The organism is Haloactinopolyspora alba, from assembly GCF_003014555.1.
Taxonomy (GTDB): domain Bacteria; phylum Actinomycetota; class Actinomycetes; order Jiangellales; family Jiangellaceae; genus Haloactinopolyspora; species Haloactinopolyspora alba.
Genome location: NZ_PYGE01000004.1, coordinates 170,464 through 225,320 on the forward strand (window position 1 = coordinate 170,464; position 54,857 = coordinate 225,320).

Annotated in this window: 58 protein-coding genes, 3 tRNA genes and 1 other RNA gene (1 of these 62 running past the window's edge); 28 read left to right on the forward strand and 34 right to left on the reverse strand. The window is 71.2% G+C overall.

Annotated features, from left to right (window positions below; translation table 11 throughout):
• Positions 1 to 25 precede the first annotated feature (25 nt).
• A complete protein-coding gene (locus CLV30_RS07330; RefSeq protein ID WP_106536545.1) occupies positions 26 to 628 on the forward strand; it encodes a TetR/AcrR family transcriptional regulator in 603 nt (200 codons plus the stop codon).
• A 22-nt stretch (positions 629 to 650) separates the two neighbouring features.
• Here CLV30_RS07330 and CLV30_RS07335 read toward each other — a convergent pair whose 3' ends face one another.
• Positions 651 to 1,466 carry an alpha/beta fold hydrolase gene (locus tag CLV30_RS07335; protein ID WP_106536546.1) on the reverse strand — a complete coding sequence of 272 codons (816 nt, stop codon included), beginning with the start codon at positions 1,464 to 1,466 and terminating at the stop codon, positions 651 to 653.
• Positions 1,467 to 1,680: 214 nt separating this feature from the next.
• Between CLV30_RS07335 and CLV30_RS07340 the strand changes: the two genes are divergently transcribed.
• Positions 1,681 to 2,796, forward strand: coding sequence for a DUF2786 domain-containing protein (locus tag CLV30_RS07340; RefSeq protein ID WP_165358463.1), 1,116 nt, complete (start codon positions 1,681 to 1,683; stop codon positions 2,794 to 2,796).
• 21 nt (positions 2,797 to 2,817) lie between these two features.
• On the opposite strand, the gene CLV30_RS07345 is transcribed toward CLV30_RS07340, so the two are convergent.
• The 10 genes from CLV30_RS07345 to CLV30_RS07390 all read right to left on the reverse strand — a co-directional run bounded on the left by CLV30_RS07345 (position 2,818) and on the right by CLV30_RS07390 (position 10,552).
• Positions 2,818 to 3,414: a hypothetical protein gene (locus CLV30_RS07345; RefSeq protein ID WP_106536548.1), complete on the reverse strand. Its 597-nt coding sequence runs from the start codon at positions 3,412 to 3,414 to the stop codon at positions 2,818 to 2,820.
• Positions 3,415 to 3,531: 117 nt separating this feature from the next.
• Positions 3,532 to 3,963: a pilus assembly protein TadG-related protein gene (locus tag CLV30_RS07350; protein WP_165358462.1), complete on the reverse strand. Its 432-nt coding sequence runs from the start codon at positions 3,961 to 3,963 to the stop codon at positions 3,532 to 3,534.
• Between the two features lie 2 nt (positions 3,964 to 3,965).
• Positions 3,966 to 4,400, reverse strand: coding sequence for a TadE/TadG family type IV pilus assembly protein (locus tag CLV30_RS07355; protein ID WP_106536550.1), 435 nt, complete (start codon positions 4,398 to 4,400; stop codon positions 3,966 to 3,968).
• Positions 4,397 to 4,795 carry a TadE/TadG family type IV pilus assembly protein gene (locus CLV30_RS07360; protein ID WP_106536551.1) on the reverse strand — a complete coding sequence of 133 codons (399 nt, stop codon included), beginning with the start codon at positions 4,793 to 4,795 and terminating at the stop codon, positions 4,397 to 4,399. Before CLV30_RS07360 ends, CLV30_RS07355 begins: the two co-directional genes overlap by 4 nt.
• A 4-nt stretch (positions 4,796 to 4,799) precedes the next feature.
• Positions 4,800 to 5,699 carry a type II secretion system F family protein gene (locus CLV30_RS07365; protein ID WP_106536552.1) on the reverse strand — a complete coding sequence of 300 codons (900 nt, stop codon included), beginning with the start codon at positions 5,697 to 5,699 and terminating at the stop codon, positions 4,800 to 4,802.
• Positions 5,696 to 6,571: a type II secretion system F family protein gene (locus CLV30_RS07370; RefSeq protein WP_106536553.1), complete on the reverse strand. Its 876-nt coding sequence runs from the start codon at positions 6,569 to 6,571 to the stop codon at positions 5,696 to 5,698. The genes CLV30_RS07365 and CLV30_RS07370 overlap by 4 nt, the downstream gene beginning before the upstream one ends.
• A gap of 5 nt (positions 6,572 to 6,576) precedes the next feature.
• On the reverse strand, positions 6,577 to 8,097 hold the full coding sequence (locus tag CLV30_RS07375) for a TadA family conjugal transfer-associated ATPase (RefSeq protein WP_165358461.1): 1,521 nt from the start codon (positions 8,095 to 8,097) through the stop codon (positions 6,577 to 6,579).
• A complete protein-coding gene (locus tag CLV30_RS07380) occupies positions 8,094 to 8,903 on the reverse strand; it encodes a hypothetical protein (RefSeq protein ID WP_129710867.1) in 810 nt (269 codons plus the stop codon). Before CLV30_RS07380 ends, CLV30_RS07375 begins: the two co-directional genes overlap by 4 nt.
• A gap of 5 nt (positions 8,904 to 8,908) precedes the next feature.
• The gene (locus CLV30_RS07385; RefSeq protein WP_106536556.1) at positions 8,909 to 9,652 is read right to left on the reverse strand and encodes an SAF domain-containing protein; all 744 of its coding nucleotides are present in this window, start codon (positions 9,650 to 9,652) and stop codon (positions 8,909 to 8,911) included.
• Between the two features lie 78 nt (positions 9,653 to 9,730).
• Positions 9,731 to 10,552: a hypothetical protein gene (locus CLV30_RS07390; RefSeq protein ID WP_106536557.1), complete on the reverse strand. Its 822-nt coding sequence runs from the start codon at positions 10,550 to 10,552 to the stop codon at positions 9,731 to 9,733.
• A gap of 311 nt (positions 10,553 to 10,863) precedes the next feature.
• On the opposite strand from CLV30_RS07390, the gene CLV30_RS07395 reads away from it, so the two are divergent.
• Together CLV30_RS07395 and CLV30_RS07400 are read left to right on the forward strand one after the other, a co-directional pair.
• The gene (locus CLV30_RS07395) at positions 10,864 to 13,806 is read left to right on the forward strand and encodes a BTAD domain-containing putative transcriptional regulator (protein ID WP_129710866.1); all 2,943 of its coding nucleotides are present in this window, start codon (positions 10,864 to 10,866) and stop codon (positions 13,804 to 13,806) included.
• Between the two features lie 9 nt (positions 13,807 to 13,815).
• Entirely contained in the window at positions 13,816 to 14,274 is a 459-nt protein-coding gene (locus CLV30_RS07400; protein ID WP_106536732.1) for an aminoacyl-tRNA deacylase, read from the forward strand.
• On the opposite strand, the gene CLV30_RS07405 is transcribed toward CLV30_RS07400, so the two are convergent.
• Together CLV30_RS07405 and CLV30_RS07410 are read right to left on the reverse strand one after the other, a co-directional pair.
• A complete protein-coding gene (locus CLV30_RS07405) occupies positions 14,264 to 15,115 on the reverse strand; it encodes an NAD-dependent protein deacetylase (RefSeq protein WP_106536733.1) in 852 nt (283 codons plus the stop codon). The two genes, CLV30_RS07400 and CLV30_RS07405, sit on opposite strands and share 11 nt — an antisense overlap.
• A gap of 162 nt (positions 15,116 to 15,277) precedes the next feature.
• Positions 15,278 to 15,664 carry a MarR family winged helix-turn-helix transcriptional regulator gene (locus CLV30_RS07410; protein ID WP_205740516.1) on the reverse strand — a complete coding sequence of 129 codons (387 nt, stop codon included), beginning with the start codon at positions 15,662 to 15,664 and terminating at the stop codon, positions 15,278 to 15,280.
• Positions 15,665 to 15,750: 86 nt separating this feature from the next.
• Here CLV30_RS07410 and CLV30_RS07415 point away from each other — a divergent pair, with 86 nt between their 5' ends.
• Positions 15,751 to 17,241, forward strand: a complete 1,491-nt coding sequence (locus CLV30_RS07415; protein ID WP_205740515.1) for an MFS transporter — start codon at positions 15,751 to 15,753, stop codon at positions 17,239 to 17,241.
• Positions 17,242 to 17,254: 13 nt separating this feature from the next.
• Here CLV30_RS07415 and CLV30_RS07420 read toward each other — a convergent pair whose 3' ends face one another.
• Positions 17,255 to 18,124, reverse strand: coding sequence for a phosphatase PAP2 family protein (locus CLV30_RS07420; RefSeq protein ID WP_106536560.1), 870 nt, complete (start codon positions 18,122 to 18,124; stop codon positions 17,255 to 17,257).
• Positions 18,125 to 18,316: 192 nt separating this feature from the next.
• Here CLV30_RS07420 and CLV30_RS07425 point away from each other — a divergent pair, with 192 nt between their 5' ends.
• Positions 18,317 to 18,895 carry a TetR/AcrR family transcriptional regulator gene (locus CLV30_RS07425; protein ID WP_106536561.1) on the forward strand — a complete coding sequence of 193 codons (579 nt, stop codon included), beginning with the start codon at positions 18,317 to 18,319 and terminating at the stop codon, positions 18,893 to 18,895.
• A 183-nt stretch (positions 18,896 to 19,078) separates the two neighbouring features.
• Here CLV30_RS07425 and CLV30_RS07430 read toward each other — a convergent pair whose 3' ends face one another.
• Entirely contained in the window at positions 19,079 to 19,867 is a 789-nt protein-coding gene (locus tag CLV30_RS07430; RefSeq protein ID WP_106536562.1) for a hypothetical protein, read from the reverse strand.
• A 118-nt stretch (positions 19,868 to 19,985) separates the two neighbouring features.
• Here CLV30_RS07430 and CLV30_RS07435 point away from each other — a divergent pair, with 118 nt between their 5' ends.
• The 4 genes from CLV30_RS07435 to CLV30_RS07450 are packed head-to-tail and all read left to right on the forward strand — an operon-like array spanning position 19,986 to position 24,599.
• Positions 19,986 to 21,689, forward strand: a complete 1,704-nt coding sequence (locus CLV30_RS07435) for a carbon starvation CstA family protein (RefSeq protein WP_106536563.1) — start codon at positions 19,986 to 19,988, stop codon at positions 21,687 to 21,689.
• 9 nt (positions 21,690 to 21,698) lie between these two features.
• Positions 21,699 to 22,142 carry a hypothetical protein gene (locus tag CLV30_RS07440; protein WP_129710865.1) on the forward strand — a complete coding sequence of 148 codons (444 nt, stop codon included), beginning with the start codon at positions 21,699 to 21,701 and terminating at the stop codon, positions 22,140 to 22,142.
• A gap of 58 nt (positions 22,143 to 22,200) precedes the next feature.
• Complete coding sequence (nhaA, locus tag CLV30_RS07445) at positions 22,201 to 23,598, forward strand: Na+/H+ antiporter NhaA (RefSeq protein WP_205740514.1); 1,398 nt, start codon at positions 22,201 to 22,203, stop codon at positions 23,596 to 23,598.
• On the forward strand, positions 23,595 to 24,599 hold the full coding sequence (locus CLV30_RS07450; protein WP_106536565.1) for a hypothetical protein: 1,005 nt from the start codon (positions 23,595 to 23,597) through the stop codon (positions 24,597 to 24,599). Before nhaA ends, CLV30_RS07450 begins: the two co-directional genes overlap by 4 nt.
• 10 nt (positions 24,600 to 24,609) lie before the next feature.
• On the opposite strand, the gene CLV30_RS07455 is transcribed toward CLV30_RS07450, so the two are convergent.
• The 8 genes from CLV30_RS07455 to CLV30_RS07490 form a co-directional block, all read right to left on the reverse strand.
• A complete protein-coding gene (locus tag CLV30_RS07455; protein ID WP_106536566.1) occupies positions 24,610 to 25,368 on the reverse strand; it encodes a GntR family transcriptional regulator in 759 nt (252 codons plus the stop codon).
• 36 nt (positions 25,369 to 25,404) lie between these two features.
• Positions 25,405 to 26,112 (reverse strand): deoxyribose-phosphate aldolase, encoded by a 708-nt coding sequence (gene deoC / locus CLV30_RS07460; protein WP_106536567.1) that lies wholly within the window; start codon positions 26,110 to 26,112, stop codon positions 25,405 to 25,407.
• A 44-nt stretch (positions 26,113 to 26,156) separates the two neighbouring features.
• Positions 26,157 to 26,612, reverse strand: coding sequence for a D-ribose pyranase (gene rbsD / locus CLV30_RS07465; protein WP_106536568.1), 456 nt, complete (start codon positions 26,610 to 26,612; stop codon positions 26,157 to 26,159).
• Positions 26,612 to 28,159, reverse strand: a complete 1,548-nt coding sequence (locus tag CLV30_RS07470) for a sugar ABC transporter ATP-binding protein (RefSeq protein WP_106536569.1) — start codon at positions 28,157 to 28,159, stop codon at positions 26,612 to 26,614. Before CLV30_RS07470 ends, rbsD begins: the two co-directional genes overlap by 1 nt.
• 4 nt (positions 28,160 to 28,163) lie before the next feature.
• Positions 28,164 to 29,192 carry a substrate-binding domain-containing protein gene (locus CLV30_RS07475; RefSeq protein ID WP_106536570.1) on the reverse strand — a complete coding sequence of 343 codons (1,029 nt, stop codon included), beginning with the start codon at positions 29,190 to 29,192 and terminating at the stop codon, positions 28,164 to 28,166.
• Between the two features lie 38 nt (positions 29,193 to 29,230).
• Positions 29,231 to 30,253 (reverse strand): ABC transporter permease, encoded by a 1,023-nt coding sequence (locus CLV30_RS07480; RefSeq protein WP_106536571.1) that lies wholly within the window; start codon positions 30,251 to 30,253, stop codon positions 29,231 to 29,233.
• On the reverse strand, positions 30,250 to 31,170 hold the full coding sequence (locus CLV30_RS07485) for a ribokinase (protein WP_106536572.1): 921 nt from the start codon (positions 31,168 to 31,170) through the stop codon (positions 30,250 to 30,252). The genes CLV30_RS07480 and CLV30_RS07485 overlap by 4 nt, the downstream gene beginning before the upstream one ends.
• Positions 31,171 to 31,586: 416 nt before the next feature.
• Entirely contained in the window at positions 31,587 to 31,775 is a 189-nt protein-coding gene (locus tag CLV30_RS07490; RefSeq protein WP_106536573.1) for a hypothetical protein, read from the reverse strand.
• A 161-nt stretch (positions 31,776 to 31,936) separates the two neighbouring features.
• Between CLV30_RS07490 and CLV30_RS07495 the strand changes: the two genes are divergently transcribed.
• From CLV30_RS07495 to CLV30_RS07505, 3 genes are read left to right on the forward strand one after another with little or no spacing between them, the layout of a single operon-like run.
• Positions 31,937 to 33,061, forward strand: coding sequence for an NAD(P) transhydrogenase subunit alpha (locus tag CLV30_RS07495; protein ID WP_106536574.1), 1,125 nt, complete (start codon positions 31,937 to 31,939; stop codon positions 33,059 to 33,061).
• The gene (locus CLV30_RS07500) at positions 33,061 to 33,381 is read left to right on the forward strand and encodes an NAD(P) transhydrogenase subunit alpha part 2 (protein WP_106536575.1); all 321 of its coding nucleotides are present in this window, start codon (positions 33,061 to 33,063) and stop codon (positions 33,379 to 33,381) included. Before CLV30_RS07495 ends, CLV30_RS07500 begins: the two co-directional genes overlap by 1 nt.
• Entirely contained in the window at positions 33,378 to 34,748 is a 1,371-nt protein-coding gene (locus tag CLV30_RS07505) for an NAD(P)(+) transhydrogenase (Re/Si-specific) subunit beta (protein WP_106536576.1), read from the forward strand. The genes CLV30_RS07500 and CLV30_RS07505 overlap by 4 nt, the downstream gene beginning before the upstream one ends.
• A 10-nt stretch (positions 34,749 to 34,758) precedes the next feature.
• Here the strand turns inward: CLV30_RS07505 and upp are convergent, their stop codons facing one another.
• Positions 34,759 to 35,400: a uracil phosphoribosyltransferase gene (gene upp, locus CLV30_RS07510; RefSeq protein WP_106536577.1), complete on the reverse strand. Its 642-nt coding sequence runs from the start codon at positions 35,398 to 35,400 to the stop codon at positions 34,759 to 34,761.
• Positions 35,401 to 35,500: 100 nt separating this feature from the next.
• Here upp and CLV30_RS07515 point away from each other — a divergent pair, with 100 nt between their 5' ends.
• Both CLV30_RS07515 and CLV30_RS07520 read left to right on the forward strand, forming a co-directional pair.
• Positions 35,501 to 35,722 (forward strand): hypothetical protein, encoded by a 222-nt coding sequence (locus tag CLV30_RS07515; RefSeq protein WP_106536578.1) that lies wholly within the window; start codon positions 35,501 to 35,503, stop codon positions 35,720 to 35,722.
• A gap of 29 nt (positions 35,723 to 35,751) precedes the next feature.
• Positions 35,752 to 36,219, forward strand: coding sequence for a tRNA adenosine deaminase-associated protein (locus tag CLV30_RS07520; RefSeq protein WP_106536736.1), 468 nt, complete (start codon positions 35,752 to 35,754; stop codon positions 36,217 to 36,219).
• A gap of 8 nt (positions 36,220 to 36,227) precedes the next feature.
• Here the strand turns inward: CLV30_RS07520 and CLV30_RS07525 are convergent, their stop codons facing one another.
• Complete coding sequence (locus CLV30_RS07525) at positions 36,228 to 37,499, reverse strand: Glu/Leu/Phe/Val family dehydrogenase (protein WP_106536579.1); 1,272 nt, start codon at positions 37,497 to 37,499, stop codon at positions 36,228 to 36,230.
• 183 nt (positions 37,500 to 37,682) lie between these two features.
• Here CLV30_RS07525 and tadA point away from each other — a divergent pair, with 183 nt between their 5' ends.
• From tadA to CLV30_RS07540, 3 genes are all read left to right on the forward strand, one after another.
• Positions 37,683 to 38,123: a tRNA adenosine(34) deaminase TadA gene (gene tadA, locus CLV30_RS07530; RefSeq protein WP_106536737.1), complete on the forward strand. Its 441-nt coding sequence runs from the start codon at positions 37,683 to 37,685 to the stop codon at positions 38,121 to 38,123.
• A gap of 42 nt (positions 38,124 to 38,165) precedes the next feature.
• Positions 38,166 to 38,255: transfer RNA gene (locus tag CLV30_RS07535), tRNA-Ser, on the forward strand.
• A gap of 142 nt (positions 38,256 to 38,397) precedes the next feature.
• Positions 38,398 to 39,903 (forward strand): potassium/proton antiporter, encoded by a 1,506-nt coding sequence (locus tag CLV30_RS07540; protein WP_106536580.1) that lies wholly within the window; start codon positions 38,398 to 38,400, stop codon positions 39,901 to 39,903.
• 3 nt (positions 39,904 to 39,906) lie between these two features.
• Here the strand turns inward: CLV30_RS07540 and CLV30_RS07545 are convergent, their stop codons facing one another.
• The 3 genes from CLV30_RS07545 to CLV30_RS07555 form a co-directional block, all read right to left on the reverse strand.
• Complete coding sequence (locus CLV30_RS07545) at positions 39,907 to 40,464, reverse strand: LytR C-terminal domain-containing protein (protein WP_106536581.1); 558 nt, start codon at positions 40,462 to 40,464, stop codon at positions 39,907 to 39,909.
• Between the two features lie 69 nt (positions 40,465 to 40,533).
• Positions 40,534 to 40,839, reverse strand: a complete 306-nt coding sequence (locus tag CLV30_RS07550) for a type II toxin-antitoxin system VapB family antitoxin (protein WP_106536582.1) — start codon at positions 40,837 to 40,839, stop codon at positions 40,534 to 40,536.
• Between the two features lie 112 nt (positions 40,840 to 40,951).
• Positions 40,952 to 41,039 (reverse strand) — tRNA-Ser (locus tag CLV30_RS07555).
• 84 nt (positions 41,040 to 41,123) lie between these two features.
• On the opposite strand from CLV30_RS07555, the gene ffs reads away from it, so the two are divergent.
• The 7 genes from ffs to CLV30_RS07590 all read left to right on the forward strand — a co-directional run bounded on the left by ffs (position 41,124) and on the right by CLV30_RS07590 (position 47,554).
• Positions 41,124 to 41,220: signal recognition particle sRNA small type (gene ffs, locus CLV30_RS07560), an RNA gene on the forward strand.
• 76 nt (positions 41,221 to 41,296) lie between these two features.
• Complete coding sequence (locus CLV30_RS07565; RefSeq protein WP_205740513.1) at positions 41,297 to 43,315, forward strand: DNA polymerase III subunit gamma and tau; 2,019 nt, start codon at positions 41,297 to 41,299, stop codon at positions 43,313 to 43,315.
• Between the two features lie 104 nt (positions 43,316 to 43,419).
• Positions 43,420 to 43,911, forward strand: a complete 492-nt coding sequence (locus CLV30_RS07570) for a YbaB/EbfC family nucleoid-associated protein (protein ID WP_205740512.1) — start codon at positions 43,420 to 43,422, stop codon at positions 43,909 to 43,911.
• A gap of 14 nt (positions 43,912 to 43,925) precedes the next feature.
• Complete coding sequence (gene recR / locus CLV30_RS07575; protein WP_106536585.1) at positions 43,926 to 44,525, forward strand: recombination mediator RecR; 600 nt, start codon at positions 43,926 to 43,928, stop codon at positions 44,523 to 44,525.
• Positions 44,518 to 45,123, forward strand: coding sequence for a DUF5063 domain-containing protein (locus tag CLV30_RS07580; protein ID WP_106536586.1), 606 nt, complete (start codon positions 44,518 to 44,520; stop codon positions 45,121 to 45,123). Before recR ends, CLV30_RS07580 begins: the two co-directional genes overlap by 8 nt.
• A 92-nt stretch (positions 45,124 to 45,215) precedes the next feature.
• Positions 45,216 to 46,493 (forward strand): aspartate kinase, encoded by a 1,278-nt coding sequence (locus CLV30_RS07585; RefSeq protein WP_106536587.1) that lies wholly within the window; start codon positions 45,216 to 45,218, stop codon positions 46,491 to 46,493.
• On the forward strand, positions 46,490 to 47,554 hold the full coding sequence (locus CLV30_RS07590; RefSeq protein ID WP_106536588.1) for an aspartate-semialdehyde dehydrogenase: 1,065 nt from the start codon (positions 46,490 to 46,492) through the stop codon (positions 47,552 to 47,554). The genes CLV30_RS07585 and CLV30_RS07590 overlap by 4 nt, the downstream gene beginning before the upstream one ends.
• 15 nt (positions 47,555 to 47,569) lie before the next feature.
• Here CLV30_RS07590 and CLV30_RS07595 read toward each other — a convergent pair whose 3' ends face one another.
• Together CLV30_RS07595 and CLV30_RS07600 are read right to left on the reverse strand one after the other, a co-directional pair.
• Positions 47,570 to 48,025: a GatB/YqeY domain-containing protein gene (locus CLV30_RS07595; protein WP_106536589.1), complete on the reverse strand. Its 456-nt coding sequence runs from the start codon at positions 48,023 to 48,025 to the stop codon at positions 47,570 to 47,572.
• Between the two features lie 25 nt (positions 48,026 to 48,050).
• Complete coding sequence (locus CLV30_RS07600; RefSeq protein ID WP_106536590.1) at positions 48,051 to 49,595, reverse strand: MFS transporter; 1,545 nt, start codon at positions 49,593 to 49,595, stop codon at positions 48,051 to 48,053.
• Between the two features lie 68 nt (positions 49,596 to 49,663).
• On the opposite strand from CLV30_RS07600, the gene CLV30_RS07605 reads away from it, so the two are divergent.
• Positions 49,664 to 50,581, forward strand: coding sequence for a metallophosphoesterase (locus CLV30_RS07605; protein ID WP_106536738.1), 918 nt, complete (start codon positions 49,664 to 49,666; stop codon positions 50,579 to 50,581).
• A 71-nt stretch (positions 50,582 to 50,652) separates the two neighbouring features.
• Positions 50,653 to 50,729 (forward strand) — tRNA-Pro (locus tag CLV30_RS07610).
• Between the two features lie 647 nt (positions 50,730 to 51,376).
• On the opposite strand, the gene CLV30_RS07615 is transcribed toward CLV30_RS07610, so the two are convergent.
• A complete protein-coding gene (locus CLV30_RS07615; RefSeq protein WP_106536591.1) occupies positions 51,377 to 51,820 on the reverse strand; it encodes a heavy metal-responsive transcriptional regulator in 444 nt (147 codons plus the stop codon).
• Between the two features lie 9 nt (positions 51,821 to 51,829).
• Positions 51,830 to 52,414, reverse strand: a complete 585-nt coding sequence (locus tag CLV30_RS07620; RefSeq protein ID WP_129710864.1) for a hypothetical protein — start codon at positions 52,412 to 52,414, stop codon at positions 51,830 to 51,832.
• A gap of 237 nt (positions 52,415 to 52,651) precedes the next feature.
• Here CLV30_RS07620 and CLV30_RS07625 point away from each other — a divergent pair, with 237 nt between their 5' ends.
• Positions 52,652 to 53,851 (forward strand): cation:proton antiporter, encoded by a 1,200-nt coding sequence (locus CLV30_RS07625; RefSeq protein WP_106536593.1) that lies wholly within the window; start codon positions 52,652 to 52,654, stop codon positions 53,849 to 53,851.
• Here CLV30_RS07625 and CLV30_RS07630 read toward each other — a convergent pair.
• Positions 53,826 to 54,791, reverse strand: a complete 966-nt coding sequence (locus tag CLV30_RS07630; RefSeq protein WP_240723175.1) for an o-succinylbenzoate synthase — start codon at positions 54,789 to 54,791, stop codon at positions 53,826 to 53,828. The two genes, CLV30_RS07625 and CLV30_RS07630, sit on opposite strands and share 26 nt — an antisense overlap.
• Positions 54,788 to 54,857, reverse strand: partial view of an HNH endonuclease signature motif containing protein gene (locus CLV30_RS07635; RefSeq protein WP_106536595.1) — the final stretch only. 1,292 nt of this gene lie beyond the right edge of the window; the window shows 70 of its 1,362 coding nt (coding positions 1,293-1,362); its start codon lies beyond the right edge, outside the window; it ends in the stop codon at positions 54,788 to 54,790. Before CLV30_RS07635 ends, CLV30_RS07630 begins: the two co-directional genes overlap by 4 nt.

Below are 54,857 nucleotides of genomic sequence, written 5' to 3' on the forward strand. Positions count from 1 at the left end.
TGGGTGACCAGATAGCATCGGCCCGATGCGCGCCCAGCTGAGCCTTCGCGAACGGAAGAAGCTCCAGGCGATGCGGCGAATCCAGGAGGTCGCGCTGGAGCTGTTCGACGAGTACGGCTACAGCAACGTCACCATCGAGCGCATCGCCGCCGAGGCGGAGGTGTCACCGAGTTCGGTGTACCGCTACTTCGGCACCAAGGAATACGTCGTCCTGTACGACGAGTACGACCCGGTGGCCGTCCAGTCGCTGGACGACGAGTTCGCCGCGCAGGATCCCGTCGCCGCGCTGCGCCGCGTGACCACCGACATGGTCGAGGAACTCGAGTCCCGTGAGGTCGACCTGGTCCGGAGGCGGATGCGCTACGCGATGACCGAGCCGGACGTACGCGCCGGCATGGGCCGCCAGGTCGAGCAGATCACCACCGAGATCCGCGGGCTGCTGGCCAAGCACACCGGACGCGACCCCGGCGACCTCGACGTGCGCGTGTTGGCCGCGGCGCTCGTCTCGGTGTTCATGACCGCGATCGAGTACTGGCACGACACCGACTACCGCGAGCCCCTGCACACCGTCCTGGACCGCGCGCTCGACGTCATCGACGGGATCACGCTCGACCGGCCCCGCGGGTAGTCGGCACGGGCGGCCCGTGGGCTCAGCGCAGCAGCGCCGCCCGCTCCAGAAAGGTCACGACCGCCGCGTTGAACGCCGCGGCCTGCTCCATCGGCAGCGTGTGTCCCGTGCCGGGAATCACCGCGCTGGCCGCGACCTGGGCGTCGGCTTCGATCCGCGCCGCGACGTCGTGGACGTCGGACGAGTCGAGGTCACCCACGAGGACCAGCACCGGTGCGACCAGTTCGGCGAGGCGCTCGGTCGCCCCGAGCTCGCGCGGCGTCCCCGAAGCCGAGGCGTGCTCGCGCAGCATGTCCATCGCCATGCGTTGGCAGCGCTGCCGGACGGTGTCGTCGACCTGTTCCGGTGACCGGTGCGGCCCGTCGACCCAGGCTCGCAGGAAGTACTCGACGTAGGCGTCGGCATCACGTGCCTGCGCCGCGGCCGCCTGGTGCTGAAGCAGCGTCAGGATCGCGGGGTCGGACAGCTGCATGCCGCTGACACCGGGGCTGGCCAGTACCAGCATGTCGACCGCGTCCGGGTGGGTGAGCGCGAAGTCCACCGCCGTGCGCGCACCGTGCGCGAGCCCCACCAGGCAGGCACGGGAGATCTCCAGGCCCTTGAGCAGCGCGAGCAGATCGTCGTGCGGTGCATAGTCGGCGACCGGCGTGGACGACTGGCCGTGCCCGCGTGCGTCGTACCTGATGACGCGGTAGCCGGCCCGGACGAACGCGTCGACCTGACCGTCCCACATCCGGTGGTCCAGGCTCGCGCCGTGCAGCAACACGAGCGGTTGACCTGCCCCGTTCTCGTCGAAGAACAGTTCTCCGTCGTGGACCGGCAAGCGGCCACTGGTCATCGCACGTCTCTCCCGTTCCGTCGTCGTCGGACCCTGGCGACTGACGCAAGGTATGACAGATCACGATGCTGCCGGTAGCGAAGTCCATCTCGTGGGCACCGTCGCGCCCGGCCCGGCGCCGGCCCCGGGGCGGCGGCTGCCGACCCGTGGCGGACTCTGTCGGACCCGGCCAGGAGGATGGGGTCTTGCACACCACCCGACCGTGGAGGCGCGCATGGCCCACCCGGAGCCGCCGTCGTTCGACGACGACGCCGTGGTCGAGCTGCTCCGGCAACAGCTGGAATCGTTGTGCCGGCAGGGCTGGCTACCGGTCGACCTCGTCGAGATCGTGCGCCGCCGCGCATCCGGCGACGCCGTTTCGTTCGTCGTCGACGCCGTGGCGGACTGGAGCGCGCGACACCCTGCGGCCACGATGCATCCGCGCTGGTCGGAACAGCTTCGTACGGTGGGCGCCACGGTGTGGTGGGACGCGCGGCATCCGTATCCGGGGCAGTGGGCGGCACGGTGGCGCGACGGCGACCGCCGCGTGATGCTGACGGCGGCGCTCGACGTGCTGGGCGTGCTCCGGCGGCTGCCGCCGTTGCAGCGCATCGTGCCGGCCCCGGGCGAGCAGACCTCGACCGCCGGCACCGGTGCGGCGGTCGACGACACGATGCTCACGCGTGTGCGAGCACTGCTGGCCAAGGCCGAGTCGACGACCTTCCCGGACGAGGCGGAGGCGCTGTCGGCCAAGGCCCAGGAGCTGATGAGCCGGTATTCCATCGAGCAGTCGGTGGCCGCCGGCGCCCGCCCGGCCGGTGCGCTCGCGTCGGCGCGTCGCATCTGGCTGGACGCGCCCTACGTCGGTCCGAAGACGCTGCTGGTCGGCGAGGTCGGCTCGGCCAACCACTGCCGTACGGTGTCCAGCGAGCGGCTCGGTTTCACCACCGTGCTCGGCGACGACGTCGCACTCGACGTGGTCGAGGTGCTGGCCACGTCCCTGCTCGTGCAGGCGACCAGCGCGATGGTCGCGGCGGGAACGCACGGCGGTGCCGACGGACGGTCCCGCACCCGATCGTTCCGGCATTCGTTCCTGCTGTCGTATGCCACCCGAATCGGTGAACGGCTGCGTGACACCGCCGGTCGCGCCGAGGCCGAAGCCGGCACTGATCTCGTCGCGATCCATGCCGAACGGCACCGCGCCGTCGACGAGCTCTACGAGACGCTGTTCCCCACCGTCGCGCAGCGGTCGTTCACCGCCGGTAGTTCGGCCGGTTGGGGAGCCGGACGCAGCGCCGCCGACCAAGCGGAGCTGACCGGTGGACGGCGCGAACTCGACGTGGGGAGCTGAACGCCCGCGACGGGGCTGCGGTCACCGTGGCGCAGTGCTGGCCGGGGCGACGGTGGCGACGAGCCAGCCGCCCGCCGCCTCGTCGTGGACCAGGCCCACCTCCAGAACCATGCCGGTGTCGTACGTCAACACGCCGCCTGTCGTGTCGCTGTCGCCTGGGGCGTCGATCCGCACGCCGGTGAGCGTGCCGGTGGGGATGTCGGCGATCGGCACGTTCCGGTAGCGGGCCGCCTGGTCGTCGGTCAGCCAGGACGACAGCGCGGCGAACCATGCTTCCTGACCGAGACCTGTCCGCGTGAAGGTCCGCCCGAATCCGCGCGCCACCGCCGCCCACGACCGCGCGCTCTCGTTGGTCGCCGGTGCGGTCGGTGAGCGATCCCGCGGCGCCGGCGGCTGTGGCGGTCGCGACGGGAACGCGGCGGACACCTTGGCCGCGTGCACATCCTGCGCTGGCGGGCCTGACGGCAGCGAGACGTCGCCGGTGTCCGGCCGTGAGCTGACGATGGCGCCGACGGCGGCGAGACCGCTCAGTGCCACCAGGGCGACCAGCAGCCAGAGCCCGTGCCGACGCACCGTGGTCACCATCCGTCGCGCGAGAGCGGGGTCGTGGTCCGGCATCAGATGAGCACTCCTTCGCCAGGGAATCTCACCCTCTGTGGGTGCGCGGATCACCCCTCGGTGTGACACCGGCCGTACTCCGATGGCCGCCGATCCGTCGTCCAACGGGGCTGGGCACTAACGGCCGGGACGTTCCAGCCCGGTCATGATCCGAACGGTGGCGTGCCCGGTTGCCTCGAGGGCGGTGACGCCGACGAGCGAGAGGATCCGGGCCGGTTCGGTGGCGCCGGTCCGGACGACGATCGTGTCGCCGCGCACCGCCACGCTTCCGCGCACGCCTGCGGCAGCGAGATGGCTCCTGGCCGCGGCCAGTGCTCGTGCACGGTCGATCCCGCGGGATCCGGAAACCACCGCGCCGTTGATCTCCTGACCGGCGGCCCGCGCGGCCTCGGCGGCGACGTTGTCGGCGCGCTGCTGGGCGGTCATCTGCGCGCGTCCGTCGACCACCAGCCCCACCATCGCGACCAGCGCGAGGGCCACGACGACCACCATCAGGGTGATGCTGCCCGCCTCGGCGTGGTGCCGGTGACCGGCGCGGCGCAGCGGCATCGTCACCGCTCCCGGTAGGTGTCGACCGGGCTCACCGCGGTGGCGGAGACCGTGATCGAGGGCAGCGTCAGCGGCAGGTCCGCGACCTTCAGCGGGCATGCGACGGTCACCGACACCCGGCCCGTTTCACCGGCGGCGCCGAACCCGGACGTGTCGACATCGACGAGCACGTCGAGGCAGGACAGTCCCTGATCGCGCAGCGAGAGGCGTGCGACGTCGGTGGCGGCCGCCTCGCCCGCGGATGGGCTGCGCTGCAGTGACGCCGCGCGAGCAGCATCTGCGGCGGCCTGGTCGACGGCGCCGTCCGCGATGGCGTGCCGGCCCGCGTACGTCAGCAGCGCCAGCAGCAGCAACAGACCGGGCGTGAGTATCGCGAGCTCCAGCGTCGCCGAGCCGCGGTCGCGCGCCGCGGCGGCGCCGGTCCTCCGGCGGCTCACGGGTCGGTCCAACGCCGGATCGGCGCCGTGGACGACTGGCTCACGTCGATGGTCCACCCGGGGACGAGGGTCGTCGACTCGCCGGTGACCGTGACCGTCACGGAACCCTCGCCGACCTCCTGGGAGATCTCGTCGACCCGTAGCAGCGACGTGCTCGCGGTGTCGGCGACGAACTCGGCGGCGCGCGCGGCGCCGTCGCCGCTCTCACCGAGGCTGCCGGCGCGTGCGCCTTCGTGCGCCGCGGTGAGCGCGACGTTGCGGGCGTGGTACCAGATGCCGGCCTGCACGATGCCGAAGATCAGCAGGAAGACCGCCGGCCACAAGACGACGGTCTCGAGGGTGACCGAACCGTGCTGGCCGTTCGGGAGAGCGCGACGGTGTCGTGGTGTGGCCAATGCGCTATCCGATCTGCATGGCCACCGGCGCGGCCAGAATCAGCATGAACACGACCGACGTCGCGGCGAGCGGTGCGGTGGCGCGTTCGGTGCGGGCTCCGGCACGGGCGTGGTCGCCGGTGAGGATCTCGTTGCGCATCGTGGACGCACGTACGCGCAGGATGTCGTACACCGCCGCGCCCTCCCGCGCGGACAGCCGCATCACGTCCGCGGTCTCGGCCAGTTCGGGCAGCCGGAGCTCGTCTCCGACGGTGCGCAGCGCATCCCAGGCGGGGGTGCCCGCCCACCGGGCCTGGGCCAGTTCGTCACGCAGGCGCTGGAAAGCCCAGGAGTCGGCGATCGTGGCGGCGGACTCCAGAGCCTGCGTCGTCCCGGCGCCGGCCGCGCGCTCCAGTGCGACGAGGTCGACGTAGGAGGTCATGGTGCGCCGGAACTCTCGTCGTGAGGTTCTGGCCAGGTCGGCGACGTTGTACAGCGGCAGGTAGGACATCGCCGCGCCGGTGACGAGGCCGACACCCGCGGGCACGGTCAACGGAAGGGTGACGCCGTTGACGGCGAGGGCCAGCGTGCACGCCGGCGGGAGTGCGAGACCGATCGCCCCGTAGAGAGCACGCTCACCCAGGTACCGGGCCACGCTCGTGCGCAGGAGCGCGAGGTCACGATGCGGGATGTGCAGGAGAGCCGCACCGGAGGTGCGACGCAGGACGACCCTGCCCAGCCGGTCGGTACGGCTGTCGCCGCCGATCAGGTCGACCGTCGACGACGTCGTCGCGGTGAGCCGCGCCGCCGTGTGCGCGGCATGCGGCTGACGTATCCGCTGCCCCAGTAGCTCGCGGAACAGCAGGATCAGGCCGGTTCCCGCGCCGAGCCCCAGCAGGATGGCGAGTTGGACGGTCGAGATCACGCCGGGCTCCCCGGCACCGCATCGGCCCCGGCGAACAGCCGGGGTTGCCGGGGCGTACGCGTGATGTGACGCATCCACAGCAGGCACGCCACGTAACACCCGAGAAGGCCGGCCAGGATCAGCTGCCCCAACGGCGTTCGGTAGGGCTCTGCGTACGGCGTGAGCAGCATCATCCCGAGTCCGGTGGCGCTGATCATGGTCACGAGCCGGGCGGTCGTGCGTCCCTTCGCCTGCTCGGCGTCGACCGAGCGGCGCACCCGGACGTCGTCGCGGACCGCCGCGGCCAGGCCGTCGAGCACGCTGCTGAGCTGGCTGCCCCGGCGCGTCGCGCCCAGGATCAGCGCCGCGGCCAGGAAGTCGCCGGTGGCGTCGTCGAGATCGTCGGCGAACGCCCGCAGCGCCACGGTGGTGTCCCACCGTGCGTGCAGCCGCGCGACAAGCCTGGCCACCTCGGTCCGGATCGGAGCTGGCGTCGACTGGACGCTGGTGGTCAGCGCCTGCTCGATGCCGACACCCACCCCCAGCACACTGGAGAGATTGTGCGCCCACTCGCTCATCGCCTCGAGCCGCGCGATCTCGGACTTGCTCGACGACGTCTGCAACAGAACGGGTAGACCCCAGACTGCGGCGGGCAGGACGAGCACCGCGAGCACCCATCCGCTGACCAACCACACCGCGAGCCCGACGGCAGCGGCGGCGGCCAGGCGGCGGCGGGATCGGCGCTCGGCCGGCGTGCGCCCACGTGCCGCGGCCACCCGGCTGCGTACCCCGCCGCGACGGGGCCGTGCCGCATCCACCGGCACCTTGACCAGGCCGATGCCGGTGGCCGCGAGTCCGCCGACGCCCGCGATCGCGGTGAACGCGGCGATCATCGGTGTCACGACGGGTCCCTGCCGACGGCATGGCTGCGGCGGGTGTCGTAACCGTAAGCGGCGAGTTCGGACATCCACGCCGGCGCCGACGCGGCGACGAGCTCGCCGTCCGGTCCGGCCCGGAACACGTCGGTGACCGCGGGCATCCCCCGCTCACCGGGCTCCAGGGCGATGATCTCCGCGACCCGACGGGTACGCCGCATGCCCTCACCGTTGCGGACATCATGCCGTTCGACGTGCACGACGAGATCGATGTGCTGCGCGATCTGCCGGTAGGCGAACTCCGCGGTGATGTGGGGTCCGGCTTCCATGGCGCAGGTGACGATGCGCTCGATGGCCGCACGGGCGGAGTGCGCGTGGATGGTCGACAGCGACCCCGCGCCGGACTGCATCGCCTTGAACATCGGCAGTACTTCTGGCCCGCGGACCTCACCGACGATCAGCCGGTCGAGGTTCATCCGCAGCGAGTCGTAGACGAGGTCGTCGAGGGTGATCTCGCCGACCGCGCGCCCGTCCGGGCCGCGCTCACCGCTGCCGGGCCGCGACTCCCAGGCGATGATGCGGTGGTGCCGGTCGCGCATGTGATGCAGACCCAGTTCGTACTCCGTCTCGATGGTGCCGAGCTTCTCCTCCGGATCGATCTCGTTCGCGAGGGCGCGGACCAGCGTCGTCTTGCCCGAGCCCATCGATCCGGAGACGAGCACGCTGCGCCGCGCACGCACCGCGGCGCGCAGGAACCCGCACGCTTGCGGCGTGAGAGTGTCGCGTTCGGTCAGATCGGACAGGTCGACGTCGACGAGCCGATGCCGCCGGATCACGACGACCGGCTGGTGTGTCGTCCAGCCGGATGCCGCGAGCCGGTGCCCGCCGTGCAGGTGCAGGTGAAGACTGGGGCTGGCCGTCGAGAACGTCCGTTCGTGCGCGCCGCCGCGCGTCGCGAGGAACGCGAGCATGTCGACCAGCTCGTCCTCGGTGTCCACGATCGGGGGTTGCCGAGTGATGGCACCGTCAGCGTCGATGACGACCACCGGTTCGGCGCCGTAGACCTCGATGTTCTCGACGGTGGGATCGTCGAGAAGCGGTTGTAGCCGCCCGAGGCCGAACAGCGCATCGAAGACCGCCTGGGCGAGTGCGGCCTGCTGCTCGACGTCGATGGCGGCGTCGCCGTTCGTGACCGCCTCTCGTACGTGCTCCTCGAGGATCTGCGCGATGATCTCGCGCCCGATGTCACGTCGGCTTTCCTCGCCGGTGCTCTCGTCGACCTGGTCGGACAGCCGTGCCGCCGCCTGCTGACGGAGGGCGCGGACCTGGGCCCAGTCGAGCGCGCGGTCACCATCGGCTCGGGTGACGGCCGGACCGGGCGGGCGCCGGCGACCCGTCGTGGATCGCTGTGTCGGCATCGGCATCGCGGTGAGGATCTCACGTGGGCTCCGCGGGGGCGGCCGGTCGTGATCGACGGCGGATTCCGGTGGTGCGTCGAAGATGGGCAGCCGCGTGATGTCGGCGCCGTCCGGCGGGTGGCTCATCCGGAACGCACCTCCACGGCCCTGTCCGCAGGCCCCTCGAGCCATTGACGTCGGCGTTCGCAGGCGGCCAGCAGTTCGGAGACGGCGTCGCGGCCGGAGCGGAGCAGCCGCGACCGGCTCAGGCGCGTCAGCCCGGTCCGGACCCGGTCGTGCCCGTTCAGTCGGTCGGCCGCGACCGGGTCCCACGCCATCGAGGCCCACACCGGAAGCGTGGTCGCCGCGGCGGCCTCGGCGGCGCGGTGCGGGCGGCCGGCACCGACCAGGACCAGGCCGCGTCGCTGGGCCGCGGCGTCGGTTTCCGCCCCCGGCAGCTGGTCGACGTTGGCGCGCACCGAGACCAGGTCGTCCAAGCCCGTCCGGGAAACCACGGCGAGCAGATCGGCGGCTCGCAGTAGCGGGTCTGGGCCGTGGCGCATTCCGTACCGTCCGGCGTCGACGATCACGTCGACACCCTGGCGCCCGAGACCGGCGAACAGGACGCTCAGCGACGACCAGAACCCGTCGGACAACGAGCCCGTCTGTGCACGCGTCGCCAGTCCGGGCAGGACGAGGCGGCTACGGTCCTCGGTCAGCGGGATCGTCTCGTGGCGCAGGCTTTCGAGGGTCATCGCACCATTGCGATGGGCCAGTGCCATGGTGATCAGATTGCGCCGGTGGTCGTACTCGCCACGCAGGTGCCCGGCCTTGACGCTGCTGCTTCCGCTCACGTCCGCCTCGACGAGCAGCACCGGCCGTGGCCATGTGAGGGTGGCGACGAGGGCCGTCGTCGTGGTCCCGGGAGCGCCGCGCGCGGACGTCAATGCCACGACCGTCACGATTCGGCGCCCGTGTCGCCCCCGGCGGGGGTTTCCCGGAGATCCGCGGCGGAGTCCAGGACGATGGCCACGCGGCCGGTGGCGACCCGGGCGACCAGCGTGCCGGCAGCATCGTCGGTGACGAGCACGTCCACGATGCGCATCCCGTTGTCGTCGAGGCGGGACACACCCACTACCGTCGCGGGTGTCGACGCGGGCGCCGCCTTCGGTGGGGCGTCGCCCTGACGCGGTGTGTCGAAGATCCGGACCGGGTCGCCGGGAACCAGCTCCTCTCGTGGCGTCTGCGCCTTGGTCACGGCCACGCCGACGATGGTCTGGCCCGCCGCCGGTAGCTCACCCGCCGTCACGGACGCCGGCGTGAGCAGGGACCCCGCGGTGAGGTCGGCGGCGGCGCGCTGGCCCACCACGTGATCCCGCTCCGCCACCGCGACCGGATCCAGCGCCGGGTCGGGGACGGCGCGGGCACTCGTCAGATCGGAGTCGGAGATGACCTGGCCGCGGTGGACGTCGGCGGCGACCGCCAGGACGGGCACCGTGTCACCGCTGCGCTGGGTCAGATAGGCGGCACCGGCGCCGCAGACGGCGAGCAGGGCGAGCCCCAGGCCGATCATCGCGGGACGTCGTCGATATCGCCGGTCAGCGTGCCCGATGTCGGCCGGACCGTGCTCGGACGCGTGGGCATGCGGATCGCGGCCGCGTCGCGACGCGACGGCGGTGTCCGCATCGCTCGAGTGGATCATGGCGGCTTCCTCGGTGTCCGTGAGAATGTCGGATCACGTGACGACAGCGGCGCGCGTCGTCGGCAGTGACGGCCGAGATCACCGAATGTTAGTGATCGTGTCGACCGTGTCAAAACGAGGGGATCGGGAGCGGTCGCCGTGTGACCGTGTCGCCGCTGCGAGAACCTTGGTCGCCCGCCGGCAGCGTTGCCGGACCGCGGCGGCGGTCAGTCCCAGCCGTGCCGCGGCGGCGTTCGCGCCGCCCGCCTGGCCGGGCCCGGGGCAGTACACGCCGGTGAGCAGCGCCGCATCGTCCGCGTCGATCGCTCCGACGTCGACGCCCCAGGCCAGCGTCTGCAGCAGTTCGAGAGCAGGCGCCGGCGTCGGCGCGGTGAGGACCGACTCGGGAGTCTCGGTCACGAGGTGGTCGGGGATCTCGACGGCTCGGTCGTCCAGCAATGCGGTGAAGTACCGCAGCGCGTCCATGCTCAGATTGACCGACACCTTGCTGCGTCGTCGGCGGACCGGATAAGCGGCGATGGCCTGCCACAGGCCCGCCACGGCCGCGGCGGTCAGTTGTGCGAGATCGCCACGGATGCCGTGTGCGCCGTGGCGGTGTGCACGGCGGGCGAGGTTGACCGCCCGGCCCAGCATGACTTGCAGCACCAGCCGGCCCGCGAGTTCGTCCGCACCGTCGATGTGCCGGGCGAGCAGAGCGAGCAGGAGCTCGTCCGCATCGTCGGGCCGGTGCCGGCGTGCGTGAGCGATGACGTCGAACGCGTCGGAGAGGCAGGTGCACCATGCGAGCGGCGGGAGACTCCAGTTTCGCGGCACCGGGCGGCCGCCCAGGACCGACCACTCGGCGTTCAGTTGATCGGTGATGAGGCTGTCGTGCCCGCGTGCGGCGGTGTCGACGGTCATGAGAGTGGGGCTCCTTCCGAGCGGGTCGCGCTGACGGAGGTAGCCCATCGCCGGCCGGTAGCCCTGCGGATAGCCCTGGAGGCCACCGGTCGGTTGCCCTGGACGGATCTTCGGTTGCCCCCGCGGCGCGAGCACGGTCGTGGATCAGGCAACCTGGGCGGCTTCCGGATTCTGGAGGCGTCCGTGTCACGATCCGTGACTCGGTGTCACCCACAGGTTCAGACACGGAATGGGGGTTTTGCGGAATGAACCACACGCCCCGGTGGCGGGATCGGCACCTCACACGCGCCCTCCGAGGCCTGGGGGCGCTGGTGATACTGGTTGCCCTCGTCGCCGGTGTTCCCGGGATGCTGTGGGTGATCGACGGTTCACCGGTGTCCGGCGGACTGCCGGAGCCGGATGCGATCCGGCACGCGGTCACGCGGCCCGACGACGGCACGTTGTTCCTGAACGCACTGATCCTCGTCGGATGGTTCGGGTGGGCGACGTTCGCACTCAGCGTGCTGGTCGAGATCCCGGCGGCGGTGCGGGGCGTCCCGGCGCCCCGGTTGCCCGGACTGCGGGCCCAGCAGCGGTTCGTCGCCGCGTTGATCACCACGGCCGCGACGGCGGTGCCCACGGCACAGATGGCCGCGGCGAACACCCCGGCCACGGTCGTCGCCGTCACTGCTGGCACCGCCGCCACCGCCGCTACCGCTGGCACCGAGCCTGTGGCCGCTGTCGCCGGTGCGGGCGAGCGCGGGCCGTGGAAGCCGGCGCCGCCGGTGACGCGTGACCTCCTCGAGTCCCCGCCCGACGGCGCTCGGAGCTACCGGGTCGTTGCCGGCGACACGTTGTGGGACGTCGCCGGTGCGCAGCTCGGAGACCCCACGCGCTACCGGGAGATCTTCCACGCCTCGACCGCGACCGTGCAGCCGGACGGGAAGCGACTCACCGACCCCGACGTCATCAACCCGGGGTGGACGCTGACCATCCCGGGCAGCTCCACTGACTCCGCGGACGAGCCGTCCCGAGCGCAGGAGGACGGACGGCGACAGCTCCGCCATCCGACCTCTGCTGCCGCGCCGCAGCCGACGACGCCGGCGCCACCGGCGACGCCGGCGCCAGCGGCACCGGCCCGCACACCTGACGTCGAGTACGACGACACGTCGGTGGGCGCGGTCGGGGGTCTGCCCCGTCATGCTTCCGATCAGGCTGCGGACGCGCTGGCCGACTGCCTCGGTGCGGGTGACACCGGCGTCTCCGAGGTCGAGGACGACGCGAGTCTCGGTGGTCTGCTCCGCACCGGTGGTGGTGTGGGTGCGGTGCTCGCCACCGGGCTGATCGGCGTGCTCACCGCGCGCCGCGGCGTACGGCAACGACGACGACGGGCCGGCCAACGGCTCGCCGCGGCGGCCGCCCCTGATCACGCCGCCGAGGTGGAGCTTCGCCACGTCGCCGACCCTTCCGGCATGGAGCTCGTCGACCGGACGCTACGAGGACTGGCGGTCGAGCTGGGCCGGAGCGGAAGACCGGTGCCGACACTGCGGGCGGTCCGCCTGGCGGGCGAGACGCTCGAGCTCTACCTGGAGTCCGCGACCGAACTGCCGCCGCCGTTCGTCGATCTCTCCGCGGGCCGGTTGTGGAGCGTTCCGGCCGTGAGCGACGTGCCGGGCGCCGATCCCGACGACCAGCCGGCTCCTTATCCGAGCCTGGTGACCCTCGGCCACGATCACGAGGACGGCCTGCTTCTCGTCGATCTCGAGCGGCTCGGCGTGCTGCACGTCGACGGCCCCGATCCGGTCGCGTCCGCTGTGGTGGCGGCCGTCGCAGCGGAGTGTGCGACGAGCCCGTGGGCGGATGATCTCAGGGTGAGCCTGGTGGGTGGCGCCGACTGGGCACACCTGGACGCGCTCGAGACCGGCCGAGTCCGGCGAGTGGACGATGTCGACCGTCTTCTGGACGAACTGAGCGTCCGAGCCGCGGACGACCGTCGGCTGCTCGCCGAGGCCGGAGCGGACGGTGTCGGCGCCGCCCGCGGACGGCACGTCGCCGACGCCACCTGGACGCCCGAGATCATCCTGACCGACGAGCGACTGCCCACCGAACAGCTACGCAGGCTGGACGCCCTGGTGGCCGACGCTCCACATGTCGCCGTCGCGGCCGTGACGCGCGGCCCGGCGCCGACCGGACGGTGGCAACTCAGGGTCTCGGGCGACCCGGAGGCGCCGGCAGGCGTGCTCGAGCCGCTCGGCATGCTCGTCCGTCCGCAACTCCTGAACCGCTCCACGGCCGACCACATGGTCGGGCTGCTGCGGACGGCCGACAGCGGCGTTGTCGGGACGGCCACGGCCGAACCCGATCTCGACCGCCTGCCGGTGTTGCCGGAAGCCGGACACCGCGGGTTCGAGCCTCTGCTCATGGACGTGACCGACGACAAGTCAACCGAGGACGGGCAGGCAGCGTCGGCCGAACCCCGGCAGCCGGAATCGCCCGGACGTCAGGTGCCGACGCTGGCGATGCTCGGCCCGGTCAGCGTCGTCCACACGGCCGAGCTCGGAGAGCGCAACAAGCGCGGACAACTCACCGAGCTGGCGATGTTCATCGCGATGAACCCGGGGTGCGACGTCGACGCCATCGACGAAGCCATCTGGCCCGGTTCGACGGTCACCCGGATCACCAGGAACACCGCGATCTCCAAGCTCCGTCGATGGCTGGGAACCGATGCGCACGGCGCTCCGCTGCTGCCACGGACCGAAGGACGGTACGCGTTCCTTCCCGAGGTGCGTAGCGACTGGCAGGAGTGGTGCGACCTCCTGCCCGACGGTCCCGCGTCCGCGAGCACGTCCGAGCTGCGCGCGGCCCTGGCGTTGGTCCGCGGGCGCCCGTTCTCCGGCCGCGGCCGGAGGCCGTACGCCTGGGCCGACCACCAGGCGCAGGAGATGATCGCGGCGATCGTCGACGCGTGTCACGAGTTGGCCGTGCGGATGATGAACGCCGGCGAGCCGCGAGAGGCGTTGCGGGCCGCGTTGCTCGGGCTGACGGTCGAACCGGGCGTCGAGCTGCTGTGGCGCGACCGTCTCAAGGCGGAAGTGCAGCTCGGAGACCGCTCCACGGTCCTGGCCAGCGTGGAGCAGTTGCGCGTCACCGCGGACGAGCTCGGTGGCGATCTCGAGGACGACACCGAGAGGTTGGTCGAGCAGATCCTCCGGCGACAGGCACGGACGGTGCGGGCGGCGTCGGCGGGCGCGTCCCGGCCGGCCGGTGAACCGTAGGCTGTGAGCATGACGGAACAAGGCGCGCAGGCAGCGTTGGAGGCATCGGGTCTGGCCTACGAAATGGTCCGGCACGGCGTGGTGCACAGTCTCGAGGAGGCCGCCGCGGCCCGGGCTGTCGATCCTTCCGCGATCGTCAAGACCATCGTGGTGCGCCGTGCCGACGACGACTACGTCTTCGTCCTCGTGCCAGGCGATCGCACCATCGCCTGGCCGAAACTCCGGGCTCTGCTCGATGTCAGCCGCCTGTCCATGCCGGATGCGTCGACCGCGCGCGACGTGACCGGTTACGAGCGCGGCACCATCACGCCGTTCGGAGCAACCCACCCCTGGCCGGTCATCGCGGACGGACGTATCCGCGGCCGGACCGTCTCCATCGGCGCCGGCGCGCCCGGCGTCGCGGCCACGGTCGACGGCGACGCGTTGATCAAAGCCCTGGAGGCCACGGTCGCCGACGTCACCCAGTAGCCGGCGAACCCGGCCGGGTCCGGCGCGTGGCGAGTGCTTCGGCCATCGTCGTGAGCGTGGGCGAGCAGCCGCGGTCGATCTTGACCGTGGCCAGGTCGTCGCCGCGGGTGGATCCGCGGTTGACGATCACGATCGGGCGATCGGTCTTGTGGGCGCGGCGAACGAACCTCAACCCGGACATCACCGTCAACGAGGAGCCGGCCACCAGCAACCCGTCGGCGTCGTCGAGCATCGCGAAAGCCTTCTCGACACGCGCCTTCGGGACGTTCTCTCCGAAGTAGACGATCTCCGGCTTCAGGATGCCGCCGCAGTGCTCACAATCGGCGACCCGGAAGTGCGCCGTCGCTTCGATGACGGCGTCGGCGTCCGGTGCGATCTCCGCGTCCGGCACGTCATCGGCGAAACCGGGGTTCAACGCGTCGAGCCGCTCGGCCAGGTGGTCACGCGAGATGCGGCGGCCGCAGGTCAGACAGATCACGCGGTCGTAGCGGCCGTGCAGGTCGATGACGTTCCGGCTGCCGGCCACCTCGTGCAGGGTGTCGACGTTCTGGGTGATGACGCCGTTCACGCCACCGAGGTCCTCCATCCTGCGCACGGCCAGGTGACCGGGGTTGGGGCGGGTCTCGTGCACGTGCCGCCAGCCGACGTGGTTGCGCGCCCAGTAGTGGCGACGGCGGTCGGGGTCGCCGACGAACTGCTGGTAGGTCATCGGCGCGCGCGGCGGGGAGTCCGGGCCGCGGTAGTCGGGAATTCCGGAGTCCGTGGAGATGCCGGCGCCGGTGAGGACGGTGACGCGCCGTCCGGCGAGTAGCTCGACAGCCCGGGACACGGCCGGCGGCATCGTGGCGCCGGGTTCGGAGCGGTCGAGCACGGCATCGAGCCTATGTCGGCGACGTCGCCGCCTGCATCACGAGGCGATCCGCATCACGCGGCGTTTGCGCGCATCACGAGGCAGGCAGGGTGAGTTCGGCGTGTTCCATACATGCCCGACAACGCGATCAAGTCAGTCGTCGGCCGGGATGTGCTGGGCGAGGACGGCACGGTGGGTCTCGCGGGCCTCGTCGCGCAACTGGCGCCCGGGCTCGGTGGGCGACACGAAGATCGCTCGGCGATCGTCCGCGCACATCGCGCGCACGACGCGGCCAGCACGCTCGAGCCTGGCGACGGTGCGGGACAGCGCGCTCTGGCTGAGATAGATGTCGGTCGCGAGGTCGTGCATGCGCATCTTGGCCTGCCCGGACTCGACCAGCCGGTCCAGCACCTCGAACTCGCTGAGGCCGATGCCGTGGTTGTCCTGCAGGTCTCGTTCGAGGGCGCAGGCGATCTGGTTGTAGGTGGTCAGAAGCTCACGCCAGCGCGCGATCAGCCCCCGTTCCACCAACTGCGTCATGGAGTGCACTCTAACACCGCCAGCGCGACGATGCACGGACATTAAATGATTGTGCATCTCATGCACACGCATGTAACGTCTCGGCCGTGACTCCTTCCGCCACGTTCCCGTCCACTTCCATACCGAACGAACAGCGATGGACGCCCCGGCTGTGGGGCGTCCTCGCGATCCTGTGCCTGGTGATGTTCCTCGACGGCCTCGACGTCTCCATGGTGGGCGTCGCACTGCCGTCCATCGGGGCCGAACTGGGGCTGTCCACCGCCTCGCTGCAGTGGATCGTCAACGGCTATGTCCTGGGCTTCGGCGGACTTCTGCTGCTGGGCGGGCGCACCGCCGATCTGCTCGGCCGGCGGCGGGTCTTCCTGATCGCGCTGGCCGTGTTCGGCGTCGCCTCCCTGGTCGGCGGTCTGGTCGACGACGGCGGCCTGCTCATCGCGACCCGCTTCGTCAAGGGCGCGGCGGCGGCGTTCACCGCCCCGACCGCGATGTCGATCCTCACCACCACGTTCCCGGAGGGGCACGCCCGCAACAAGGCGTTGTCGATCTTCGCCGTCTTCGGCGCCAGCGGGTACTCCTCCGGGCTGATCCTCGGTGGTCTGCTGACCAGTGCCGGCTGGCGGTGGAACTTCCTGATGCCGGTGCCGCTCGCGGCCATCGCCCTGGTCGGCGGCTATCTCCTGATCCACCGTGACCGGCCCGCCGCGACCGGTGGCTACGACCTGGCCGGCGCGGCGACGCTGACCTCCGGCATGTTGCTCGCCGTGTACACGGTCGTCTCGGCGCCGGAGCGTGGCTGGACGCATCCGCTGACGCTTGGTGCGTTCGTGCTCGCGGCGGTGCTGCTGGCGGTCTTCGTCCGGGTGGAGCAGCGGGTGGCGCATCCGCTGGTCCGGCTGGGCATCCTGCGCATCGGCAGCATCGTGCGGGCCAACCTCGGTATCGTCGCGATGTTCGGCTCGTACCTGAGCTTCCAGTTCATGCTGACCATCTACTTCCAGTCGGTGCTGGGCTGGTCGCCGCTGCGGATGGCCTTCGCACTACTGCCCGCCGGGCTGATGGTGGCGTTCGGGTCTCCCGCGATGGGCCGGGTCATCGACCGCTTCGGCACGCAGCGGCCGATCGTCGTGGCCATGGCGGCCTTCAGCCTGGGCTACGTGCTGTTCCTGCGCGCCGGTGGTGACGCCGACTACGTGACGGACATCCTGCCCAGCGTGCTGCTGATCGGCGTCGGATTCACGCTGGCGTTCTCGTCGATCATGTCGCAGGCGACGTCAGGTGTCGACGACTCCGAGCAGGGTCTGGCCTCCGGGCTGGTGCAGACATCCGGTCAGGTCGGCGCCGCCGTCGTGCTGGCGGTGACGACGGCGCTGGTGACAGCCGGTTCACACTCCGGCGAGGCCGCCGGGAGCATGCAGTTCGACCAGTTCCGGCCGGGGCTGGTGCTGGTCACCGGACTGGCCGTCGCCGGAGTGCTGGTCATGCTCGTGCCGATGCTGCGGCAACGCCCACGGCGGGGGCCCGGGCAGCTCCCCGGGCCCGACGAGGACGAACGGCTGGACGAGCCGGTGTCGGTCTGATCGATCGCCGTCCCTAGTCCACCGGCAGCTGGTCGTCGGCGCCCCGTCGTTGGGCGGGGATGCCGGCGGCCGGTGGCCGCGGTCGCCGGGACACGTCCGTGCGTGCCCCGGCGATCGCCGCGTCGACGGCCCGGCCTCGCTTCCACCGCTCGATCAGTACCGACGTCGTCAGCCCGAACGCGATGACGCCCCCTCCGGCCACGGCATCGAGCACGTAGTGGTTTCCGGTCAGCACGATCGAGGCGAACATCAGCAGCGGCATCAGGACCCCGAGCGCGCGGACGACCGCGTGCCTGGCGAGGGCGATCCAGGCGATGCCGAGCAGCAGGATCCAGCCGAAGTGCAGGCTGGGCATGGCCGCGTACTCGTTGACGAACGTCGGCGAATTGAGGTCCCGGTAGGCGGTCGCCTCCAGCGTGATCGTGTCGACGAAGCCGTGTTCGGGCAGGAAACGTGGTGGCGCCAGCGGGTAGAACGCGAAGATGACCAGGCTCAGCGCGCCGGAGGCGAGGATCGCGTTGCGGTACAGCGGGTACGCTGCCGGTCGGCGCGTGATCAGCCAGACGAGCGAGAACACGAACACCGGCCAGTAGCCGTAGATGTAGAACGCGTTCGCGGCGTCCACGGCCCAGTCGTGGCCGAGGATCAGCCCCTGCAGGTCGGTCTCGACGAAGATGCCGATCGAGCGTTCGAACGAGATGACCTGCTCGGCATGGCGGAACGCGGCCTCGACCCGGTCGTTGGCGACGCCGCGGACCAGGGAGTAGAGCAGCGCAGCCGCGAGCAGGAGCGCCATCTCGCGCCCGGCCGTGTTCAACCGTCGGCGGCGTGCCGACCGGGCGGTGTCGTCCGTCGCGCGGCGTGTCACGGTCCCCGCCGTCATGGCTGCCTCCCGTCTTCCGCTCGACGGTGAGTGACCGACCGTCCGGGCGGATCCCCCTGGTAGCGCCCTTACTTGCCAGCCGGCAAGTACGTACGTCCACGGTACGAGGGCTACTTGTCGGCCGACAAGTAGGTATGGTGGAGTGTGGTGGCCGTCACTCGAGTGGCTGACTGATGGGCGAGGTGTCCGGCGATGAGCGAGCAGGGTCGAGCCGGTACGGACACCGCCGCGTGTATCCGTGAAGTCGCTCTCGATCTCTTCTCCCGGCAGGGATACGAGAGATCAACATTGCGCGAGATCGCCGATGCTCTGGGAATCTCCAAAGCGGCGGTCTATTACCACTACCGCACGAAGGTGGAGATCCTCGATGATCTTCTCCGGCCCTCGGTCGAGGGTGAGGAGTCGATCATCTCCGACGCGGAAGCGGATGCGTCGGCGCTGGCCGACGCCGCTCACCGTCGCGCCCTGGTCGAGCGCTACGTCGACCTGCTGCTGGCCAACCGGAGGGTGACGACGTACGCGCTGAACGATCTCGCCGGCATCGCCAACTCGACGCACCTGGAACGGATGCGGCACAACGACGCCCGGCTGGTCTCGCTGCTGGCCAACGGCGATCTGTCGGTTCAGCAGCGGGTGCGTACGGCGGCCGCGATGGGGGCGATGGTCGCGGTGCTGGCGCTGCCGGACGTGCCCGAGGACGTGCTGCGACGAGAGCTGCTCGCGGTGGTCCGCGAGGTGCTCGACCTACCCGCGAAGGACCCCGGAACGTAGCCGAGCGGCACCACCCCGGGGGGCGAGAATGGTGCCGCTCTGACTTGAGGCTATGTCGCGGTGCGCGCGAGCGTAAAGGAAATCGGCGAATTCGCACAGAAAGGTCCCACAGTGCGGCCCCGCATATGTGCCGGATCACATCGCCGGACGGCGTCCACGCCTGCCTGACTGGAATTCACGGCGTCAGTCAGCGAGACCGCGCCGGCAGGCACGCGCCAGTTGCCGTTGACGGCGGATCCGTGCCAGCAGCCCGGGCACGGGCGGCAGGCTCGCCGTGCCGTCCTGGGCGTCGACACGCAGTTCGGTGCCGTCCGCTCCGGTCACCTGACCGTACGCCGTCCACGACGTCCAGCGCTCCAGGTCCGGCGCGGAGAAGTCGTGACACAACGCGACCGCCGGACCGATGCCCGGCGCCGGCTCGGACAGCGCCGCCACCCGGACACCCCCGGCCGACCGCTCGCCGACGGCGACGCTGCCGACCCGGAGCCCGTCCCGGCTGTCGGCCACCGCCAGCAGGCCGTCGACCGCACCTCCCTGCCGGGCGGCGACCTCGGCGACGGCATCCGGCTCGACCGTGACGATCAGCCTGGGGAGGTACCACCAGTGCTCGCGCCGCAGGATCGGCGAGTCCGCGAGGGCGCGTGCCGGTGGATACTTGCGCAACTCCTGGTGGATCAGGTGCTCGGTGAACACCGTCCCGTCGGTGTCCTCCACCAGCCGCGGCCGGCCGTGCACGACGACGGGCAGCCATGCCGAGCCAGCCTGCCGACGGTCCGACAACACCACCGCCACCCTGGTCGCCGTGCCCATCAGCCGGGCCAGGCTCGCGTAGGCGTACGGCAACGCCACCGCGGGAACCCCGTCGAGCACCAGCGGGACCGCCGCGGCGGCACCCGGCCGGCCGCCGGCTCCCAGCCAGGCGACCTCACACACGGCTGCGGCGTGCAGCGCGCCGGTCGGCGAGTCGGTCATCGGATGCTGGGCTCCCGCGGACGTGGTCTTGAGCGGCTGTGATGCACGTCATAGGGTGCCCGATACATCAGGCGTCACGTGAATTCGGGGGCACGTGCGTTGCGATCGAGGAGGTCCAGTGCCCGCCATCGTCGTCGCGGTCGTCGTTCTCGCCCTGTTCGCCTTGGGCTACCTCTACTATTCGCGGTACCTCGCCGAGCGTGTGTACGGGCTCGACCCGGCGTTCGTGACGCCGGCGCACGAGCTGTCCGACGGCGTCGACTACGTGCCGACGAACAAACACGTCGTCTTCGGTCACCACTTCACGTCGGTCGCCGGCGCGGCGCCGATCGTCGGCCCGGCCATCGCCGTGTTCTGGGGCTGGGGTCCGGCGCTGGCGTGGGTCGTGCTCGGCACGATCTTCGCCGCCGGCGTGCACGACTTCGGTGCGCTCGCGGTCTCGGTGCGGCACAAAGCGCGCAGCATCGGGACGCTCGCGCACGACGTCATCAGCCGGCGTGCGCGGACGTTGTTCCTGCTCATCATCTTCTTCCTGCTGACGCTGGTGAACGCGGTCTTCGCGGTGGTGATCGGCAATCTGCTGGTGGCCAACCCGGGCGCGGTGATCCCGATCTTCGTGGAGATCCCGCTGGCCATCGCGATCGGGCAGTACATCTACCGCAAGGGCACCGCGGCACTGGTCCCGTCGTTGTTCGGCGTCGTGGGGCTGTACCTGCTGATCTGGGTCGGCAACGAGGTCCCCATCGAGATCGACGGACTCGCCGACCAGCTCGGGTTCGACCGTACGCGGGACCTGTGGGTGATCATCATGTTCGCCTACACGTTCATCGCCTCGCGGATGCCGGTGTGGGTGCTGCTGCAGCCGCGCGACTACATCAACTCCCACCAGCTGTTCATCGCGCTGGGCGTCATCCTGCTGGGGATCCTGGTCGGGATGGACGAGATCGTGGCGCCGGTCGTGAACGACGTCCCCGAGGGCTCGCCGAGCATCTTCCCGATCCTGTTCATCACCATCGCCTGCGGGGCGATCTCCGGGTTCCACTCACTGGTGGCGTCGGGCACCACGTCGAAGCAGCTCGACAAGGAGACCGACGCCCGCTACGTCGGGTACATGGGCGCGCTCGGCGAGGGCAGCCTGGCGCTCGGATCGATCCTCGCCGTGACCGCCGGCGTCGCCGCCACCCGGGCGGACTGGGACGCCCTGTACGTCGACCACTCGACCGCGTCCGACGGCGCCGTCGGCAACTTCGTCAACGGCGTGGCGTCGTTCGCGAACAATCTCGGCGTCCCGCTGGACCTGGCGGCGGTGTTCGCCGCCGTGGTGGTCGTGTCGTTCGCGGCCACCACCATGGACACCGGCGTACGGCTGCAGCGGTACGTGGTGCAAGAGATCGCCGAGCTCGCCGGCTGGCGCAAGCTGGCCCGCAACCTCACCCTCGCCGGCATCGTCGCGGTGGCGATCCCGATGGCCATGGCGCTGCTACCGGGCGGCGGCGACGCCGGGTACACGTTCGGCGTGCTGTGGCGGCTGTTCGGCACCACCAACCAGCTCACCGCCGGCCTCGCGCTCGCGGTGATCGCCGTGTGGGTGACCAAACGCAGCCGCAACCCGGTCGCGGTGCTGGTTCCGCTGGTGTTCTTGCTGATCATGACGTCGTGGGCGCTGATCCAGCAGCTGGGCGAGTTCATCGACGCCGAGGAGTGGGTACTGGCTCCGATGGACGCCGTCATCTTCGTGCTGGCGATGTGGCTCATCGTGGAGGCGGCGATCGCGCTGCGGCGCGCGTTCACCGATCGCGCGGTCGCCGGGACACGGACGTAGGTGATGCCGGTGCGTACGGGTCATCGGATCCTGCTGGTCGGTCCGTGGCGGGCGGGCACGGCCGGGGGCGGATGCTGCACCGCGAGCCCGGAGGACATCGGGATCGTGCCGCACGAACACCCGCCGCACGATCCGGGCCGGGACGACGCGGGCGGCGACGACGGTCCCGGCCCGGCCGCCGTGGTGCGCGCGCTGCGCGCCTCGGTGGGCCCGGAGGTCGACGTGCAGCTCGTCGACCCGCGCAACACCGTGTACCTGGTGCCGACGGTGTTCCGGGACGCGCGGGCGGGCGGTGCGTCCGCGGCCCGCGCGCTGGCGACGGCGGCACGGGCCACCACGCCGTGGACGCTCGTCGCGGACGGCGTCGTCGTCAGCCGGGCGGTGCCCCTGGACCACCCGAGCGCCCTCGCGTGCCTTCCGCCGGATATTCCCCGGACGTCGACCACTCGCTGAGATACTGTTCACGGCCGATTGCGGCTGACGCCGCGAGCTGGACGGATAAGGTCTTAGCGTGAGTGAGGACCCGCGCGAGCCGGCGACTCCGGCGGCCGAGGCCGCCGAACACGGACAGGAGTCGAGGATCTGGCGCACGGGCCCGATCTGGATGGCCAGCGACCGCCGGCTGGCGCGGTTCGTCGGACGGCCGGTCGCCTCGTTCCTGCGGGTCGAGGTCGCCGGCGGGGTGGTGCTGCTCGGGGCCGCGCTGATCGCGCTGTTGTGGGCGAACTCGCCGATCGCGGACTCCTACCAGCAGCTGTGGGAGACCGAGATCACCCTGCGCGTCGGTGCGTACGAGCTGACCGAGGACCTGCGGCACTGGGTCAACGACGGCCTGATGGCGCTGTTCTTCTTCGTCGTCGGCCTCGAGATCAAGTACGAGATGGTCAGCGGCGAGCTACGCGATCCGCGCTCGGCCGCGGTGCCGATCATCGCGGCCGCCGGCGGCATGATCGTCCCGGCCGTGATCTACCTGGCGTTCAACGCCGGCGGCGCCGGTGCCGACGGGTGGGGCATCCCGATGGCCACGGACATCGCCTTCGCGCTCGGCGTGCTGGCGATGCTCGGCAGGCGCATCCCGTCGCCGGCCCGGGTGTTCCTGCTGACGCTGGCGATCGTGGACGACATCGGCGCCATCACCGTCATCGCCGTGTTCTACACCGACGACCTGCAGCTGCACTGGCTCGCGCTGTCGGCGGCCGGTGTCGTGGGTGTCGTGCTGCTGCGCTGGGTGCGGGTGTGGTCGACGTACGTGTACATCATCGTGGGCGTGTTCGTCTGGTTCGCCATGTTCCAGTCCGGCGTGCACGCCACCATCGCCGGCGTGATCATGGGCCTGTTGACGCCCGCGCAGCCGCTGCTCGACCAGTCCCAGGCGCGGGCGTACGCGCGGGCGTCGATCCCGGACGAGCTGACCGCCGCCGAACTGCGCCGGTACCGGTTCCTGCTGGGTGAGTCGGTGCCGGTCGCCGAACGTCTCGAGCGCGGCCTGCATCCGTGGAGCAGCTACGTCGTCCTGCCGATCTTCGCGCTCGCCAACGCCGGGATCGACCTGCGCGGCGGGGTGCTCGGCGACGCGCTGAGCTCGTCGGTGACGCTCGGTGTCGCCATGGGCCTGGTGGTGGGCAAGACGGTCGGCATCACCGTCACGTCGTGGCTGGCGGTCCGGCTGAAACTCGGACGGCTGCCTACCGGGACGTCGTGGCCGACGATGGTCGGCCTGGCCAGTGTGGCCGGTATCGGCTTCACCGTGTCGCTGTTCGTCACCGGGCTGGCCTTCGGTGAGCACGGTGTGGTGGCCGCGGACGCGAAGGTCGGTGTGCTGGGCGGTTCGATCATCGCGGCATGCGTCGGCGCGGCGATCCTGGTGTTCGCCGACGGCCGCAAGCAGCCGCCCGACGACGGTCGATGATCGACGGGAGACGGACGGTGGTCCTGGTGGCCGGGCTCGTCGTGCTGGGCGCCTGCAGCGGCTCGGGCTCGGCCGGTGCGCCGGCCACGGGCTCGCAGCAGCCGTCCGCGCCGGCCACGGATCCGCGGCGGCCGTCCGCGCCGGAGCCCGCCTGCGCCGACCCGCCGTGCTACGGAGCCGCCGAGACCACAGCCCGGCTGTCGTCGGACGTCGTGGTCGAGGTCAGCGGCACGGCCGCCAGCGGACGCGTCCCCGGCCTGTACTACGTCGTCGGGGACGAGCCGGGGACGTCGTCGGTGGCGGTCGTGCGCGCGGACGGCACGCCGGTCACCACGCTCGAGATCCGGGGGATGGACGCGCGCAACGCGGAAGCGCTGGCGGTGGGCCCGTGTGGTGACGGCTCCGCTGCCGGCTGCCTCTACGTCGGTGACATCGGTGACCACGTCGGCCGCGACGACGTCGTCGTCCACCGGGTGCCAGAGCCCGACCTCACCGAGCCGCCGACGTCGCCGGTGGATTCCGACGTGCTGCGCTACACCTACCCGGACGGGCCGACGGACGCGGAGGCGCTGCTGGTCGACGGGCAGGGCCGGCCGCTGATCATCAGCAAGGCGGCGTTCGACCGGGACTCCGGCGAGACCGGACCGACCCGCCTGTATCGCGGGGAGACCGGCGGCGGGACGCTCGAGGCCGTTGGCACGGTGCGGTTGCCCGAGCCCGAGGACGGGCTGCTGGCCGGATTCGTCGGCAACGTCGTGACCGGGGCGTCCGCGGCTGACGGCCGGGTGCTGCTGCGCACCTACGACGAGGTGCTGGAGTTCCGGGCGGGTGCGGCGGACGCGGACGTGGCCGGCTTTCCGGGGTGGCCGGTGCGCCGGGTGCCGGACGGCGGGTTGGTCCAGGCCGAGTCGGTGGCCTACCGCGCGGACGGATGCGGCTACCTGACGACGTCGGAGCTCACCGGCGACGTGGCCCGGGTCGGGTGCACGTCCGCGCCGTGACCCGCGTCGTTCAGCGGCGCGAGAGCAGCGACGTCACCCGCATCCGGTCGCTGTGGATCCACACGTCAGAGTACTCGATCGGGCGGCCGTCGTCGAGGTAGGTGATCTGCTCGAGATAGAGCAGCGGGAACCCCTCGGGCACGCCCAGTGCGGCGGCCTTCTCCCCGGCCGCCGCACTGGCGCTGAAGGTGCGCCGGCCGGTGCTGATGGACAGTCCGTACGTCTGCTCCAGAACCCCGAACAGCGACGTGCCGCTCAACCCGACCTGCTCGATGCCCGGGCACAGGTCCGTGCGCACGTAGTTCACCAGCAGCGCCACCGGGCCGTCCCCGGTTGAGCGGACTCGGTCCAGGTGCAGCACCGACTGCCCGGGACGCAGGTCCAGCAGCGCCGCCACCGGCGCCGGCGCCGCGATGACGTCCTGCTTGCGGACGTCGGTGGTCACATCCACGCCCTGCCGGGCGAAGTCCTCCCACAGCGTGGTCAGCTTCTGCGCGATGGACGGTTCGATGGCCGTCGACGTCACGAACGTGCCCCGGCCACGGGCCTGCACCAGCAGCCCTTCACGGATCAGCGTGGACAGCGCCCGCCGCAGCGTCCCGCGGGAGATGCCCAGCTCGGCGGCGATCTCCGGTTCGCTGCGCAGCCGGTAGTGCGGCGGCCACTCCCCGGAGACGATGCGCGCGCGCATCGCTTCGGACACCTGGGCGTGCAGCGGCACCGGAGCCTCGCGGTCGAGTCCCTGCGCTGCGGTGACGTCCTCGGACATCGCACCCTTCCGTCGTGACCCGCGGATCGCCGCGGGTCAGTAACTCCTGGTCTGTTCGTTCGCCTGATCCGTGACGATAGCGACCCCCGCACTCGTGCCGAGCAACTGCGCGCCGGCGGCCAGGAGGGACGCCGCCTGGGGGAAGGACTTGATCCCGCCCGACGCCTTCACCCGGACCCCCGCGGGGGCGCGCTCGGCGAGGTAGCCGATGCTCTCCGGGACGGCCACCTCGACCGCTCCGCTGCTGGCGTTCTTCAGGAACGTGGCGCCCGCCTCGACCGACAGCTCGACCGCCGCCTCTCGCTCGTCCGGCGTCAGCAGCGGCAGCTCGAGCATCACCTTGATCGGAACACCGGCGGCCTTCACCACCCCGGCGATGTCGTCCCGGAACTCGTCGTACATCCCGCTCTTCAGCCAGCCGACCTGCACGCCGATGTCGATCTGGTGCGCTCCCGCACGTGCGAGGCTCGCCGCCTCGGCCGCCTTGCCGGCACTGGTGGTCACGCCGACCGTCGGGAAGTCGAGGGCGGAAGCGACCTCGACGCCGCTGCCACGGGTCACGTCGGCGACGACAGACACCCAGGTGCCGGGGACCATGGCCGCGTTGAAGCCGTAGCTGATCGCCTCTTCGGCGTGCGCGACGATCCGGTCGCGGGTGATGCCGGCCTCGATCAGCGTGTGCTGGATGTGCGGAGCCAGCGCCGCCGGGGTGACGGCGGCGTCGGCGGAGAGAGCAGAACTCACGGGATCTCCAAGGTGGGTGCGTGGTGATGAGGGTGCTGCGGGTGTCACAACCGGTCGCGGTAGTAGTCGGGTACCACCACGCCGGGCTCGTCGAACCAGCGCGGGACGTCGACGCCGCACACCAGGCCGACGTTGCCCCACGGGTTGAAGGCGCCGGTGCGCACGACCACCTTCGCCTCGTGGGCCAGGCCGCCCAGCATCTCGGCGTGCGGCCGTGTCGAGAGCGGGGCGTCCGCGAACCGCTGGCGCAGCCACCCGGCCAGCGGTTCGTTGTTCGTCTCCACGTCCTCGGCGACCACGACGCCCTCGACGATCAGTTCCGCGGCGATCAGGTCGAGCACGGTGGTGAGCTTCGGCAGGTCCTCCGCGATCGCGAGGTCGACACGGTGCGCCGTCCGCGGGATCGGGAAGCCGGCGTCGACGACGAGCAGCAGGTCGGTGTGGCCGAGGGTCGCGAGTGCGCCGGAGAGTTCGGCGTTCAGGATTCCGGTGCGTTTCATCAGGCTGTCTCCTTCATCGTTCGGGCTCCGGTCGCCATCGCCATGACGCCCTCCTCGGTGGCCTCCGCCGCCGGCACGATGTCGACGACACGCCCGGCGGCCATGACGGCGATCCGGTCGCTGATCGCCAGCAGTTCGGGGAGGTCGGACGAGGAGGCGAGGACGGCGACGCCGCGTTCGGTCAGGCTGCGGAACAACGCGTAGAGCTCGGCCTTCGCGCCGACGTCGACGCCCCTCGTGGGCTCGTCCAGCACCATCAGCCGCGGGTCGATCGACAGCCACCGTGCCAGCAGCGCCTTCTGCTGGTTGCCGCCGGAGAGTTGGGTGATCGCCTGCGCGGTGGTCGACGTCTTGACCCGGAGCTCGCGCGCGTGCTCGTCGGCGTCCCGGCGCAGCGAGCGGCGTCGCAGCAGGCCGAACCGGACGTGGCGGTCCAGGGTCAGTGCGTTGACGTTGTCCGCCACGCTCATCGTCGGGAAGATCCCCTGATGCCGGCGCTCGCCGGGCAGGTAGGCGACCCGCGCCCGGATCGCGTCCCGTGGCGAGTGTGGCGCGAACGGTTCACCGTCGAGGTGCATCGTGCCGCCGGTTCGGTGGTCGGCGCCGAACACCGCGCGTAGCAGCTCGATCCGCCCGCTGTCCGGAAGCCCGGCCACGCCGATCACCTCGCCGGGTGCGATGTCCACGGTCACCGAGTCGAAGCCGGCGCCGCGCAACTCCCGGACCTGGAGGCGTGGGGCCGCGGCGGAGCTCGTGGCCGGCGTCGTACCCGCGGCCTTCGGTTCGTGCTGCAGCGTGCGGCCCACCATGGCGGAGACGATGTCGTCCGGCTCCGCGTCCGCGGTCCGCCAGGCGCCGACGTGCCGGCCGTCGCGGAGCACGTGCACATGGTCGGAGAGGCGGAACACCTCGGGCATCCGGTGCGAGACGTAGAGCATGGTGACGCCGTCGGCGCGGAGGCCGTCGATCACCGTGAACAACCGCTCGGATTCCGCGGGCGAGAGCACCGACGTCGGCTCGTCGAAGATGACGACGTTCGCGTCCCGCGCCAGCGACCGGGCGATGACCACGAGCTGCTGCGTCGCCGCATCCAGCTCGCCGACGGGTCGCCGCGGGTCGAGGTTCTCGCCGAGGCGGCCGAGCAGGGCAGCGGCCCGTTGCACGATCTCGGCGCGGTTCGGGAAGGCGCGCGGGCCCGGCTCGGCGCCCAGCATGATGTTCTCCGCGACGCTGCGGGCCTGCGCGAGCGCGAGCTCCTGCGGTACGAGGGCCACCCGGTGCCTGCTGAGCATCGTGGCGGCATCGAACCGCCGGACCTGCTCCCCGGCGACGGTCACGGTGCCGGCGGTGGGCGAGTCCAGCCCGGCCAGGACCTTCATGAGCGTCGACTTGCCGGCGCCGTTCTCGCCCATCACCGCGGTGATCGTGCCGGCCGGCGCCTGCAGGCTCACGTCGTCGAGCGCGCGGACCGGGCCGAACTGCTTCGACAGGCCGGACACGTCGACTGCGACGGCCGCCGGGTCGGACGGACTGGCTGCGCCGGACACCGCGTCAGCCCTCCACCGGGACGTCGTCGACGTTCTTCCGGTCGACGATCTTCACGCCGGTGTCGACGCTGCTGATCTCGGTGCCGTTCTTCAGGTAGTCGGCGAGCAGCTTCACCGCCTGGTATCCCTGCTCGGCAGGCGCCTGGCTGATGGTGAGGTCGACGACGCCGTCCTTGAGGTATCCGACCGTCTGCGGCTGGACGTCGAAGCCGAGCGCGTGGATCTCGCCGGCGTTGCCGGACTGCTGCAGCCATTTCGCGCCGGCGGTGAAGCTGCAGCAGTCGAGCGAGACGAGGGCGATGGCGTCGCTCTGCGCGGCCATCGTCGACTCGATGGTGTTGTACGCCTTGCTGGGCTCGTTGCCGGTGTTGACCGGGCCGATGATCTCCAGCCCGGATCCCTTCAGGGCGGACTCGAACCCGGCGAACCGGTCGTTCGACCACCCGGCGCCGGAGTCCACCGACACCACGACGACCTTGCCGGTCGCGCCGTCGAGCACGGTCAGCAGTTCCTTCGCGAGCGCCTCGCCGGAGGCGACCAGGTCCTGGCCGACGAAGCCCATCTGCTTGGACTCCGGGTTGTTGGTGTTGAACGAGATGATCGGGATGCCCGACTCGTATGCCTGCTCGATCACCGGCTTGAGCGCGTCGTTGCTGGCGGACGAGACGGCGAGGCCGTGGATGCGCTCCTGGTTGATCAACGTCTGCAGCTCGGCGACCTGTTCGGCGGCGTCACCGCCGGTCGGGCCGATCATCTCGGCGTTGACACCGAACTCTTCGGCGCCGCGCTTCATACCGTCCCGGATCGGGACCGCGAAGGCCAGCGACGGATCGTGGTAACTCAGCCGGATCTCCAGCTCCTCACCGTTGTCGACGGCGTCCTGGATGTAGCCGGCGAGCTGGAACCCGCCCCCGGCCGTGGACCCGCTGTCCGACGACTCGTTGGCGGGGGTGACGGCGCCGCAGGCCGCGGTGGTGAGCATCGCCGTGCCGAGGGCCGCTGCCGCGGCCCGTCGCAGGGTGAACAGGGACATGAGCCAACTCCTTCGAGTGGAACAGGGGACGGGCCGGGCTATCGCTTGCCGGAGCGCTTGCGCATCCAGGTGTCGGCCGCGACGGCCAGGATGATGACCGCGCCGGTGGCGACGGTCTGCCAGAACGACGAGATGCCGCGCAGGTTGAGAATGTTCTGGAGCACTCCGATGAACGCCACGCCGATGACCGTGCCGAGCATCGTGCCGGAGCCGCCGAACAGCGCTGCGCCGCCGATGATCACGGCGGAGATCACGGTCAGCTCCATGCCCGTGCCGGTGACGCCCTGGACGTAGGACAGGAAGGACAGGCCCAGCACGCCGGACAGCCCGGCGAGGGTGCCGGAGATGGTGAACGCGGCGATCTTGACGTGACCGGCGTTGATGCCGCACAACCGGGCCGCTTCGGCGCTTCCTCCGACGGCGTAGGAGTTGAACCCGTACCGGGACCGGGACAGCACCACCATCCCGAGGACGGCGATCAGCGCGAAGATCACCAGCTGCATCGGGAACAGCCCGAACAGCTCGCCCTGGCCGAGCAGGTTGAACTCGGCGACGCCTGGCTGGTCCGACGACAGCGAGATGGGCGCGCCGTCACTGAGCAGCAGGGCGACGCCGCGGTAGAGGCTCAGCGTTCCCAGCGTGACGATGAACGAGGGGATGCCGAAGCCGACGGTCATGGCGCCGTTGAGGAACCCCGCGACGGCGCCGGCGGCGACACCGCCGAGCGCCGCCAGCGGCCAGGCCAGCCCTTCGGTGATGAGCAGCCCGCAGCTGACCGCGCCGAGCGCGTAGACCGAGCCGACGGACAGGTCGATCTCGGCGTTGATGATGACGAAGGTCACGCCGACAGCCATGATGCCCAGCTGGGAGATCTGCTGACCGACGCTGAGGAAGTTGTCGGCGCCCACGAAGCCCGGCGCGACGACGGTCCCGACGACGAACAGCAGGACGAGGGCGAGCAGGGTGCTCGCTTCGCGAGCGTGCAGGAAGCGTTGCAGCGGCGAGGGGGCCGAGGCCGTCTCGGGTGTCGTGGTGGGTTCGTCCGTGGCCAGCTGGGTCATCTCTGAGTTCCCTGGAGGAGAGCCGCGACGTCGTCCGGGCGCGGCAGTGCGGGTATGACTTCGGCGATGCCGACGGTGTGTGCGCCGGCCGCGGCGGCGAGCCGGAGCCCGCCGGCCAGGTCGTCGCCGCGGGCCAGCGCGACCGCGAGCGCGCCGGTGAAGGAGTCACCGGCGCCGGTGGTGTCGACGACGCGCTCGGGCGCGACCGGTTCGAGGTCGAGCCGTTCGGTGCCGTCGTCGGCGAGTGCGCCGTGCCGGCCCCGGGTGAGCACGATCGTGCCGGTGAAGCGCGCACGCAGCGCGTCCACGAGCTCCGCGGCGTCGGTGTCGTCGTCGGGTGTCCTGCCGATGAGCGTGTGCGCCTCGCCGGCGTTCGGCGTGACGACGTCGATCCATTCCCATGCCTCGGGCGGGAGCTCCGTCGCGGGCGCCGGGTTGAGCAGCGTCGGCACACCGCGTTCGTGGGCGGTGCGCAGCGCGGCCAGCGCCGTGGGCAGCGGGATCTCGAGGGAGACGACGACGAGGTCGGCCCCGGCGATCCGGTCGGCGAAGCCCTCGACGTCGTCAGGGGTGAGCGTGTCGAGCGCGCCGGGGGCGATGGCGATGCGGTTCTCGCCCTGCTCGTCCACCATGATGACGCCGACCATGGTGGCGGCGTCGGCGACCCGCACGTGCGCGGCGTCGACGTTCTCGTCGGCCCAGAGCTGCAGCGCGTCGGTGCCGAACCGGTCGCTGCCCACCGCGGTGAGCAGGCTGACCTGCGCGCCCATGCGCGCCGCGGCGACCGCCTGGTTGGAGCCCTTGCCGCCGTGTCCGGAGCTGAACCGCGCACCGGACAGGGTCTCGCCCGGGGCCGGGACGCGGGGCACACGCATGGTCAGCCCGACGCCGTAGCTCCCGACAACTGCGATCCTCATGGCGCCTCTTGTATGTGGACAACTATGAACAATTGCGGAGACGCTAAGGGGCAGGCGAGGTGAGTGTCAAGGCGTGCAAAGTGCCTGCCGCGACGAAGGCGCGCTCCCGCGTCTCATCGTCGCCGTACTGAGGCTTCGATGACGCTTCTATGTCACGTGGTGGCGCTGTTGCTGGTGAAGTCGATGGTTCGGATACAACGCGCGTTGTCCCGGGGCTCGGCTGTTCGTTGGCGGGGGGTGACAGGAAGGGCAACAAGTGCCGTTCCTGTCACCCCCGAAGAAAAAGCACACGGCTGCGACGGCGAGCGCTTCCAATGGGCGCGCCTCCGGCGAGCGGCGACCCACGCCTGCCGAGCGGCGGCACCACCACCGCCGCTGCGAGTGAGCTGGGCCGGTGGTCCTTGCGATCGCTCGAGTCAGCGGCCGATCTGGCCGCGGCCGCTGACGCGGGAGCGCAGGCGGCGGCGCTGCGACGGGTCGAGCATCAGGTAGCCGGCGACGGGAACACCGACGACGACGAGCAGGAAGACCCAGAAGGGCAGCAGCCAGAGGGCGATGATCGCCGCGGCGGCTCCGCCGATGATGACTCCGGTGTTCTTGGGCATGGCCGGTCCTCTCCTGGGTGTGGTTCACCTCCATTGTCCTCCTTCGCGGGCCCCCGTGTCTCGTTCCGGGGGCCGACGATTCCCTTACGGGTGTTCGCCGTCGATCACTGATGACGCAAGCCCTTCTTTCCGGTCGTTCCGACCGGTAACGTCGGCGGACGATGAAGGTCGTCGTGGTAGCCGAGACCCGGGAGCACGAGCACCGGGTGGCGCTGGTCCCCGAACTGGTCGCGCGGCTGGTCGGCGCCGGTCTCGAGGTGGTGGTCGAGTCCGGCGCCGGGCGGCACGCGATGCATGCGGACAGCGCGTACGAGGACGCGGGCGCGCGTGTGGTCGGCGCCGACGCGCTGGACGGCGCCGACGTCGTGCTGTCGGTGCAGCCGCTGGACCCGGTCCGGGTCGCGGCGCTGCGCTCCGGAGCGATCACGGCGTCGTTCCTGCCGGCCACCGAGGAGACGGACGTGGTGCGGGCCGCGCGCGACGCGGGTGTCACGGCGTTCTCCGTCGAACTGGTCCCGCGGATCTCGCGGGCGCAGTCGATGGATGCGCTGACGTCGCAGGCGCTGGTGGCCGGGTACCGCGGGGTGCTGGTGGCCGCCGAGCGGCTGCCGCGGTTCTTCCCGCTGTCGATGACCGCCGCGGGGACGGTGCCGCCGGCGGAGGTGCTGGTGCTGGGCGCCGGTGTCGCCGGGTTGCAGGCCATCGCCACCGCGCGGCGGCTGGGCGCGCGGGTCAGCGCGTACGACGTCCGCGCCGCCGCGGCCGAGGAGACCCGCAGCCTCGGCGCGCAGTTCGTCGAGCTCGACCTGCCGAGCCTCGAGGGGTCCGGCGGGTACGCCCGCGAGATGACCGAGGACCGCGCCCAGCAACAGCGCGACCTGCTCGCCCCGTACGTGTCGGCTTCGGACGTGCTCATCACCACCGCGGCGGTGCCCGGCCGTACCGCCCCGCTGCTGGTCGACCGGACCGCCGTCGAGCAGATGCGCACCGGCAGCGTCGTCGTCGACCTCGCCGCGGAGACGGGCGGCAACGTCGAGGGCAGCGTGCCCGGAGCGGAGCTCGCGGTCGGGCCGGCGACGCTCATCGGCGGCCGCAACGTCCCCAGCCAGCTGCCGGTGCACGCCAGCCGCCTCTACGCGGCCAACCTGGTCAACCTGGTGCTGTTGATGACCAGCGACGGCAAGGTGACGCCCGACCTGGCCGACGAGATCGTCGACGGCGCCTGCGTCACGCACGACGGCGCCGTCCGTCACGAGCACGTCCGCGAAGCGCTGGAGGGGAGCTGATGGATCCGTCGATCGCGCTGCTGACGATCTTCGTGCTGGCGGTGTTCACCGGCTACGAGGTGGTGTCCAAGGTCTCGTCGACGCTGCACACGCCGCTGATGTCGGGCGCCAACGCCATCCACGGCATCATCCTTGTCGGCGCGGTCATCGTCGCCGGGCACGCCGACGGCGCCGCCGAGCTGACGGTCGGGCTCATCGCCGTGGTGCTCGCGACGCTGAACCTGGTCGGCGGCTTCGTCGTCACCGACAGGATGCTCGAGATGTTCAAGACGAAGAAGCCCGTCGAGGCCGATGCGACGCCACGGGGAGGCGCCGAGTGATCCCGATCTGGGCGCAGGTGACCTACCTGGGCGCCGCCACCTGCTTCGTGCTCGCGCTGAAAGGGCTCTCGTCGCCGAAGACGGCGCGCGCCGGCAACATGCTCGGCGCCGCCGCCGCGCTGGTGGCGATGGTCGTCACGTTCGTCGTCTACGAGCTGGACCACCTGCCGTGGATCCTGGTCGCGATCGCGGTCGGCTGCGCGATCGGCGTGCCCGCGGCGCGGCGGGTGGCGATGACGGCGATGCCGCAGCTGGTGGCGCTGTTCAACGGGGTCGGCGGTGGTGCCGCCGGGCTGGTGGCCTACCTCGAGCTCTCGGCGGCGCCGACCGTGTTCCCGCTGGTCGCCGCCGTGGCGACGGTGGCGGTCGGCAGCGTCGCGTTCAGCGGTTCGGTGGTGACGTTCCTCAAGCTGCAGGAGCTGATCACCACCCGGCCGGTGACGCCGCCGGCCGGTCCGGCGCTGTTCGCGGCGTCGCTGCTGGTGACGGTCGTGCTGGCGGTTGTGCTCTACGCCGAGGGCGCGGACGCGGCGTGGCTCGGCGCGCTGCTGGGCGTGGTCGCGCTGGTCGTCGGCGTGCTGCTGGTGCTGCCGGTGGGTGGTGCCGACGTGCCGATCGTGATCTCGCTGCTGAACGCGTTCACCGGGCTGGCGGTGGCGGCGAGCGGGTACGTGCTGGGCAACGCGCTGCTGCTGATCGGCGGCACGCTGGTCGGCGCCAGCGGTTCGATCCTGACCCGGCTGATGGCGCAGGCCATGGGGCGGTCGGTGGTCTCGATCCTGTTCGGCGCGTTCAAGGGCGGCTCGACGGCGGGCGCCGGCGCGGCGTCGGAGCGCCCGGTGCGCTCGGCCGGCGTCGACGACGTCGCGATCATGCTCGCCTACGCCCGCCGGGTCATCATCGTGCCCGGTTACGGCCTCGCGGTCGCGCAGGCCCAGCACACGGTGCAAGAGCTGGTCGAGCTGCTGGAGAAGCGCGGCGTCGACACCGCGTACGCGATCCACCCGGTCGCCGGCCGGATGCCCGGGCACATGAACGTGCTGCTGGCCGAGGCCAACGTCGGGTACGAGCAGCTGCTCGAGATGGAAACCGCGAACGGGCAGCTGCGCACGGCCGACGTCGCACTGGTGGTCGGCGCCAACGACGTCGTCAACCCGTCCGCGCGGTCGTCACCGGGCTCGCCGATCTACGGGATGCCGATCCTCGACGCCGACCAGGCGGGCGCGGTCGTGTTCATGAAGCGGTCGATGCGCCCCGGCTTCGCGGGCATCGAGAACGAGCTGTTGTACGACCCGAAGACCACGTTGCTGTTCGGTGACGCGAAGACGTCGCTGACCGGCCTGGTCTCCGCCGTCAAGTCGCTGTGAGCGACCGTGGTCAGTCGACGATGCCGTACAGCCGGTCGCCGGCGTCGCCGAGGCCCGGCACGATGTAGCCCTTCTCGTTGAGGCGCTCGTCGACGGCCGCGGTCACCACCGTCACCGGCACGTGGAGCTCCGCGGTGTGCTGCTCGACCACTCTCAGCCCCTCCGGGGCGGCCAGCAGGCATACCGCGGTGATGTCGTCGGCGCCGCGCTCGACCAGGAAGTCGACGGCGGCGGCCAGCGTGCCGCCGGTGGCGAGCATCGGGTCGAGGACGTAGATCTGCCGGCCGGTGAGGTCGTCGGGCAGCCGCCGGGCGTACGTGGTCGCCAGCAGCGTCTCCTCGTCCCGGATCATGCCGAGGAACCCGACCTCGGCCGTCGGCAGCAGCCGTGTCATACCGTCCAGCATGCCGAGCCCGGCCCGCAGGATCGGCACGATCAGCGGCTTGGGGGAGCTCAGCTTCACCCCGACCGTGGGGGCGACCGGGGTGTCGATCTGCACGTCGGCGACCCGGGCGTCGCGGGTGGCCTCGTAGGCCAGCAGCGTCACCAGCTCGTCGGCCAGGCGCCGGAACGTGGGCGAGTCGGTCCGCACGTTACGCAGCACCGTGAGTTTGTGGGCGACCAGCGGATGGTCGACGGCCAGCAGACGCATGCGAGGAACCTATCCGAATGACCCGCGCGCTCTCGACCCGCCACCCTCGCTGGTGCTAGCGTCCGCTTGGTGCAGGGGACGAGTCCGCGAAGGAGGCCAGATGCCCGAGGGCGCTATCGTCGAGCCCGCCGGCTCGGGTACGGACGATCCCCCGTGTCCCGGTGGTGACTACCTCGTGACCGACGTCGCGCGGCTTCGGCAGCGCGCGGTCTTTCTCCGTGAGTTGGCGCAGGCGCGCGCGCTGCTCGCTCGTACGCACCCGTCGCACGTTCCGTCTCCGGCCGTCCGTGAGCGGTTGAGGCTCGACGCCGACCAGCGGTGATCGCGACCGTGCCGTGAGAGGTGCCGGTCGTGTCCGATGAAGGCGTCGTCGACTTCGTCGTCGTCGCCTTCCGGCACGGCGGCCGGTGGCGTGTCGAGTCCGTGCCGCGCCGGCTGGGAAACGACCTGGACGCCACCGTCACGGTGCTGCGTGAACGCGCCGGTGGTGACGGGTTCGCGTTCATCTCCGTCGACGAGGACTTCTTCGTCGCGCTGCGTCTGGCCGGCGCGGACACGCGATGGCTGCTCTCCGACGTGACCGCCGCGACCGACTGGCCGGTCGCCCGTGACGTGCTCGACCGGCTCGTGCTGCCGCTGCCGGACGAGGACGACCGCGTGCAGCCGGCCGGCGACGTGACCATCTTCGCCGACCTGGGCGTCGACCCGATGTCGGTGGCGGCGATCTGCGACGACCTGGACAGCTATCCGGACGAGATGCTCGCCCGGATCGCCGACCTGGCCGGGTTCGGTCCGGAGTTCGACGACGTGCTGCCGTGACGTGACGCTCAGATGTAGCCGCGCACGGTGACGGCCTCGGCCACCCGGCGGACGGCGATGGCGTACGACGCCAGCCGTTGACTGCACCCGTGCTGCTCGCTGAACTCGGCGACCTCGTCGAAGGCGCGTTCGAGGCGGTTCTTCAGCTCGGTGTTGAACTGCTCTTCGCGCCACTGGAACTGCTGGATGTTCTGTGTCCACTCGAAGTACGAGCCGGTGACTCCGCCGCCGTTGGCGAGGATGTCCGGGATGACGCGCACGCCGCGGTCGTTCAGGATGGCGTCGGCCTCGGGCGTGAGCGGGTGGTTGGCGCCCTCGGCGATGATCCCGGCGCGCACCTGTCCGGCGTTGTGCTCGGTGACGGCCTCGCCGAGCGCCGCCGGGACGAGGATGTCGCAGTCGAGCGTGAGCAACTCGTCCGGGTCGATGTTCTCGTGCTCGACGTCGTGCGCGTCGGCGACCGAGTACCCCGCCCGGACCGCCCGGTCGAGTGCGAGCACGTCGAGCCCGCGGTCGTTCAGGACGGCGCCGCCGATGTCGCTGACGGCGATGATCCGCGCGCCGAGCGCGTGCAGGTCGCGGGCCGCCCACGAGCCCACGTTCCCGAAGCCCTGGATGACGACGCGCTGTCCGGCGAGGTCGACGCCCCACCGGCGTGCCGCGGCCTCGAGCACGTACACCAGGCCGCGGCCGGTGGCGGCCTCGCGGCCGGGCGCGCCGCCCAGGCTGACCGGCTTGCCGGTGACCGACGCCGGCGAGTACCCGTGCCGGCTGCTGTATGCGTCCATGAGCCACGCCATGACCTGCGCGTCGGTGTTGACGTCGGGGGCGGGGACGTCGCGGTAGACGCCGAGGACGTGGCTGATGGACATCGCGAAGCGCCTGGTGAGCGACTCGACCTCGCCCGCCGAGAGGTCGGACGGGTCGACCTGCAGTCCGCCCTTGGCGCCGCCGAACGGTAGGTCGTGCAGCGCGGTCTTCCAGGTCATCAACGACGCCAGGGTGCGGACCTCGTCGAGGTCGGCTCTCGGGTGGAAGCGGATGCCGCCCTTGTACGGCCCGCGCGCGCCGTTGTGCTGGACGCGGTAGCCCTGGGTCACCAGCAGGCTGCCGTCGTCACGCCGGATCGGCACCTGGACGCTGACCTCGCGGTAACTCGACTTCAGGACCTGGGCGACGTCCGGATCGAGGTCGACGAGCGCGCCGGCCTGGTCGACGAACCCGTGGACGGCGCTGTCCTGCGCCCGGTCGCCGTTGACGGGCAAGGGTGACGTGAGCATGACACTCCTATAAAGCGGATATTCGTTCTACTGAAGTCTGGCATCCGACGCTCGTCGTCGTCAAAGAATCGCCGGAACCGGCTGAGGGCACGCTGAGAGCCGGTGTGCCGGTGGATCACCGCCGGAGCCGATAGAGTCGGCCCCGTGCCGGTCTCTCCGATCGGGCGCGCGTACGAGCCGCTGATGCGCGACGCGCTCACCGAGGCAGCCCACGCGGCGGACGGCGGTGACGTCCCCGTCGGCGCCCTGGTCGTGGAGTCCGGAGGCGACGTCGTCGGCCGGGGGCACAACCGGCGCGAGATCGACGCGGATCCGACCGCACACGCCGAGGTCGTCGCGCTGCGCGCCGCGGCGGCACGCGCCGGTACCTGGAGACTCGAGGGATCCACACTCGTCGTGACCATGGAACCGTGCGCCATGTGCGCCGGCGCCCTGGTGCTCGCGCGGGTGAGCAGAGTGGTGTTCGGCGCGGTCGACCCGAAGGCCGGCGCCGTCGGATCGCTGTGGGATCTCGTGCGTGACCGCCGGCTCAACCATCGCCCCGAAGTCGTCACCGGCGTGCTCGCGGACGAGTGCGGCGCCGTCGTCCGCGACTTCTTCGGCGATCACCGGTCCATCGGCTGAACGATTTCGCGCACGACGGGCACCTCTTGTACTCTCGCCTGCGGTAGCGTGTCCGAGCGGCCTAAGGAGCACGCCTCGAAAGCGTGTGAGGGTTCACGCCCTCCGTGGGTTCGAATCCCACCGCTACCGCCACGCACGTAGAGCCCGTCCCGGTGCCGCCCGGGGCGGGCTCTACGTTCTCGGCGGCTCGAGACCCGGGTCTCGCCGCACCGGGGTGCGCGTCTCGTCGGGAGTTGCGGCTGCTGCCGGCGTCGAACACCGAGGAGGTGCGAGCGTGAACGTCGACTCGCTCAACAGCTTCCTGCTCTGGGGTGCGCTGGTCCTGGTCGCCGCGGTGATCGCGGTCCGGGTGAGCCTGCGGTTCGGTCTGCCCAGCCTGGTCGTGTACCTGCTCATCGGGATCGGTCTCGGCGAGTCCGGCATCGGCATCGAGTTCTCCGACGCGGACCTCGCGCAGGCCTTCGGGTACGCCGCGCTGGTGATCATCCTCGCCGAGGGCGGGCTCACCACCCGGTGGGAGCATATGCGCCCGTCGCTCGGCATCGGTGTGTCGCTGGCGACGCTGGGTTCGGCGGTCAGCACCGCCATCGTCGCGGTCGTCGGCCACTACGTGCTCGGGCTCGAATGGCTGGTGGCGATCCTGCTCGGCGCCGTGTTCGCCCCCACCGACGCCGCCGCCGTGTTCTCCACCCTGCGCCGGGTGCCGTTGAAGCGGCGCATCTCCGGCGTGCTGGAGTCGGAGTCCGGGCTCAACGACGCGCCGACCATCGTGCTCGTGTCGCTGCTCAGCGCCGGAACGGCCGGGGACGACCCGGTCATGATCGGGCTGATGGTCGCGTACCAGTTGCTGGGCGGTGTCGTGGTCGGATACGCCGTCGGGCGGCTCGGCGCCGCCGGGGTGCGGCGGGCGGCGCTGCCCGCGTCCGGGCTCTACCCGCTGGTCGTGCTGACCTTGACCGTCCTCGCGTACTCCGCCGGCGCCGCCGTGCAGACCAGCGGGTTCGCTGCCGTCTACGTGTCGGCGCTGGTGCTCGGCAACGCGAAGCTGCCGCACCGCGCGGCCACCATGTCGTTCGCCGAGGGCCTGGCCTGGCTGGCGCAGATCGGTCTGTTCGTCATGCTCGGCATGCTGTCGTCGCCGTCCGACATGCCGGAGGCGTTCGTCGCCGCCCTGGTCGCCGGGGTCGCGCTGACGTTCGTGGCCCGTCCGGTCTCGGTCTGGCTGGCGACGATCTTCTTCCGGATGCGCGGCCGCGAGCGGCTTTTCGTGTCGTGGGCCGGGCTCCGCGGCGCCGTGCCCGTCGTGCTGGCGACGATCCCGCTGGCCGAAGGGGTGCCCAGGGCGGACTGGCTGTTCGCGGTGGTGTTCATCGTCGGCGTCGTGTTCACCCTGCTACAGGCGCCGACCCTGCCGTGGCTGGCCGCGCGGCTGGGCATGGGTCCCGGGGTCGCGACCCGCGACGCCGAGGTCGAGTCGGCGCCGCTGGAACGCGTGGCCGCCGACCTGATCCAGGTGCGGGTGCCAGAAGGGTCGAAACTGCACGGCGTCGAGGTCGGCGAGCTGCGGGTGCCACCGGGAGTCGGCGTGGCACTCATCGTGCGCGGCGACACCACCATGCTGCCGGTGCCGCGGACGAAACTACGGCACGGCGACGAGATCCTGATCGTCGCGCCGCGGCGGCTGCGTGAGGCCACCGAACGCCGGCTCCGGGCCGTGGGACGCCGAGGCCGGCTGGCAGGCTGGTTCGGCGAGGACGGCCGGGACGGGATGGACGACTGAAGGTCAGCCGCTCGGGGACGGCTCGCACGGGGGCAGGTCCTTCGGCCGCCCGCCGCCGGCCGAAGGGTTCGCCAGCGACTTGAATGCGGAACCGAGCACGAGGTCGACCGTCGCCTCGCTGCGCTCGTCCGCGACGAACGCGGCCCCGGGCACCATCGACGCGACCAGGCGGGCGGCGGCACGGTTGTCGGGGCTCGCCCGGACCTCGGCGGTCCGGTCGATGCTCTTGTCGAGCGGGTCGTTCGCGATGTCGAGGACGACGAAGCCGCGGTCCTGCATCCGGCCGGCGACGTCGGAGGCGAGGTTGTTCCGGTCGGTCGAGTTGTAGACGTTGATCTCGACCTCGGCCGGCTTGGGCGCCGCCGTCGGCGCTGCCGGGGCACAGCCGCCGGACGCCGACACGGTCGACTCCTCGTCGTCCGCCTCGACGACGTTACGCCAGCTGTACGACGCCGCCCCGACGACGAAACCGATCAGGACCAGCAGCGTCACGGATGTGCGGATCCGCTTCCATCGACGCCTCCTGGCTGCCGGATCGACGGCCTGTTCGTCGGGGGCCATGCCACCTCCGTGTCGGGCTGCCTTTCAGTGCGCCCGCAGCTTACCGTCCAACCTCCGGAACGCGCCGGGTCAAGCGTCGGGCCGGGGAAGCTGAAGCACGCGGGCATGGATGACCGGACGTTGCTGCAGCGCGGCGCGGAGTGCGCGGTGCAGCCCGTCCTCGAGGTACAGCTCGCCGTTCCACTCGACCACGTGCGCGAACAGGTCGCCGTAGAACGTGGAGTCGTCGGCCAGCAGCGTCTCGAGGTCCAGAGTGCTCTTGGTCGTGACGAGTTCGTCGAGACGGATCTGACGCGGTGGAAGGTCGGACCAGGCCCGCAGTTCGGTGTCGTGATCGGGATACGGCTTGCTGTCTCCGACACGCTTGAAAATCACCCAGGGCAGTCTAAAGGGACCGGCCTCGTGCCGCGTGGAATTGCCGGCAGCGTCGCCCGGCCGATATCCACGACGACGGCCGGGGAATGCTGAGCAGACCCCGGCCGTCGGATGGCGGAGGATGCGGGATTCGAACCCGCGAGGGGTTGCCCCCAACACGCTTTCCAAGCGTGCGCCCTAGGCCACTAGGCGAATCCTCCGCCCGAGAGCGTATCGGACGACCACCCGCAGCCCGAAATCGTGGCCGCGTTGTGCCGCACCGGGACCGACCACGTACACTTACTGGCGACCCCTCGCGCGGCGGTACCCCGCCGAACTCCCCCAGGGCCGGAAGGCAGCAAGGGTAGGCGGGCTCTTCCGGGTGCGCGGGGGGTCCTTTTCCGTTCTCGGGCGCCGTCCCGGCTCGGTGGGCCGGGACGGGTGTGCGCTGTCGGTGCGGGCGACTATGGTTCGCAACGTGTCGTCGCTAGCGCTCTACCGCACGTACCGCCCCGGCCAGTTCGCCGACGTGGTGGGCCAGGAGCATGTCACGGTCCCGCTCGTGCGGGCGCTGTCGAACGACCGCGTGCACCACGCCTACCTCTTCTCCGGTCCGCGTGGCTGCGGCAAGACGTCCTCGGCACGCATCCTCGCGCGTTCGCTCAACTGCGAGAGCGGCCCGACGGCCGAGCCGTGCGGCAGCTGCCGTTCCTGCCTCGACCTCGCGCCCAACGGCGCCGGCAACATCGACGTCGTCGAGATGGACGCGGCCACGCACGGCCTGGTGGACGACGCGCGCGATCTGCGCGAGAAGGCGCACTTCGCGCCGGTCTCGTCCCGCTTCAAGATCTACATCATCGACGAGGCGCACCAGCTCGGGCCGGGCGCGGCCAACGCGCTACTCAAACTGATCGAGGAGCCGCCGGCGCACCTCAAGTTCATCTTCGCCACCACGGCGCCGGACAAGATCATCGGCACCATCCGGTCGCGCACACACCATTACCCGTTCCGGCTCATCCCCACCAAGGTGCTGCAGCAGAACCTGGCGTCCATCTGCGAGCGCGAGGGCGTGGCCATCGAACCGGCCGCGCTGGCGCTGGTCGCCCGCGCCGGTGGCGGGTCGGCGCGGGACGCGCAGTCGGTGCTGGGCCAGCTCATCGCCGGGGCCGGTCCGGACGGCGTCAGCTACGAGCTGGCCGTCGGGTTGCTCGGCTTCACCGACGCCGCGCTGCTCGACCAGGTGGTCGAGGGTATCGCCGCCGGCGACGGCGGGTCCGTGTTCGCGGCGGTCGACCGGGTCATGGACTCCGGGCACGACCCGCGCCGGTTCCTCACCGACCTGCTCGAACGCTTCAGGGACCTGGTCGTGTTGCAGGCCACCCCGGACGCCGCCGGTTCCGGGCTGCTCGACGCGCCCCCGGACCAGGCCGAGCGGATGGCCGGCCAGGCCGGGCGGTTCGGCGCCGCCGACCTGATCCGGCTGGCCGCGGTGGTGGACGAAGGCATCACGGCGATGAAGGGCGCCACGCCGACCCGGCTGCAGCTCGAGCTCGTCTGCGCCCGGCTGCTCCTGCCCGGAGCGGATCACTCGGTCTCCGGCGTCCAGGCCCGCCTCGACCGCGTGGAACGGCGGCTGAGCGGCGGCGAGCCACTCGCGGCTCAGCCGGCGCCGTCGCCCGCACCGGCGCCGGCGGCATCGCCGTCGCCTGCACCCGCGCCGGCCGAGCCCGCCGATGCCGAGCCCGCGGCTTCCGAGCCCGCGGTCGCCGAGCCCGCGGTCGCCGAGCCCGCGGCGTCCGCCCCGGAACCGGCGCCGCAGCCGGCCCAGCCCGCGCCACCGGCCCAGCCCGCGCCACCGGCCCAGCCGGCGCAGTCGGCCCAGCCGGCCCAGCCGGCGCAGTCGGCGCAGTCGGGCGGCGTCACCGACGTGCGCCGGATGTGGCCCGAGGTCCTGGTCCGGTTGCGTGAGATCAAACGGACCCCATGGAGCCTGATTTCGCAGGAGTCCACCGTCGCCGACGTCTCGGACGGCGTCCTGACGCTGGCGTTCCGCAAGCCCAATCTGCGCGACACGTTCGTGCGGCGCGACGACTTCCAGGACTGCCTGCGCCAGGCCGTCAAGGACGTGCTCCTGCTCGACCTGCGCATCGAGGCCATCGTCGACCCGTCGGCCGATCCGTCCCAGCAGGCCCCGCCCGCCGCGTCGGCCGCCCCGGCCGCGTCGGCCGCACCTGCGGCATCGGCAGCACCTGCGGCACCTGCTGCGTCGGCTGCGCCCGCGGCGCCGGCCGCCCCGGTCGAGCCGCAGGCGCCGGCCGAGCCCGCAACGGAGCCGAAGCCGCCCGCGCCGGAAGCCCCGTCGGCGCCGCAGCACGTGGTCGACGACTCCGACGCCGACCCGAACGACGCCGACGTCGACGACTCCGGCGTCAACGAGCGACAGCTGCTGGAGCGCACGCTCGGAGCGACCGTCATCGAAGAGATCGAACACGAATGAGTTCCATGGCCGGCCTCGTCCCGACCTCCGGCCGGTGACGTAGGCTCGCGGAAGACAACGTCCGCGGTGGCCGCGACGCCGAAGTCCGCCCGAGGAGGCCCACTGTGTTTCCCCCCGGAAACGAAGGCATCGACATGAACCGGCTGCTGCAGCAGGCACAGCAGATGCAAGAGAAACTGATGTCCGCGCAGCACGACATGAGCGAGGCGGAGGCCACGGGTACGGCCGGCGGCGGCCTGGTCCAGGCGACGGTCACCGGCACCGGTGAGCTGACCGGCCTGCAGCTCGACCCGTCGGTGGTCGACCCCGACGACGTCGACACCCTGGCCGACCTGGTCGTGGCTGCCGTGCGGGACGCACACACCGAGATCCAGCGGCGCGCACAGGAACAGATGGGCGACATCAACGCCGACGTCGCCGGGTTGCTGGGCGGCGCGGGTGCCGAAGGATCGCCGCTGGCGGGGCTGTTCGGCGGTGCCGGCGCCATCTCCGGCGACACCGTGTCCGCGCAACCGGCCGAAGACGACGAGACTGCGGACGACACCGACGACGGACGCGACTCCGGCGGGGCCGCTCCGGGCAGTACGGGTTCCTGAGCCGGAGCGACGACGTGTACGAAGGTGTCGTCCAGAATCTCATCGACGAGCTCGGGCGACTTCCGGGCGTCGGGCCGAAGAGTGCGCAGCGCATCGCCTTCCACCTGCTGGCCGCCGATGTCGACGACGTGCGGCGCCTGGTGTCGGCGCTGACCGAGGTCAAAGAGAAGGTGCGGTTCTGCGCGACGTGCGGGAACGTCGCCGAGGACGAGCTGTGCCGCATCTGTCTCGACCAGCGGCGCGATCCGTCCATCCTCTGCGTCGTCGAAGAACCGAAGGATGTCGTGGCCATCGAGCGCACGCGCGAGTACCGGGGCCGGTACCACGTGCTCGGCGGTGCGATCAGCCCGATCGAGGGGGTCGGCCCGGACGAGCTGCGGGTGCGTGAGCTCATGTCCCGGTTGGCCGACGGCACCGTCACCGAGCTCATCCTGGCCACGGACCCGAACCTCGAGGGCGAGGCCACGGCGACGTACCTGGCCCGCATGGTCGCCTCGCTGGGGCTGCGGGTGACCCGGCTGGCCAGCGGGCTGCCGGTGGGTGGTGACCTGGAGTACGCGGACGAGGTCACACTGGGGCGTGCGTTCGAGGGACGGAGGTCGTTGGATGTCTGACGCGGAGACCGGGACGCCTGCGGGCAGTTCGGCCGAAGAGTACGCGGACTTCGCCGCCGATATCGCCGCCCAGGTGGAGAGTTTCCTGCTGGCCGTACGCGAGCTGGCCAGGGGCGACGACCCGGGCAGCACGTTGTCGTTGCTGCTGCTCGAGGTCAGCCAACTCGGCCTCGCCGGCGGGCGACTGGGCGCCATCAGCGACGTCGTCCCGCACGAACGGTTCGAGCCGGACGCCGGTCCCGAGCAGGACGTCGACGAGCTACGCGAGCGCATTGCCACCCTGCTCGATCCGGTCGACGGTTACGTCGAGGTCGTCGATCCGGTCGATCCCGGTCGCGGGGTCACCGGCTTCCGGCTCTCCGACGATCTCGCGAGCATCGCGTCCGACCTCATGCACGGGCTGTCGCACTACAAGGACGGCCGCGTCGTCGAGGCGCTGTGGTGGTGGCAGTTCTCGTACCTGTCGTCGTGGGGTTCCACCTGCGGTGCCGCGCTGCGCGCGTTGCACTCGCTGATCGCGCACACGCGGCTCGATCACCCGGACGAGCCCGCCGACGCCGCCGAGCGTTCGCTGGCCCGGGCGGAGGCAGAACTGTAGCGCTGTGTTCCGGGATCCGGACGACTCGGGACATGGTGGTGGGTTCGCCTAGACTGCCGGGGGCACGTCGATCGTCGTGGGAGGAGTGTGCCGTGGGGCTGGTCGTCCAGAAGTACGGCGGTTCCTCCGTCGCCGACGCCGAGGCCGTCAAGCGAGTCGCGCAGCGCATCGTGGCCGCGAAGAAGGAGGGCAACGAGGTCGTCGTGATCGTCTCGGCGATGGGCGACACCACCGACGAGCTGCTCGACCTCGCGCAACGGGTGTCACCTGCGCCGGGTGGTCGTGAGCTCGACATGCTGCTCACTGCCGGTGAGCGGATGTCCATGGCGCTGCTGGCGATGGCCATCGGTGACCTCGGCCACGAGGCGCGGTCGTTCACCGGGAGCCAGGCCGGCGTCATCACCGACTCGGTGCACGGACGCGCCCGCATCATCGACGTCACGCCCGGCCGTATCCGCCAGGCGCTCGACAACGGCAACATCGCCATCGTCGCCGGGTTCCAGGGCGTGAGCCAGGACAGCAAGGACATCACGACGCTGGGCAGGGGCGGCTCGGACACCACGGCCGTCGCACTCGCGGCAGCTCTGGATGCGGACGCGTGCGAGATCTACACCGACGTCGACGGCGTCTTCACCGCCGACCCGCGGATCGTCCCGACGGCGCGGCGGGTGCCGTCCATCACCTACGAAGAGATGCTCGAGATGGCGGCCAGCGGGGCGAAGATCCTGCACCTGCGCTGCGTGGAGTACGCGCGCCGCTACCGCATGCCCATCCACGTACGGTCGAGTTTCTCCACACTCGACGGCACCTGGGTGGCTGAATCGAGCGAGGGAAGTGAACAGCCCGACATGGAACAACCGATCATCTCCGGCGTCGCGCACGACCGCAGCGAGGCGAAGATCACCGTCGTGGGTGTTCCCGACAAGGTCGGTGAAGCGTCGACGATCTTCCGCTCGGTGGCCGACGCAGGTGTGAACATCGACATGATCGTCCAGAACGTCTCCGCCGCCGACACCAACCGAACGGACATCTCGTTCACGCTCCCGGCCAACGACGGGCGCAAGGGTGTCGAGGCGCTCACCGCGATCCAGACCGCGGTGGGTTTCGAGTCGCTGCGCTACGACGACGGCGTCGGCAAGGTGTCCCTGGTCGGCGCGGGGATGCGCAGCCACCCGGGTGTCAGCGCGACGCTGTTCGGCTCGCTCGCCGACGCTGGTGTGAACATCGAGATGATCTCGACGTCGGAGATCCGCATTTCCGTCGTCGTCCGCGGTGAGGACGTCGACACGGCGGTGAGCGCCATTCACGCGGCGTTCGACCTCGACTCTGACCAGGTCGAGGCAGTGGTCTACGGAGGAACCGGTCGATGAATGAGAACAACCGCCCCGTCCTGGCCGTTGTCGGAGCCACCGGCGCGGTCGGCACGGTCATGCGCGACGTCCTGTCGACCCGCGAGGACGTCTGGGGTGAGATCCGCCTCGTCGCGTCGGCACGGTCGGCGGGTCGCCGGCTCACGGTCCGCGGCGAGGAGATCGAGGTCCGCGAGCTGAGCCCGGAGGTCTTCGACGGCGTCGACATCGCCATGTTCGACGTCCCCGACGAGGTGTCCGCCGAGTGGGCACCGGTCGCGGTCGAGCGTGGGGCCGTGGTGGTCGACAACTCCGGCGCGTACCGCATGGACCCGGACGTGCCGCTGGTGGTGCCCGAGGTCAACGCCCGCGCGGTGCGGCAGCGGCCCAAGGGTGTCATCGCCAACGCCAACTGCACGACGCTGTCGATGATCGTCGCGCTGGGCGCGCTGCACGCCGAGTACGGCCTGACCGCGCTGCGGGCGTCGTCGTACCAGGCGGCCTCCGGCGCCGGGCAGGAAGGCGTCGACACACTGCACGACCAGCTGAACAAGGTCGCCGGCAACCGTGAACTCGGCACCCATCCGGGCGACATCCGCCGCGTCGTCGGTGCCGAGCTCGGCCCGTTCCCCGCGCCACTGGCGCTGAACGTCGTGCCGTGGGCCGGCTCGCTCAAGGACGACGGGTGGAGCTCCGAGGAACTGAAGATCCGCAACGAGGCGCGGAAGATCCTCGAACTTCCGGACCTGCGGGTGTCCGCCACCTGCGTGCGGGTGCCGGTCGTCACCACGCACTCGGTCGCCATGCACGTGACGTTCGAGCGCGAGGTCAACGCTGTCCGGGCGTCGGAGATCCTGCGCGACGCGCCCGGTGTCGTGCTCTACGACGACCCCGCCCGCGGCGAGTTCCCCACCCCGGCCGACGTGGTGGGCACCGACCCGACGTGGGTCGGCCGGGTGCGCCGTGACTTGGACGATCCGCGCGCGCTGGAACTGTTCGTGTGCGGCGACAACCTCCGCAAGGGCGCTGCGCTCAACACCGCCCAGATCGCCGAGCTGGTCGCCGCCGAACTCTCCGCCTGACGATCATGGGCAGGGTCAGGTGGTGAGGCGGGCCTTGACCGCGGCGGCGACCGCGCTGCCCTCGATGCGTCCGCGCACCTGAGGCTGCACGATCTTCATCACCTGGCCCATGTCGCGGGGCGAGTCGGCGCCGGTCTGCTCGACGGCGGCCTCGATGATCTGGCCGAGCTCGGCCTCGGACAGCGGCTCGGGGAGGTACTCGGCCAGTACCGCGGCCTCGCTCTCCTCCCGTTCGGCGCTCTCGGTACGGCCGCCGGCTCGGAACGCCTCGGCGGCTTCCCGGCGGCGCTTCGCCTCTCTGGTCAGGACGGCGACGACCTCGTCGTCGGTGAGCTCGCGCGCGTCGCTGCCGGCTACCTCCTCGTTGCCTATGGCCGAGAGCGTCATGCGGATGGTCGACTTGCGCACCTCGTCCTTGTTCCGGATGGCCGTGGTCAGGTCGGCCCGGAGACGATCCTTGAGAGCTGCCATGGGCATAGTGTGCCCGCTGGTCGTGTCATCGGCCATATGACGGCGGCATGCATGGACCCGGGCACGGGGCCGACGTCGCCACCTCTTCTTCGTCGGTGTGCTCGGCCATGGCCGGAGTCGCGACCGCCGGCAGGGTGACCTCGGCCGGCTCTGGCGCCTCCGACGGCGCCGGCTCTTCCGCGGGAGCGGCGACGGCGCGGCGGGTGATGGAGGCGGCGGCGAGCGCACCGCCGATCAGCAGGCCCGTGCAGATGAGCATGGCGGCACGGAACGACTCGGTGAGAGCGTCCGGGTCGGCGTAACTCTCGCCCGCCAGCCCGGTCAGGGCAGGCAGCGCCGCGACGGCGATGAGACCGGCCGCTCGGGAAATGCCGTTGTTCACGCCGCTGGCGGTACCGGCCAGGTGCTGCGGCGCGGAGGCCATGACGGTGGCCGTCAGCGTCGGCACCAGGGTGGTGAGCCCGATGCCGAGCAGGACGACACCGGGGAGCACGGCGGACAGGTAGCCGTCGTCCGGCCCGACCGTGGCCAGCAGGGCCACCCCGGCGGCCCCGCACAGCGAGCCCGCGACCAGTGGCGGCCGCACGCCGTAGCGCGTGGCCAGGCCGGCCGAGCGCCCGGAGAGGAAGAGCATCAGCAGCGTGATGGGCAGCGTCGCCATGCCGGCGGCGAGTGGGCTCCACGTCAGCGAGACCTGAAGCTGCAGCATCAGGAAGAACATGATGCCCGACAGGCCCGCGTACACGACGAAGGTCATGATGTTGATGACGCTGAAGGTGCGGTCGGAGAACAGCGACAACGGCACCATCGGATGTGGCGCGCGGCGCTCACGCAGCAGGAACGCGGCCGCGGCGACCAGCGACAGCGCGGCCGTCCCGACGACCACCGGCGTCGCACCCGCCTCCGGGACGCGGATGAGCGCGTACGTGCTGGCACCCAGGGCGAGCGCGCCGAGAGCGGCGCCCTGCCCGTCGAACTGGCCGCTGTCGTTCTCGTCGCGACTCTCCGGGGCGCTGACCCGGATCAGCCACACGGTCAGCACGGCGAGCGGCACGTTGATGCCGAACACCCACCGCCAGTCGAACTCGAGCAGCCAGCCACCGAGCAGCGGCCCGATGATGCCGGACACGCCGGTCAGGCCGGCCCACGCGCCGATGGCTCGGGCGCGGTCGTCCTCGTGCACGACAGTTTGCAGGATGGCCAGCGCTCCGGGGGTCAGCAGCGCCCCGCCGACGCCTTGCAGCGCGCGGGCGGCGATGAGCACCTCGACGCCCGGAGCGAGCGCGCACAGCACGGAGGCCGCCGTGAACCAGACGACGCCGAGTGTGAAGACACGCCGCCGGCCGAGCCGGTCGCCCAGCGCACCGCCCAGCAGGATCAACGCGGCCAGCGTGAGGGTGTAGGCGTTGACGGTCCACTGCAGCGCCGAGAGATCGGCGTCGAGCTCGCGGCCGATGGTCGGCAGCGCCACGTTGACGACGGTGCCGTCGAGGAAGGCCATGCCCGACCCGAGCGCGGTGGCCGTGAGCAACGCCCGGCCCCGCCTGCTGCTCAGCCGCACGTCGTCCATGCCGCAGAGGGTAGCCCTCCGATCCGACAGTCACCACGGCGCGGCTGTGGGAGCCTGGGGGGATGGTCGTGAAGGGAATGGCGCTCGGAGCGGCGGCGACGGCGACGGCCGCGCTCGCCTACGCGGCCGGGTACGAGGTGCGGTCGTACCGGCTGCGACGGTTCGATCTGCCGGTCCTGCCGCGCGGCAGCCGTCCACTGCGCGTGCTGCACGTGTCCGACCTGCACCTCACCCCCGGGCAGCGGCGCAAGGTCGAATGGGTCCGCGGCCTCGGCGCGCTGGAACCCGACCTCGTCGTGAACACCGGCGACAACATCGCCCACCCCGACGCTCTCCCCGCCGTCGTCGAGGCGTTCGAACCGTTGCTGGACCGCCCCGGCGTGTTCGTCTTCGGGTCCAACGACTACTTCGCGCCGCGGCCCAAGAATCCGGCGCGGTACCTGGCGCCGCTGGACTGGATCCGCCGCGACAACGACCGTGATCTGGCCGCCGCCGTCGAACTGCCGTGGAAGGACCTCCGTGCCGAGTTCGCCGGTGCGGGCTGGCTCGACCTCAACAACGACCGGCGCACGCTCACCGTCGACGGGCGCCGGCTGGAGTTCGCCGGGGTGGACGACCCGCATCTCGGGCGCGACCAGGTCGACGAGGTGGCGGGCCCGCCCGGCGACGACGCGGACCTGGCGGTCGGCGTCATGCACGCGCCGTACCAGCGGGTACTCGACGCGATGGGAGGCGACGGATACCGGCTGCTGCTGGCCGGGCACACGCACGGCGGGCAGATCTGCGTCCCCGGGTACGGCGCGCTGGTCACCAACTGCGACCTCGAGCCTCGCCGGGCGAAGGGCGTGTCGAGGCACCCGGCCGTCGGCGGGGCGAGCGCGGCCTGGCTGCACGTGTCCGCCGGCCTGGGCACGTCCCCCTATGCTCCGGTGCGTTTCGCCTGCCCACCGGAGGCGACGCTGCTGACCCTGGTGCCCGCCGATTGACGGCGGTGACCACGTGCTGAACCCGATTTCTTGTCTCGGGCCATGCTCAGATATGCTGGCTCGGCGATCCGCGGGGTGTAGCGCAGCTTGGTAGCGCGCTTCGTTCGGGACGAAGAGGTCGCAGGTTCAAATCCTGTCACCCCGACCAGCGTCATCGCAGATGAGAGCCCTCTCCGGAGGGCTCTTCGTCGTTCTCGGCCCGCCCGTGCGTCAGCGAAGGCTTCGGCGCACGTGTGGTCGACGTCGAGGCGGGCGCTCAGCGGGGGTTGTCCGGGCTGGGCTGTTGATACTGAATCTGAGACGGGTGACACAGCGGTCAACGGTTGCCGTCCATGTCATGCCCAGGAACACGAAGCTCCGGAGCGGTCACAGCGCCTCACTGTTGTGGTCTTCATGGCAGAAGGAGCACGTGCAGTCCTCACCGTGCGGCACGGGCTCGCCGATCTCGCGGGGATCGGTCATCGGCGTACAGCTCCTCGATCTGCGATGGGCGGGCCCCTGTGAAGCGTCGGCGTCGTCCATGGTCATCACATTGCCGACAACTCGGGCGAAACGCTGCGAGTTACTTTCTCAGTCGGTGGAACTTCTGTCCATGGTGTCGGGAGAAAGGGAACTGGCCCGTAGGCGCACGACCCCGACCTGACGGCGCGCGGATGGGCGCGCGAGCCGAGCCCGACCCAGTCGTGCGACGGATCGGGCTCGGACTCCGAGGCTCAGCAGCACAGGTCGTCGCAGGCCTCCGGGGAACACGTCGGATCGTCGCAGCAGCTCGCCACCGACGAGACGTCGACTACGTCAAGCACATGACTCACCTCCTTCCGCGCACCACGTGCCGGGCACCGGGTCCGGGCAATCGGCATCAGCTGGATGGGCCAGCATCGTCACCATTTCCGAACGCAACGACGTGAGCCGTTCGATCTCGGCATCGATCTCGCTCACCCGGCGACTCAGGAGGTGCTCGGCCGGCTCGCACGGACACTCGCCCGTGTCGCGCACCGACAACAGGTCGGCGATCTCCCGCAACCGCAGCCCGAGACGCTGGCAACCCTGAATGAACCGCAGCCGATCCACGGCCCGGCGGTCGTACAGCCGGTACCCCGACGGGCTGCGCGGCGGCGCGGGCAGTAACCCCGCGCGCTCGTAGTAACGCACCGCGTCCGCACTGACACCCACCTCCGACGCCAACGCCGACACCGTCAACGTCGTGTTGTGGGCCTTTTCCCGCAGCTCCAGAGCCATACCCCGACGCTAAACCTTGGAGCGCGGTCCAACCTCAAGCCCGTGACGGACTGGAGCGAAGGTGAATCTTCCTATGTGTCCCGTACGACGCGGTAGCTGAGGTGGGTGACCCGGTTGCCGTGGCGGATCGTCGGGTTGTCCAGCCGCACCGGCGCCGAGGCCAGGTTCGCGAAGTACGAGGTCCCGGAACCGAGCGGTGGTCATGTTGACCTGCGCCGTCAGTTCGACGGTCGTGGAGTGATCGGCGCCGGCGCGGATCGACACGCGCACCACGAGCTGCCCGTCGTCGACTTCCCGCATGATGCCGGTGAAGCTCCTCTCGTATGTCTCACCTGCTGGGATGGTGACTTCGGTGTCGAGCGTGTTGTCGTCGCCGAGAAGCTCGGGGTGCCAGTTCACGTTCCAGGCCGCGTCCTTCAGCGTGAGTGGGCCGAGCTCCGTCTCGCCTGCGTTGGTCAGTGTCAGCGACAGAGTGACGCGATCGCCGGCGTCGTAGGTCTCGCTGTCCAGAGAGGCGTCGACCTCGAGGTTCGCCAACGGCCCCTCGTCGGGTTGCCGACGGCTCCGGTTCAGCTCCGGTCGTCTCTTCGGCATGTCCCGCGACGGGTGCCACCGCACCGCTCAGCACGATCATGACTGTCAGCGCCGCGCCCCGGGCGAACAGCCGCTTCGTCCCCTTGGCCTGCATCAGAACCCCCAGCCGCTCGAACAAGCCAGAAAACGGACACGCTACACATCGGCCGACACCGTGACCACCCCTTCGTCGCGGTGTCCCGGCGAGTCGGTTCCGGTGAGGTGCGGTCGGCGCGGTCGAGGCACCAGGATGGCGCCATGACGTTGTTGCTGTCGTACTCGGCCGTCCTGCTGCTCGCCGTTCTGGTCTCGGCGTTCGCGCACCGCACCGTGCTGTCGACCGCGGTCCTGTTCCTGGCGGCCGGGTTCGTGCTGGGCGATGGCGTCACCGGCGTCCTGGAGCTGCAGCCGGCGGATCCGCTGGTGGCCACGCTGGCCGAGCTGGCGCTGTTCGCGGTCCTGTTCACCGACGGCATGCGGGTCGGCTGGAACGACCTGACGTCGGCGTGGCGGCTGCCCGGACGTGCCCTGGGCTGGGGAATGCCGCTGACGCTGCTGATCACGGCCGTGCTGGCACACTTCGTGGCAGGGTTGGACTGGCCGGAGGCGCTACTGGTCGGTGCCGTCCTGGCGCCCACCGACCCGGTCTTTGCGGCCGCACTGGTCGGCAACGAGAAGGTTCCGCAGCGCCTGCGCAGATTGCTGAACGTGGAATCCGGGGTGAACGACGGCCTGGCTCTGCCGTTCGTCATCGTGCTGTTGGAGATCACTCAGGACTCCAGTGACCTGCATCTCGGCAAGCTGGGCTCCGAACTGGCGATCGGGCTGGCGATCGGTGTCGGCGTCCCGTGGGTGGCGATCCGGCTCGAGCGCACGCGGTGGTTCGCGGCCGCCAGCGACTACCAGGCGATCAACGCGGTGGCGATCGGTCTGCTGGTGTTCGCGCTCGGCGAGGCCACGCACGGGAACCTGTTCCTGGCCGCGTTCGCCGCCGGTGTCACGGTCGCGACCATCGGCCAGCGCGAGAAGGAGGCCTTCCACGAGTTCGGTGAGCTGGTCGCCGAGCTGCTGAAGCTCGTGGCGCTGCTGGCGTTCGGAGCGCTGATCTCGCCGTCGTTCCTGGCGGAGATCCCGTGGACGGGCTGGGTGTTCGCCGTTCTCGCGCTGGTCGTGGCACGTCCGGTGGCGTTGTCGGTGTCGTTCCTCGGCTCTGGACTGGGCGCGCGGGAGCAGGTGGCGGCGATGTGGTTCGGACCGAAGGGCTTCGCGTCGGTCGTGTACGGCCTGATCGTGCTGAACTCCGGCATCGCCGCAGCCGACGAGATTTTCCACCTGGTGGCGTTGACGATCGCCCTGTCGATCCTCGCGCACTCGTCGAGCGACGTCGTCATCGCGCGCCAGTTCGGCGAGGAACGTGAGGGCGACCGCTGGTTCAGGACGTTCCGCCGTCGCGACTGACCCGGGCGAGGCGTGCACGCCACCAGGCTTCGCGTTCGGGGTCGCGCATCCGGTAGTTCTCCAGCGCGACGGGGTCCGGCCGGGGCGGCCTGTGCGGCACTGTCAGGGCGCCACCGACCGGGACGGACGAGTCGGCCGCGGAGACGAGGTCGCCGTCCAGCAGGGACAACGTTCCCAGCCCGCAGGCGTGCTCGAGTGTCGGCAGCGAGCCGGCCAGCGCGAGCTGCGCGGCCAGGCCGACGCTGGTCTCGAGCGCGGACGACACCACGCACGGCAGCCCGCACGCCTCCGCCACCCGCAGCGCACGGCGCACCCCACCCAGCGGCGTGCACTTGATGACCGCGACATCGGCCGCGCCTGCGACAGCGACGGCCAGCGGATCCTCCGCGCGCCGGATCGACTCGTCGGCGGCGATCGGCACGTCGACGCGGCGCCGGACGGCCGCCAGTTCGTCGATGGTCGCGCACGGCTGCTCGACGTACTCGAGGCCACCGGCCGCCCGCTCCAGCTCGCGGATGCGGGCGACGGCGGTGTCGACGTCCCACGCCGCGTTCGAGTCCACCCGGACGGCGCCGGCCGGTCCGAGCGCGGACCGGACGGCCTCGACCCGAGCGAGGTCCTCGGCCGCCGACTCGGGGTGGTCGGCGACCTTGACCTTGGCGGTGCGACAGCCCGAGGACGCCGCGAGGTGGTGCGCGCGTTCGGGGCCGACCGCGGGGACGGTGCAGTTGACCGGGACGCGATCGCGTACCGGCGGCGGCCAGTCGGCCGCGCCCTGCTCGACCGCGGTGGCCAGCCAGGGCGCGGCCACGGTGTCGTCGTACTCGGGGAACGGGCAGAACTCGCCCCACCCGGCCGGCCCTTCGACGAGCATCCCTTCGCGGACCGTGATGCCGCGGAACCGCGTGCGCAGCGGGATCGCGTAGGTGTGCACGGTCACTCGGACCACTGTACGGTGCCGGGGACGGCTTCGGGATCGACGGCGTAGTGGTGTCCGGCGGGTGTC

Bases quoted from the DNA above. Each gene is read 5' to 3' on its own strand.
- rbsD (WP_106536568.1), bottom strand. From the start codon at position 26,612: ATGAAACGCACCGGAATCCTGAACGCCGAACTCTCCGGCGCACTCGCG.
- CLV30_RS07450 (WP_106536565.1), top strand. From the start codon at position 23,595: ATGATCGACGGGAGACGGACGGTGGTCCTGGTGGCCGGGCTCGTCGTG.
- CLV30_RS07345 (WP_106536548.1), bottom strand. From the start codon at position 3,414: ATGCCGGACCACGACCCCGCTCTCGCGCGACGGATGGTGACCACGGTG.
- CLV30_RS07350 (WP_165358462.1), bottom strand. From the start codon at position 3,963: ATGCCGCTGCGCCGCGCCGGTCACCGGCACCACGCCGAGGCGGGCAGC.
- CLV30_RS07625 (WP_106536593.1), top strand. From the start codon at position 52,652: ATGACGTTGTTGCTGTCGTACTCGGCCGTCCTGCTGCTCGCCGTTCTG.
- CLV30_RS07375 (WP_165358461.1), bottom strand. From the start codon at position 8,097: ATGAGCCACCCGCCGGACGGCGCCGACATCACGCGGCTGCCCATCTTC.
- CLV30_RS07600 (WP_106536590.1), bottom strand. From the start codon at position 49,595: ATGGACGACGTGCGGCTGAGCAGCAGGCGGGGCCGGGCGTTGCTCACG.
- CLV30_RS07615 (WP_106536591.1), bottom strand. From the start codon at position 51,820: ATGGCTCTGGAGCTGCGGGAAAAGGCCCACAACACGACGTTGACGGTG.
- CLV30_RS07515 (WP_106536578.1), top strand. From the start codon at position 35,501: ATGCCCGAGGGCGCTATCGTCGAGCCCGCCGGCTCGGGTACGGACGAT.
- CLV30_RS07475 (WP_106536570.1), bottom strand. From the start codon at position 29,192: ATGTCCCTGTTCACCCTGCGACGGGCCGCGGCAGCGGCCCTCGGCACG.
- CLV30_RS07420 (WP_106536560.1), bottom strand. From the start codon at position 18,124: ATGACGGCGGGGACCGTGACACGCCGCGCGACGGACGACACCGCCCGG.
- CLV30_RS07400 (WP_106536732.1), top strand. From the start codon at position 13,816: ATGACGGAACAAGGCGCGCAGGCAGCGTTGGAGGCATCGGGTCTGGCC.
- CLV30_RS07340 (WP_165358463.1), top strand. From the start codon at position 1,681: ATGGCCCACCCGGAGCCGCCGTCGTTCGACGACGACGCCGTGGTCGAG.
- CLV30_RS07390 (WP_106536557.1), bottom strand. From the start codon at position 10,552: ATGACCGTCGACACCGCCGCACGCGGGCACGACAGCCTCATCACCGAT.
- CLV30_RS07330 (WP_106536545.1), top strand. From the start codon at position 26: ATGCGCGCCCAGCTGAGCCTTCGCGAACGGAAGAAGCTCCAGGCGATG.
- upp (WP_106536577.1), bottom strand. From the start codon at position 35,400: ATGCGTCTGCTGGCCGTCGACCATCCGCTGGTCGCCCACAAACTCACG.
- CLV30_RS07370 (WP_106536553.1), bottom strand. From the start codon at position 6,571: ATGATCGCCGCGTTCACCGCGATCGCGGGCGTCGGCGGACTCGCGGCC.
- CLV30_RS07455 (WP_106536566.1), bottom strand. From the start codon at position 25,368: ATGTCCGAGGACGTCACCGCAGCGCAGGGACTCGACCGCGAGGCTCCG.
- CLV30_RS07385 (WP_106536556.1), bottom strand. From the start codon at position 9,652: ATGATCCACTCGAGCGATGCGGACACCGCCGTCGCGTCGCGACGCGGC.
- CLV30_RS07595 (WP_106536589.1), bottom strand. From the start codon at position 48,025: ATGGCAGCTCTCAAGGATCGTCTCCGGGCCGACCTGACCACGGCCATC.
- CLV30_RS07405 (WP_106536733.1), bottom strand. From the start codon at position 15,115: ATGCCGCCGGCCGTGTCCCGGGCTGTCGAGCTACTCGCCGGACGGCGC.
- CLV30_RS07495 (WP_106536574.1), top strand. From the start codon at position 31,937: ATGAAGGTCGTCGTGGTAGCCGAGACCCGGGAGCACGAGCACCGGGTG.
- tadA (WP_106536737.1), top strand. From the start codon at position 37,683: ATGCGCGACGCGCTCACCGAGGCAGCCCACGCGGCGGACGGCGGTGAC.
- CLV30_RS07425 (WP_106536561.1), top strand. From the start codon at position 18,317: ATGAGCGAGCAGGGTCGAGCCGGTACGGACACCGCCGCGTGTATCCGT.
- CLV30_RS07620 (WP_129710864.1), bottom strand. From the start codon at position 52,414: ATGCCGAAGAGACGACCGGAGCTGAACCGGAGCCGTCGGCAACCCGAC.
- CLV30_RS07580 (WP_106536586.1), top strand. From the start codon at position 44,518: ATGTCTGACGCGGAGACCGGGACGCCTGCGGGCAGTTCGGCCGAAGAG.
- CLV30_RS07410 (WP_205740516.1), bottom strand. From the start codon at position 15,664: ATGACGCAGTTGGTGGAACGGGGGCTGATCGCGCGCTGGCGTGAGCTT.
- CLV30_RS07500 (WP_106536575.1), top strand. From the start codon at position 33,061: ATGGATCCGTCGATCGCGCTGCTGACGATCTTCGTGCTGGCGGTGTTC.
- CLV30_RS07335 (WP_106536546.1), bottom strand. From the start codon at position 1,466: ATGACCAGTGGCCGCTTGCCGGTCCACGACGGAGAACTGTTCTTCGAC.
- CLV30_RS07430 (WP_106536562.1), bottom strand. From the start codon at position 19,867: ATGACCGACTCGCCGACCGGCGCGCTGCACGCCGCAGCCGTGTGTGAG.
- CLV30_RS07525 (WP_106536579.1), bottom strand. From the start codon at position 37,499: ATGCTCACGTCACCCTTGCCCGTCAACGGCGACCGGGCGCAGGACAGC.
- CLV30_RS07480 (WP_106536571.1), bottom strand. From the start codon at position 30,253: ATGACCCAGCTGGCCACGGACGAACCCACCACGACACCCGAGACGGCC.
- CLV30_RS07490 (WP_106536573.1), bottom strand. From the start codon at position 31,775: ATGCCCAAGAACACCGGAGTCATCATCGGCGGAGCCGCCGCGGCGATC.
- CLV30_RS07485 (WP_106536572.1), bottom strand. From the start codon at position 31,170: ATGAGGATCGCAGTTGTCGGGAGCTACGGCGTCGGGCTGACCATGCGT.
- CLV30_RS07590 (WP_106536588.1), top strand. From the start codon at position 46,490: ATGAATGAGAACAACCGCCCCGTCCTGGCCGTTGTCGGAGCCACCGGC.
- CLV30_RS07545 (WP_106536581.1), bottom strand. From the start codon at position 40,464: ATGGCCCCCGACGAACAGGCCGTCGATCCGGCAGCCAGGAGGCGTCGA.